Source organism: Streptomyces sp. NPDC045956, assembly GCF_056430705.1.
Genome location: NZ_JBWKKZ010000003.1, coordinates 454,300 through 511,017 on the forward strand (window position 1 = coordinate 454,300; position 56,718 = coordinate 511,017).

Genomic DNA, 56,718 nt, shown 5'->3' on the forward strand with positions numbered 1-56,718 from the left:
ACGGCAAGGTCTGCGCCCGGAACGTCGCCGCGTCGCTCGGTATCGGCGAGCGGCGCGCCTACCGCCACCGCGACCTGGGGTTCGTGGTGGACCTGGGCGGCGCCAAGGCGGCCGCCAATCCGCTGGGTGTCCCGCTGTCCGGCCCGGCGGCGGGCGCGGTCACCCGCGGCTACCACCTCGCGGCGATGCCGGGCAACCGCGTCCGGGTCGCCGCGGACTGGCTGCTGGACGCGGTGTTGCCCCGCCAGGCCGTCCAGCTGGGCCTCGTGCGCTCCTGGTCCGTGCCCCTGGAATCGGCCTCGCCGGAGGTGGCACGGGTACCGGGGCGGACGGAACCACGGAGTTCCGAGCACGGCGGAGCGGACGGGCGGACGGGCGCGGCCGCACGGAATCAGGCCGGCGGTGAGGCGGCCGGGAGCCGGGCCGGCGGTGCTGCGGCCGGGAATCAGCCCGGCGGTGACGCCCGTGCGAAGCGGCCGGGTGACAAGGCGGGCGGGAGCCGGTCGCCCGGTGGGCCGCCGGGGAAGGGCCGGCCGCCCGGCACCGCCCGGGCCTCCGGCGAGCCCGGCGGACCACGGCCTTCCGGTGCCGCGCCCGGCCCGGTGCGCTCCGCCGAGATACCCCCCGACCCCGGACCCGAACCCCCGGCGGACCAGCCGCCCGCCGGACCCGACATCGCCCCCGGCCCCGTCAGGCGAACCGACGGCCGTGCCGTGGAAGGAGACTCATGAACACCGGTGAACTCGTCGACCTCGGACAGCAGTTGCGCGTCGACAGCGTACGGGCGTCCGCTGCCGCGGGCTCCGGCCATCCGACGTCGTCGATGTCCGCCGCGGACCTGGTGGCCGTACTCCTGGCCCACCACCTCCGCTACGACTTCGCGCGTCCCGCCCACCCCGGCAACGACCGCTTCGTCCTCTCCAAGGGGCACGCCTCGCCCCTCCTGTACTCCGCCTACAAGGCGGCCGGCGCCATCGACGACGAGGAACTGCTCACCTTCCGCAAGCTGGGCAGCCGCCTGGAGGGGCACCCCACCCCGCAGCGGCTGCCGTGGGTCGAGACGGCTACGGGGTCGCTCGGCCAGGGGCTGCCCGTCGGCGTCGGCATCGCGCTCTGCGGCAAGCGACTGGACCGCACCGACTACCGCGTGTGGGTGCTGTGCGGCGACAGCGAGCTGGCCGAGGGCTCCGTCTGGGAGGCCGCGGAGCACGCCGGGTACGAGCGCCTCGACAACCTCGTCGTGATCGTCGACGTCAACCGCCTCGGCCAGCGCGGACCGACCCGGCACGGCCACGACCTGGACGCGTACGCACGCCGCTTCCGGGCCTTCGACTGGCACACGATCGAGATCGACGGCCACGACGTCGACGCGATCGACCGCGCCTACGGCGAGGCACTCTCCACCACGGGCCAGCCCACCGCCATCATCGCCCGCACCCTCAAGGGCAAGGGCGTCCAAGCCGTGGAGGACCGCGAGGGCAAGCACGGCAAGCCGCTGCCCGAGGCCGAGGAGGCCGTCGCCGAACTCGGCGGCCCGCGCGACCTCACGGTCCGGGTGCAGGAACCGCCCGCCGCCCGGGCGCTGCACTCGGTGGGCACCGGGGAGATCGAACTGCCCCGCTACGACCCGGGCGACGAGGTCGCCACCCGCAACGCCTTCGGAGAGGCGCTCGCCGCGCTCGGCACCGCCCGCGGCGACGTCGTCGCCCTCGACGGCGAGGTCGGCGACTCCACCCGCGCCGAGTACTTCGCCAAGGAACACCCCGAGCGCTACTTCGAGTGCTACATCGCCGAACAGCAGATGGTCGCGACCGCGGTGGGCATGGCGGCGCGCGGCTGGGTGCCGTTCGCCACCTCCTTCGCCGCGTTCCTGACCCGCGCCCACGACTTCGTGCGCATGGCCTCGGTCAGCGGCTCCGGCATCAACCTGGTCGGCTCCCACGCGGGCGTCGCCATCGGCGAGGACGGGCCCAGCCAGATGGGCCTGGAGGACCTGGCGATGATGCGGGCCGTCCACGGCTCGACCGTGCTGTACCCGTGCGACGCCAACCAGACCGCCCGCCTGGTCGCCGGGATGGCCGGGCTGGAGGGCATCCGCTACCTGCGCACCTCGCGCGGGGGCAGCAAGGTGATCTACGGCCCCGACGAGGAGTTCCCGGTCGGCGGCAGCAAGGTCCTGCGCACCTCCGACCGCGACCGGCTCACCGTCGTCGCGGCCGGCGTCACCGTGCACGAGGCGCTCGCCGCGGCCGACGCCCTGGAGGAGGACGGCATCCAGGTCCGCGTGATCGACCTGTACTCCGTCAAGCCCGTCGACCGGGACACGCTGCGCCGGGCCGCCGAGGACACCGGCTGTCTGCTGACCGTGGAGGACCACCGCCAGGAGGGCGGCCTCGGGGACGCGGTCCTCGACGCGTTCTGCGACGGGCGGCCCGTGCCGCGCCTGGTCCGGCTGGCGGTCGGGACGATGCCCGGCTCCGCGAGCCCGGCCGAGGAACTGCACGCCGCGGGGATCGACGCCGAGTCGGTCGCGGCCGCCGTACGGATGCTCGTCGAGCAGGCGATCGTCCCGTGAGCGCAGGCGCCGTACGGACCGTCCGGGCCGGGCGGCACACGGTGGAGGTCCACCGGCCCGACAAGGTGCTGTTCCCCGCGGGCGACGACGGGGACGGCGGACGGGGCGAGGAGTACACCAAGGGTGATCTCGTCGACTACTACCGGGCCGCCGCCCCGTTCCTCCTGCCCCACCTGCGGGGCCGGCCGCTGATGCTGGAGCGGCACCCGGACGGTGTCGACGGACCGCGGTTCATGCAGAAGAACACCCCGGAGCACTATCCGGACTGGATCGACCGCGTCGAGGTCGGCAAGGAGGGCGGCACCGTCCGCCACACCGTGTGCGACGACACCGCCACCCTCCTCTACCTGGCCGACCAGGCCGCCCTCACCCTGCACCGCTGGCTGTCCCGGCGCGGGCAGGTCGACCGGCCGGACCGGCTGGTCTTCGACCTCGACCCGGCCGGCGACGACTTCCCGGCGGTCCGGGAGGCCGCCCGGCTGCTGGGCGAACTGCTCGACGAACTGAAGCTGCCCTCGGCCCTCATGACCACCGGATCCCGGGGACTGCACGCGGTCGTGCCGCTCGACGGCCGCCAGGACTTCGACGACGTACGGGAGTTCGCGCGGGACGTCGCCGAGGTACTGGCCGCGGCCCACCCCGACCGGCTCACCACCGCCGCCCGCAAGAAGGACCGCGGCGACCGGCTCTACCTGGACATCCAGCGCAACGCCTACGCGCAGACCGCGGTCGCCCCGCTCACCGTCCGCGCCCGGCCCGGTGCGCCCGTCGCCACGCCCATCTCCTGGGACCAGCTCGACGACCCCGGGCTGCACGCCCGCCGCTGGACCATCGCGGACGCCGTCGACCAGGTCCGCACCCAGCCCTGGGAGGGGATCATGAGCCGCGCCCGGGCGCTCGGTCCCGCCCGTCGGCGGCTGAACGCCCTGCGCGGCTGACCGGCCCGGGCGCGCGGGCCGTCCGGTTGCGGCGGCGCGTGGCACATGCATGTGCCCGTGGAGGTTTGGCGAACACACTTGCGGCCACACGGGAGGGGAGGTGGCCATGGCGAACACGAACAACACATCCGAATCACAAGACTCGCAACAGAGTTCACAAGAATCACAGGACTCACAGAAGACCCAGAAGTCAGACAACTCACGCAGCACACGCAGTTCACAGAAAACTCAAAGCAAACAGGAGCCCCGTAGGCCCCGGCCGATGGAGATCCTGCGCGAGGCGCGTGCCCAGCTCGCCGAGTTGACCGGCATGACCGCCGAGTCGGTGTCGTCCTTCGAGCAGACGGAGGACGGATGGGCGCTGGAGGTCGAGGTCCTCGAACTCGAGCGCGTCCCCGACACGATGAGCCTGATGGCGAGCTACCAGGTCGAGCTGGACCCCGACGGGCAGCTCACCGGTTACCGGCGCGTCCGGCGCTACGAGCGCGGCCGGGCGGACACGCGCGGCGGCCGCTAGGCCGTCCGACCGGACACACACCCACAGACGAGATGGAGGGATTGCTGGCATGACTGTCGTACCGGCACAACAGACCGGCGGCGGAGGCGGCAGCAGCGGCCTTTACGACGTGCTCGAGCTTGTTCTGGACAGGGGACTCGTCATCGACGCGTTCGTGCGCGTCTCCCTGGTCGGCATCGAGATCCTGAAGATCGACGTCCGTGTCGTCGTCGCCAGTGTCGACACGTATCTGCGCTTCGCCGAGGCGTGCAACCGGCTCGACCTGGAGGCCGGGCCGCGCAAGGACCCGGGCCTGCCCGACCTGGTCGGATCGATCACCGAGTCCGGCGCCAAGGGCAAGTCCAAGGGGGCGCTGTCCGGCGCCGCCGAGACCATATCGGACGCGTTCAAGCAGGCCCGCGACGAGGGCGGCTCCGAGCGTGAGACCGCCTCGCGCCCGCGCGCCCGCAAGTCGACCGCCTCGCGCCGTAAGGAGGAGCAGGAGTGAGCACGTACGTCTACGGCATCACCGCCGGTTCGCACCCCTCGCTCCCCGAGGGCATCGCCGGCGTCGGTGAGCCGCCGCGCGAGGTGCGGATCCTGAAGGCGGGCGATCTGGCGGCCGTCGTCAGTGACGCGCCGGAGGGCCTGCGCCCCAAGCGCAGGGAACTGCTCGCCCACCAGAACGTACTCAGCGAGGCGGGCGCGGGCGGCTGCGTGCTGCCCATGCGCTTCGGCAGCGTCGCCCCGGACGACGCCTCGGTCACGGGCGTGCTGGCCGAGCGGGCGGACCACTACACGGAGCGCCTCGCGGCGCTGGACGGCCGGGTCGAGTACAACGTCAAGGCCAACCACGTCGAAGAGGCCGTGCTGCACCACGTGATGGCCGACAACCCGGAGATCCGGGCGCTGGCCGAGTCCAACCGGCAGTCGGGCGGCGGCAGCTACGAGACCAAGATCCAGCTCGGCGAGATGGTCGCCGCGGCGGTCCAGCGCAAGGAGGCCGAGGACGCGGTCGCGGTGGAGCGCGCCCTGGACGCGGTCGCCGACGCCGTGAGCGTGGGTCCCGAGTCCACCGGGTGGCTGGCCAACGTCTCGTACCTGGTGAAGCAGGACGCGGCCGAGGAGTTCCTCGCCGCCGTGGAGCGGGCCCGCAAGGACATGCCGCACCTGGAGGTGCGCGTGAACGGCCCCCTGCCGCCGTACAGCTTCGTCGAGCCCGGCCCGGCCGAGCCCGCGGGCACCGCGGCCGGCGGGATGGATGTCGGAACGGAGTGAGGACGTGGGACTCATCTCGGAGGTCCTGCTGCTGCCGCTCGCCCCGGCGCGCGGCGGCGCCTGGGCCATCAGACAGGTGCTGAACGAGGCCGAGCGGATCTACTACGACCCCGCCACGGTCCGCGCCGAACTTGCCCGGCTGGAAGAGCAGCTGGAGGCCGGCGAGATCACCGAGGAGGAGTTCGACCGCCAGGAGGACGGACTTCTGGACCGGCTGGAGATCGCTACGCGCACGAGCGCGGGATTGGGCAACGGGACGGCGCCATGAATCGAGTGGGACTCGGCCTCGCGGTAGGGGCCGGCTATCTGCTGGGACGTACGAAGAAGCTGAAACTCGCGGTCGCCGTGGGCACCATGGTGGCGGGCAAGAAGATGAACCTGACCCCGAAGGGCATCGCGGAGCTGGTCTCCACGCAACTGCAGAACAACCCGCAGTTCAAGGAGATCGGGGACCAGCTGCGCACCGACCTGCGGGGCGTGGGCAAGGCCGCCTCGGGCGCCATGGTCGAGCGGCAGATCGACGCGCTCGCCGACCGTCTGCACGGGCGCACCGCCCAGGTGCGCGACCAGCTCTCCGGCGTGGCGTCCAAGGCGCCGGGCGTCGGCTCCCGCGACTCCGGGGACTCGGAGGACTCGGAGCCGTACGAGGAGTACGACGACGAGCGCGACGCGTACGACGACCGCGAGGACGAGTCCCCCGAGGACGCCCACGAGGACGAGCACGAGTCCGAGGGGCGGGGCCGGGAACGCCGCGAGCCGCGCGGCGAGCGGGCCGCGAAGGCGGCTCCCGACGGGGCCCGCAAGGCGGCCAAGAAGGCGCCGGCGAAGAAGGCCGCCGCCAAGGCCCCCGCCAAGAAGGCCGCCGCGAAGCGGGCCCAGCCCGCCAAGAAGGCGGTCGGGAAGAAGACCACCGGAGCCAGGAACGCCGCCCGCGGCGCCGGCCCCCGGCAGACGAAGGGCGGTGGTGAGCGATGACCGACACCCTCGGTTCCGCGGCTTCCACCGCGGGCAAGGCGGCGAAGAACAACCCGCTCGCCGACGTCGCCCGGAGCGAGGCGGCCGACCGGCTCAAGGCGGAGGTGCAGGAGTACCTCGCCGCCCAGGTCACGCGGCTGCTGACCGGCGTCGGCACCAAGCTCGGCGAGACCACCGGCAAGCTGAACGACATAGCCGAGGGCAACAGCCCCGGATTCGCCAAGCTCGCCCTCGACGGCGGCCGCAAGCTCGCCGAGGGCAAGGGCCCGATGCGGGCCGCGTTCGAGGTCGGCGCCGGCAAGGTGAAGGACAACGTGGTGGGCGCCTTCAAGAACCTCGCCGGCGGCAGGGGGCGCAAGAAGGGCGGCGGGGGCCAGAAGCCGACCGTCATCATCGAGTACGTCGACGTCGGCGTCCCCCTGCGCACGGCCTACGACCAGTGGACCCAGTACCAGGACTTCAGCACTTTTGCCAAGGGGGTCAAGAGCGCCAACCGCGCCGACGACACCTCGTCCGACTGGCAGCTGAAGGTCTTCTGGTCCAACCGCAGCTGGAAGGCGAAGACCACCGAGCAGGTGCCGGACGACCGGATCTCCTGGACGTCGGAGGGCGCCAAGGGAACCACCAAGGGCGTCGTCAGCTTCCACCAGCTCGCCGACAACCTCACCCGCGTCATCCTGGTCATCGAGTACTACCCCAAGGGCCTGTTCGAGAAGACCGGCAACATCTGGCGCGCCCAGGGCCGCCGGGCCCGCCTCGACCTGAAGAACTACGTCCGCCACATCACCCTCAAGGGCGAGGCGGACGACGGCTGGCGCGGGGAGATCCGCGACGGCGAGGTCGTCCGCAGCCACGAGGACGCCGTCGCCGAGGAGCAGGAGCAGGAGCAGGAGGGGCAGGACGAGCAGGACGAGCCCGAGGGGCAGGCGCACGAGGACGACCGGGAGGACGACGAGCCCGAGGAGGAGTACGAGGACGAGGAGGAGCCGCACGCCGAGGAGGAGGGCGAGGCGGACGCCGAGTACGAGCAGGAGCCGGAGGAGGAGTCCGAGGGCGAGCCCGAGGAGGAGTACGAGGAGTACGAGGAACCGGAGGGCGAGTACGAGGAGCCCGAGGGCGAGTACGAGGAGGACAAGGAAGCCGGGGAGGACGAGTACGCGTCCCGTGAGGAGCACGAGGACGCCGGCAGCGGGAGTCGTCGATGACCACACCCAGCCGACTGCCCGACCCCTATGGCCAGGGACAGAGCGCCAATCTCGCCGACATCCTGGAGCGGGTGCTCGACAAGGGGGTCGTCATAGCCGGCGACATCCGGATCAACCTGCTCGACATAGAGCTGCTCACGATCAAGCTGCGGCTCATCGTCGCGTCCGTGGACAAGGCCAAGGAAATGGGCATCGACTGGTGGGAGAGCGACCCCGCCCTCTCCTCGCGCGCCCGGCGCGACGAACTCACCCGGGAGAACGCCGAACTGCGTGAACGCCTGCGCGAGCTGGACCCGGGCCGCGTACCGAGGGAGGCACCGTGACCGGACTGCGGTACGTGTACGCCGTCTGCCGCCCCTTCGGCGCGGCCCTGCAGTCCCAGCTGACGGGGGTGGCGGGCGATCCGCCCCGCCTGCTGCCCCACGGCGACCTCGTCGCCGTCGTCAGCCACGTCCCCGAGGCCGACTTCTCCGAGGAGGCGCTCCGCGCCCACCTGGAGGATCTGGACTGGCTCTCCGGGACCGCCCGCGCCCATCAGCAGGTCATCGACGCGCTCACCGCCGTCACCACCCCGCTGCCGCTCCGGCTGGCCACCGTCTTCCGGGACGACAGCGGCGTGCGCGTGATGATGGAGGAGCGTGCGGAGACCTTCTCGGACCGGCTGGACCGGCTCGAAGGGCGCGTGGAATGGGGCGTCAAGGTCTACGTCGAGCCGGATCAGGAGCGGGCCTCGGGGCCGGCGCAGGCCGCCCCGAAGCCCGCCTCGGGCCGGGACTACCTCCGGCAGCGGCGCATGCAGACGCGTGCGAACGAGGACCTGTGGACCAGGGCCGAGGGCTTCGCGACGCGGCTGCACGAGACGCTCTCGGACCGGGCCGACGACGCGAGGCTGCACGCCCCGCAGAACCCGAGCCTCTCCGGTGCCACCGGACGCAACGTCCTCAACGCCGCCTATCTGGTGCGGCGCGACGTGTCCGAGGAGTTCGTGGAGATGGTGGACCGGACGAAGGACGACGTCCCCGGCATGCGCGTGGAACTCACGGGGCCGTGGGCCGCCTACTCCTTCGCCGGCGAGGAGAGCCCGGGGGAGGCGTCGTGACCGTCGTCGAACGCCGTGAAATAGCCCTGGTGGACCTGCTCGACCGGCTGCTCGCCGGCGGCGTGGTCATCACCGGTGACGTCACCCTGCGCATAGCCGACGTCGACCTGGTCCGCATCGACCTGAACGCGCTGATCAGCTCGGTCAACCGCAACGTCCCCTCACCGTTCGGGGACTGACGTGAGCGATCATCCCGAGCCCCGCAAGCGCCTCGACCTGGAACCCGACACGGTCGAACGCGACCTGATCAAGCTGGTGCTGACCGTGGTCGAGCTGCTGCGCCAGCTCATGGAGCGCCAGGCGCTGCGCCGGGTCGACGAGGGCGACCTCAGCGAGGAGCAGGAGGAGCGGATCGGGCTCACCCTGATGCTCCTCGACGACCGCATGACCGAACTGCGCGACCGCTACGGCCTGCGGCCCGAGGACCTGAACCTGGACCTCGGGCCGCTGGGACCGCTGCTGCCCCGGGAGTGATCCGGCCGAGCGGCCGCCCCGCCGACGCGCGGGCCCGGAACTCCCGGGCCCGCGCGTCGGCGCGCGACGCGGCGGTCGGGCAGGGGACGCACCCCTGCCATCAGGCCGTACCGGCGCCGGAGGCGCTCAGACGCGGCAGAGGATCTCCCCGTGCAGCACGGCGAACCAGCCTTCCGGCCGCTCTCCCCATTCCCGCCAGGCCGCCGAGACGGCGCGCAGCCGTTCCGTCGTCGCATGGCCGCCCTCGACGGCGCGCCCGGCGTACGCCGACTCCAGGGTGCGCTCCGCCCACAGGCCGCTCCACCACTCCCGTTCGGAGGGGGTGGAGAAGGTCCAGGTGGAGGAGGTCGCGGTGATGTCGGTGAAGCCCGCTTCGAGGGCCCAGGCCTTCAGCCGGCGTCCGGCGTCCGGCTCGCCGCCGTTGGCGCGGGCCACCCGGCGGTACAGGGCCAGCCAGTCGTCCATGCCCGGCGAGGCCGGGTACCACGTCATGGCCCCGTAGTCCGAGTCGCGGACGGCGACGATCCCGCCCGGCCGCGCGACCCGCCTCATCTCCCGCAGCGCCCGCACCGGGTCGCCCACGTGCTGGAGCACCTGGTGGGCGTGGACCACGCAGAAGGTGTCGTCCGGGTGGTCCAGCGCGTGCACGTCGGCCACCGCGAAGTCGGTGTTGGCCACCCCGCGGTCGGCGGCCGTCGCGCGGGCCCTCTCCACGATCTCCGGCGCCCGGTCCACCCCGGTGACGTGCCCGTCGGGGACCAGGGCGGCGAGGTCCGCGGTGATGGTGCCCGGACCGCAGCCGACGTCCAGGATCCGCATGTCGGGTTCGAGCGAGCCGAGCAGGTGGGCGGCGGAGTTGGCGGCGGTGCGCCAGGTGTGCGAACGGAGCACGGACTCGTGGTGCCCGTGCGTGTAGACGGCGGTCTCCCGAGGCTTCGGCATGGTGGTCTCCCGGCTCTCCCGACGGTGCGGACACCGTACGCCCCTGGGCCGGATGGTGAGATGTGCGTATCGTGATGTGGACTGACGAGGCGTCAGTAAGCCGGGAGTGGTCAGGAGAGGAGTCCCGTGCCGGGCAGCGGCCGGTACACCGTGAGCGCCTCGGGCAGCTTCTCCAGCGTCAGGTCGCCCTCCGTCTCCGTCAGCTCCCCGTCGAACGCCATCAGCGTGCCGGGCGCCACCCCGGACAGACGCAGCCGGCCCACCTGCACCGCGGCGTGCGCGGGGGAGCGGGTCAGCGGTCCCGCCAGGGCCGCGGACAGCAGCCGCAGCGCAGGGCGGCGGCCACCGTGCACCACCCGCACGTCCAGCTGCCCGTCCGCCAGGTCGAGCCGGCGGCCCGAGGCGATGCCCCGGCGGTGGTACGTGCCGTTGCCCGCGAACAGCATCCACAGCGGACGCCTGCGGCCCCGCACCTCGGCCTCCAGGGGGTGCCGGTCGGCCCGCAGCACCCGTACGGCCGCGAGCACACCGGCCGGCCAGCCGCCGATCCGCGACGACCAGCGCTCCCGCTCCCGCACCAGTTCCGGGTACACGCCGAGGCTGAAGGTGTTCAGGAAGACGCCGCGCTGCCCGCCGGAGGCGAACCGGCCCACGTCGACCCGCACGCCCTCGCCCCGCTCCAGCGCCCGGCACAGGTCCTTGACGTCCTCGACGCCGAGGTCGTAGGCGAAGTGGTTCAGCGTGCCCCCGGGCAGCACCGCGAGCGGCAGCCCGTGGCGGAGCGCGATCTCGGCGCCCGCGTTCACCGTGCCGTCGCCGCCGCACACGCCCAGCACCCGGGCACGGCCCGCCGCCTTCTCCAGCTCCTCCCGCACGTCCTGCGGCTCGCACTCGACGACCTCCGCCTCGGGCAGCGCGTCGCACAGCGCCCGCACCCGGTCCGAGGTGCCCGAGCCGATGTTGGCCACCATCACCAGCCCCTCGCCCCCCGACAGCGCCGGCACCTCGGCCTGCGGCCGGGCCGGCGGCGTCAGCTGCGCCCGGGTGGGCACCATGCCCCGCACGGCGAACGCGGCCCCCACCCCGAGGGCCGCGCCGGCCACGACGTCGCTCGGGAAGTGGACGCCGGTGTAGACGCGGGACAGGACGACCGCCGCCGCCACCGGGGCCACTGCGGCCCCCCACGCCGGGGACTCCAGCGCGACCCCGGTCGCGAACGCGGCGGCCGACGCGGCGTGCCCGGACGGGAACGACGTCGTGATCGGCTGCCGCTTCAGCTGCCGGACCAGCGGCACCGGGTCGAGGACGGGCCGGGCCCGACGCACCGAGCGCTTGCCGAGAGTGTTGATCGTCAGCGAGGCCAGGCTCAGCGAGGCGAGACCCCGGGCGGCGGCGCGACGGGCCCTGGGCGTCCGGGACGCGGCCAGCGCGGCGGCCGCCGCGAACCACAGCACACCGTGGTTGGCGCTGCGGCTCAGCCGGGGCAGCAGGGGATCGGCACCGGGCCAGGTACGGGCGGCCACGGCCTCGAACGCACGCTGGTCCAGGCGCAGGAAACCGTTGCGGACCGGGTGCGGGCCGGGCGTGAGGGCGGTGAGGTCTACGTCGGGACTCATGCCTCCCGCCTACCCTGCGGGCGGCGTTTCCTGCGGGTGGCGCGCCCCACGTGCCCCGGCCCGCGTCCGCGGCGGGCCAAATGGGTTTGCCCCGGGAGCGGTGCGAGCCGCAGAATCCGGTCCCATGGGCCATCTCGAAGCCGCACACCTGGAGTACTACCTCCCCGACGGGAGGGCGCTGCTCGGCGACGCGTCGTTCCGGGTGGGGGAGGGGGCCGTCGTGGCCCTCGTCGGCCCCAACGGAGCGGGCAAGACCACCCTGCTGCGGATGCTGGCGGGCGAGCTGAAGCCGCACGGCGGGACCGTCACGGTCGGCGGCGGGCTCGGGGTGATGCGGCAGTTCGTGGGCTCCGTCCGGGACGAGACGACCGTGCGCGACCTGCTGGTGTCGGTGGCGCCGCCCCGCATCCGCGAGGCCGCGCGCGCCGTCGACACCGCCGAGCACGGCATCATGACGGTCGACGACGAGGCCGCCCAGATGCGCTACGCGCAGGCGCTCGCCGACTGGGCCGAGGCGCAGGGCTACGAGGCGGAGACCCTCTGGGACATCTGCACCACCGCCGCCCTGGGCGTGCCCTACGAGCGCGCCCAGTGGCGGCAGGTGAGCACCCTCTCCGGCGGTGAGCAGAAGCGGCTGGGGCTGGAGGCCCTGCTGCGCGGCAACGACGAGGTACTGCTCCTCGACGAGCCGGACAACTACCTCGACGTGCCCGGCAAGCGCTGGCTGGAGGAGCGGCTCGCCGAGACCCGCAAGACGGTGCTGTTCGTCTCCCACGACCGGGAGCTGCTCGCCCGCGCCGCCGAGAAGATCATCTCCCTGGAGCCGGGCCCCGCGGGCGCCGACGCCTGGGTGCACGGCGGAGGCTTCGCCTCCTTCCACGAGGCCCGGCGCGAGCGCTTCGCCCGCTTCGAGGAACTGCGCCGCCGCTGGGACGAGAAGCACGCACAGCTCAAGAAGCTTGTGCTGAACCTCCGTCAGGCGGCCGCGGTGAGCCACGAGATGGCCTCCCGCTACGCCGCCGCCCAGACCCGGCTGCGCAAGTTCGAGGAAGCCGGCCCGCCGCCCGAGCCGCCGCGCGAGCAGGACATCAGGATGCGCCTGAAGGGCGGCCGCACCGGCGTACGCGCCGTCACCTGCGAGCAGCTCGAACTCACCGGCCTGATGAAACCCTTCGACCTGGAGGTCTTCTACGGCGAACGGGTCGCCGTCCTCGGTTCCAACGGCTCCGGCAAGTCGCACTTCCTGCGACTGCTCGCCGGCGCCGAGGTGGCGCACACCGGGAACTGGAAGCTCGGCGCGCGCGTGGTGCCCGGTCACTTCGCGCAGACCCACGCCCACCCGGAACTGCTCGGCCGCCCCCTCCTGGACATCCTGTGGACCGAGCACTCCCAGGACCGGGGCGCCGCCATGTCCCGGCTGCGCCGCTACGAGCTGACCCAGCAGGCCGAGCAGCCCTTCGACCGCCTCTCCGGCGGCCAGCAGGCCCGCTTCCAGATCCTGCTGCTGGAACTCCAGGGCGTCACCGCGCTCCTGCTCGACGAGCCGACCGACAACCTCGACCTGGAATCGGCCGAAGCCCTCCAGGAAGGCCTGGAGGGCTTCGAGGGCACGGTCCTCGCCGTCACCCACGACCGCTGGTTCGCCCGCTCCTTCGACCGGTACCTGGTCTTCGGCAGCGACGGCCGGGTCCGCGAGACGGCGGAGCCGGTCTGGGACGAACGGCGCGTGGAGCGGGCCCGCTGACGCCCGCCCGGGCGGTCACTTCCAGCGCAGCAGCGCCCCGAGACCGCCCACCGGGGCCTTGTCCGCCGCCTCCGACGGCAGGGCCGGCGTCACCGAGATCGCCGGGGCACCGGTCATCACCGCCGAGCGCAGCAGGGCATCGTCCGCGCGGGCCGACCAGGAGGTCTGCTCGCCGAGCGTCTTCAGCTCCGTACGGCGCACCGCGAGCTGGTCGGCGTCCTCGCCCACCCACACCTCGCGGTGGGTGTCCGGGCCGTCGGGGATGATCAGCAGCTCGTCGATGCGGTGCTCACGGGCCGCCTCCACCAGCGCGGGCACGCCCTCCGCCGCACCGGCCCGGCCCTCGCCGTCCGGGGTGCGGGCGGCCAGGAACCGCTCCAGGTCCTCCCGCGCGCGCGAACGGACGTGGTCGACGCGCAGCCCTTCCACCTCGTCGTCCAGCAGCCTGCTCCCGGCGCCGCGGGAGGCCTCGGCGATCCGGTCCCGCAGCCGCTCGGGCATCCGCCGGTGCACGGACCGCCGCTCCCGGTCGTCGCCCACCAGGATCATCAGGTCGGCGCCCGTCTCCTCCTGGCAGACGGCGAGCGCGTCCGCGATCTCCGCCGCGTTGTGCTCCCAGGTGTTCTCCACCCGCAGCTGGAAGTGGCGCTCGGACCAGTCGGCGCTGCTCGTGCGGTGCACCGGCCACTTCCGGCCGGTCACGCCGCCCGCGTCCGAGCTGCCCAGCGCACTGCGCAGCTCGAAGTCGGCACCCTTGCGGTCGATGTACGCCACCACGCACACCGGGTCCTCGCCGGCCAGGTCCAGCAGCGGCGCCACGTGCGGCAGCGGTGCCCAGTCGGCGGTGGTCCCGCCGTACGGGGGCCGGGCCAGCGGAGGATCCAGGACCACCCGGCCGCCGCACGCGAACAGGGCCCGCCCGTGCGGATCGGTGGCGTGCCGCAGCCCGTCCACGGCCTCCCGCACCGCCTCGCAGGTCGCCTCGTCCGCGCCCTGGGCCGCCAGCTCCCGGGCCACCGCGGCGGCCGTCAGCTCCCGCTCGTGGGCGGTGTCCTCCGCGTGCCGGGACAGGTCGACGTACACCGAGGCCCAGGGCCCCTGATGCTCGTAGAGGGGGTGCAGAAACGAGAGATCCATGGGGCTGCCCTCCCGGGTGCCGCTCGGGGGTGGTAGTGCTCGGGGGCGGGTACCCGGACCGCATGAACGAACACGACACGCGTGAGGCCACCGCGACCGGTGTGGACCCGGGCCGCCTGGACGACCAGCAGCTCATGAAGGAACTGGAGACCATCCACCGCACGCGCCACGACACCCTGCTCTACGGGTCGAACGACGCGCTGCGGGCCCACAACGACCGTATGGCCCAGCTGGAGGGCGAGTGGCTGCGCCGCAACCCCCGGCGTCCGGTGGCCGCGGGCCGCACCCGTGAGGGCGCCCGCGAACGCGGCTGCGGGGAGGCCACCGCACCCGGCGTCTGAGCGCCGGCCCGGTGGCCTCCCCGCGGCCCGGTCGGACCCGGTCCGTCCGTCAGCCGTCCGCCTTGGCGAACTCCGCGAGGAACGTCTCGCAGAACGCCTTGAGGTCGTCCGGCTTGCGGCTGGTGATCAGCACGTTGTCACCGTGGTCGCAGACCTTCACCTGTTCGTCGACCCAGGTGGCGCCCGCGTTGGTGAGGTCGGTCCGCAGACTCGGCCACGAGGTCAGCACCCGGCCGCGTACGACGTCCGCCTCCACGAGCGTCCACGGCGCGTGGCAGATGGCGGCCACCGGCCTGCCCTGCCGGAAGAAGTCCCCGACGAACGCGACGGCCTTCTCGTCCATGCGCAGGAAGTCCGGGTTGGCCACGCCGCCCGGCAGGACCAGCCCGCCGAAGGACTCGGCGGACGTGTCGCCCACCACCTCGTCCACCGGGAACGTGTCGGCCTTGTCGAGGTGGTCGAAGCCCTGGACCTCACCGGACTGCGTGGAGACGAGCACGGGCTCGTGACCCGCGTCCTTCGCCGCCTGCCACGGCTCGGTCAGCTCGACCTGCTCCACGCCCTCGGGCGCGGTCAGAAATGCGATACGCATGGGGTCGGTTTCCTTTCCGGGTGCTCCGGCCGGTGTCGCCGCCCGCAGCACCTGTGTCGTTCGGCCGTGTGATGTGGTCCGGCCGTGCGCGGCCCCCTGATGCCGGCGAGAGGGCCCCGGCGGGGCCCCGGGCCCCCGGCCGGACCGCCGGGGGTGACCGTCGGCGGACGCGGGTGCGCACCGCCTTTCGGCGCTAGGCGCCCCGGGTACCGGCGGACCCGGACCCGCCGTCGTCGGTCAGGGCCATCGCCAGTTCCTGCACGTTGTCGTAGCGCGCCTTGTGCGGCAACCGTTCCAGGCCCTCGACGAGGGCGTCCGGCGCATGGCCGCGGCGCAGGGCCCGGCCCAGTTCCCGAGGGCCCGCGGGGAAGGTGCCCCGGGTCAGGTTCCGGGCCAGTTCGAGCCGCAGGGCCTCCAGGTACGTCGGTCCGCGGCCCGGCGTCACCGGCCCGTACATGACGTCCGGGTCGTCCTCGGCAGCCGGTTCCGGGTCGTTCCACTCCTCGGTGCGGGTGGAGTGCCCGGACCTGAGCAGACCCTGGAGTTCGTGCTTCATCTCGTCGTCGCGGTGGACGCTCATCCGGTCGCTGCCTCGCTGCATGTCTCCCTCCAGATCCTTCGGGGTGCCGACCGCGTACCCGGACACCGCGCACCGACACGGATTCGTCCGGACGGGTCCGGTCCGATGCGGCCCGGCCTCCCACCGACACGGTGCGTGGCCGCCCGAGCACCCCGGGTTTGCCCGGCGGGGCGGGGGAACCCGGCCCGCGCACCACCCCCCACGCCCACCCCTTCTCGGGAAGGACGGACCATGGCGGTGCTGCTCGCTGTCTTCATCCCGGTCCTCATGCTCGGCGTGGTCCTGGGCCTGGGCCGCTACGAGGAACTGCTGCTCCCGGGCTCCGCCCCGCCGCCCCAGGACGCCGAGCCGGCCGTGGCCGGGCCGGCCGATCAGTAATCGAGAAGCGGGAGTCCCCGCGCCCCGTCTAGCGTGTCACTGCCGACCCGCCGACGGAGGAGACCCGATGAACAGCGCCAGAAGGACGGACACGCGGCAGGCCGCACCGCATGTCGCCGACAGCCACGACCTGATCCGCGTGCACGGCGCCCGGGAGAACAACCTCAAGGACGTCAGCATCGAGATCCCCAAGCGGCGGCTGACGGTCTTCACGGGCGTCTCCGGCTCGGGCAAGAGCTCCCTGGTGTTCAACACGATCGCCGCCGAGTCGCAGCGGTTGATCAACGAGACCTACAGCGCCTTCGTGCAGGGCTTCATGCCGAACCTGGCCCGGCCCGAGGTCGACGTCCTCGACGGCCTCACGACCGCGATCATCGTGGACCAGCAGCGGATGGGCGCCGACCCCCGCTCCACGGTCGGTACCGCCACCGACGTCAACGCGATGCTGCGCATCCTCTTCAGCCGGCTGGGCGACCCGCACATCGGCCCGCCCAGCGCCTACTCCTTCAACACCGCCTCCGTCCGGGCGAGCGGCGCGATCACCGTCGAGCGCGGCAACAAGAAGGCGACCAAGGCCACCTACGAGCGCACCGGCGGCATGTGCACGCACTGCGAGGGCCGCGGCACGGTCTCCGACATCGACCTCGGCCAGCTCTACGACGACTCCAAGTCGCTGGCCGAGGGTGCCTTCACCATCCCCGGCTGGAAGTCCGAGAGCCAGTGGACCGTCCAGGTCTACGCCCAGTCCGGCTTCGTCGACCCCGACAAGCCGATCCGCGAGTACTCCGAGCGGGAACTGCGGGACTTCCTCTACGGAGAGCCGGTCAAGGTCAAGGTCAACGGCGTCAACCTCACCTACGAGGGCCTGATCCCGAAGATCCAGAAGTCGTTCCTGTCCAAGGACAAGGAGGCGATGCAGCCGCACGTCCGGGCGTTCGTCGAGCGGGCCGTCACCTTCACCACCTGCCCCGAGTGCGACGGCACCCGGCTCAGCGAGGGCGCCCGGTCGTCGCGGATCGGGAAGATCTCCATCGCCGACGCCTGCGCCATGGAGATCCGCGACCTCGCCGCCTGGGTCCGCGGACTCGACGAGCCGTCGGTGGCGCCGCTGCTCACCGCGCTGCGCGACACCCTCGACTCCTTCGTGGAGATCGGCCTCGGCTACCTCTCGCTGGAGCGGCCGGCCGGCACGCTGTCGGGCGGAGAGGCCCAGCGCGTCAAGATGATCCGCCACCTGGGGTCCTCGCTCACCGACACCACGTACGTCTTCGACGAGCCCACCATCGGCCTGCACCCGCACGACATCCAGCGGATGAACGACCTGCTCCTGCGGCTGCGGGACAAGGGCAACACGGTCCTCGTCGTCGAGCACAAGCCGGAGGCCATCGCGATCGCCGACCACGTCGTCGACCTCGGCCCCGGCGCCGGCACCGCGGGCGGCACCGTCTGCTTCGAGGGCACCGTCGAGGAGCTGCGGGCCGCCGGCACCGTCACCGGCCGCCACCTCGACGACCGGTCCTCCCTCAAGGAGACCGTCCGCGAACCCACCGGCGCCCTGGAGATCCGCGACGCCACGCGGCACAACCTCCAGGGCGTCGACGTCGACGTCCCGCTCGGCGTGCTCTGCGTGGTCACCGGTGTGGCGGGTTCCGGCAAGAGCTCCCTGATCCACGGCTCGGTCCCGGCCGGCGCGGACGTCGTGTCGGTCGACCAGAGCCCCATCAAGGGCTCGCGGCGCAGCAACCCGGCGACGTACACCGGGCTGCTCGAACCGATCCGCAAGGCCTTCGCGAAGGCCAACGGGGTCAAGCCGGCCCTGTTCAGCGCCAACTCCGAGGGCGCCTGCCCCACCTGCAACGGCGCCGGCGTCGTCTACACCGACCTGGCGATGATGGCGGGCGTCTCCGCGCCCTGCGAGGACTGCGAGGGCAAGCGGTTCCAGCCCGCGGTGCTGGAGTACCGGTTCGGCGGCCGGGACATCAGCGAGGTGCTGGCGATGTCGGTGGACCAGGCCGAGGAGTTCTTCGGCGCCGGCGAGGCCCGCACCCCGGTCGCGCACAAGATCCTGGAGCGGCTCGCCGACGTCGGGCTCGGCTACCTCACCCTCGGCCAGCCGCTCACCACCCTCTCCGGCGGCGAGCGGCAGCGGCTGAAGCTCGCCACGCACATGGGCGACAAGGGCGGGGTCTACGTCCTGGACGAACCCACCACCGGACTGCACCTCGCCGACGTCGAACAACTCCTCGGGCTGCTCGACCGGCTCGTCGACTCGGGCAAGTCCGTCATCGTCATCGAGCACCACCAGGCGGTCATGGCCCACGCCGACTGGATCATCGACCTCGGCCCCGGCGCCGGCCACGACGGCGGCCGGATCGTCTTCGAGGGCACCCCCGCCGACCTCGTCGCCGGCCGCTCCACCCTCACCGGCGAACACCTCGCGGCCTACGTCGGCGCCTGACGCCCGACCCGACCCACGACGCCGGGCCCGTCGTCACCCCACCACGGGCCAGGCGCTGTGGGATCGTGGTGGGGTGACGACGCTGGAGGACCTGGCCAGGCTGCGCCGGGCCCGTGACCTGATGGACCGCGAGTACGCGAAGCCGCTCGACGTGCCGGCCCTGGCACGCGTGGCACTCATGTCGGCGGGCCACTTCTCCCGCAGCTTCCGCGCCGCCTACGGGGAGACGCCCTACAGCTACCTGATGACCCGCCGCATCGAGCGGGCCAAGGCGCTGCTGCGGCGCGGCGACCTGAGCGTGACCGAAGTCTGCTTCGAGGTCGGCTGCACGTCGCTCGGGTCCTTCAGCTCCCGGTTCACCGAACTGGTCGGCGAGAGCCCGAGCGCCTACCGGGCCCGCGACCACTCGGACGGCGCCGCCGTCCCCGCCTGCGTGGCCAAGATCTACTCCCGACCGGTCAGGAACGGAGAAGCGAGGCCCGCCGGGCCGCCCGTAGCGTGAAGCGCATGGACATCAACCTCTCGCAGTGCTTCATCGCCGTCGACGACCACGACAAGGCGCTCGCCTTCTACCGGGACGTGCTCGGACTGGAGGTGCGCAACGACGTCGGGTTCGAGGGGATGCGCTGGGTGACCGTCGGCTCGCCGGCCCAGCCCGGTGTGGACATCGTCCTCGAACCCCCGCTCGCCGACCCCAACGCCTCGGCCGCCGACAAGGAGGCCGTGGCCGAACTGCTCGCCAAGGGCATGCTGCGCGGCGTCATCTTCACCACCGACGACGTCGACGCGACCTTCGAACGCATCCGGGCCGCGGGCGCCGAGGTGCTCCAGGAGCCGGTGGACCAGCCCTACGGCGTCCGCGACTGCGCCTTCCGCGACCCGGCCGGCAACATGCTCCGCTTCAGCCGGCCCCGCGAGCGGTGACCGCGCCCTCCTCGGTCACTCCCGCCCCGCGCTCGGCAGGAACTCCTGCACCTTCGCCTTGAACCCCTGCTTGACCATCGACCCCCGGTCCGCGTCGCCCTTGAGGATCGCGGCGGCCGTCGACTCCATCTGCTCCCAGGTGGCGTGCGGCGGTACCGGGGGCACGGCCGGGTCGGTGAGGAACTCCAGCACGGCCGGACCGTCCGCCGCCAGCCCCGCCCGCCAGGCCGCCTCCACGTCCTCCGGCTTCTCCACGCGGATGCCGGTCAGCCCCAGCGAGCGGGCGAAGTCGGCGTAGCGCACGTCCGGGAGCGCCTGCGAGGGCAGGAAGGACGGCGCGCCGCCCATGGCCCGCATCTCCCAGGTGACCTGGTTGAGGTCCCGGTTGTTCCAGACGGCCACGACCAGCCGCGGGTCCGACCACAGGTCGCGGTACTTCGCCGCCGTGATCAGTTCCGCCAGCCCGTTCATCTGCATCGCCCCGTCCCCCACCAGGGCGATCACCGGCCGGTCCGGGTGGGCGAACTTCGCGCCGATCGCGTACGGCACCCCGCAGCCCATGGTGGCCAGCGTGCCGGAGAGCGAACCGCGCATGCCGGGCCGCATCGTCAGGTGGCGGGCGTACCAGTTCGCCGTGGAGCCCGAGTCGCAGGTGACGATCGCGTCGTCGGGCAGCAGCGGGTCGAGGGCAGCGGCCACGTACTCCGGGTTGACCGGGTCCGCCTCCAGACCCGCCCGGCGCTCCATGACGTCGCGCCAGCGCGTCACGTTGTCGCACACCGTGTCGTACCACTCGCGGCCCCGACCGCCCTCGATCAGCGGGATCAGCCGCTCCAGCGTGGCCTTCGCGTCACCGACCAGGTTCACCTCGTTCGGGTAGCGCATCCCGATCATGTGCGGGTCGATGTCGATCTGCACGCCCCGCGCCTTGCCGTACTCCGGCAGGAACTGCGAGTACGGGAAGGAGGACCCGATGGTCAGCAGGGTGTCGCAGTCCCGCATCAGCTCGTACGAGGGGCGCGTGCCGAGCAGGCCGATCGACCCGGTGACGTAGGGCAGTTCGTCGCTGAGGACGTCCTTGCCGAGCAGCGCCTTGGCCACCCCGGCGCCCAGCCTCTCGGCGAGCCGCTCCACCTGCTCCCGCGCCCCGGCCGCGCCCTGGCCGACGAGGATCGCCACCTTGTCACCGGCGTTGAGCACCTCCGCCGCCCGCCGCACCGACTCGTCGGAGGGGACCGCCGTCCACGAGCCGCGGTCCAGGCTGGAGGGCACCATCTTGAACTCGTGCGTGGGCGGCGAGTAGTCCAGCTCCTGCACGTCGCCGGGGATGATGACGGCCGTCGGACAGCGGCGCGCGTACGCCGTGCGGATCGCCCGGTCCAGCACGTTCGGCAGCTGCTCCGGGACCGTCACCGTCTCCACGAACTCCGAGGCGACGTCCTTGAACAGCGTGTGCAGGTCCACCTCCTGCTGGTACGAGCCGCCCATCGCGGTCCGGTGGGTCTGCCCGACGATCGCCAGCACCGGGACGTGGTCGAGCTTGGCGTCGTACAACCCGTTGAGCAGATGGATCGCCCCCGGCCCCGAGGTCGCGGCGCACACCCCCAGCCGACCACTGAACTTGGCGTACCCGACCGCCTGGAACGCGGACATCTCCTCGTGCCGGGACTGCACGAACCGCGGCTGGTTCTCGGCGCGGCCCCAGGCGGCCAGCAGCCCGTTGATCCCGTCGCCCGGGTAGCCGAAGACCTGCTCGACACCCCATTCGCGCAGGCGCTGCAGGACGTGGTCGGACACCTTGGTGCTCATGAAGCGGACCTCCCGGACCGGTGGGGGACGGACGACGGCACCTGTCCGGGTGTCCCCGGAGGACGCCGGAAAACACCGGGTGGTTTGGCAGGGGGACCGGGGGGCAGGCGCAGGTTCAGTGCTTCGGACAGGAGGCACGTCCGTGGGAGCGGCGCCCTGCCGCCCCGGACGGCCGTCCGGATGCCGGACGCCCTCCCGCGGTGACCGCCCGACCCCAGGGTCACGCCGTCGGACCGGTGCCGACCGACCCGGGCGCGGAGGGTTCTCCGAGCCCGCGGCGCCCCGCGCACCGGCCGCTTCGACCGGGCACCCGCCCGGTGCCACGACGGGACCCCGCGCTCCGAGGGAGTTGCGACGCACATGCCGATCCACGCCAGCGTGAAGCACCCGCACGACGACGCCCCCGACACCGCCGACGCCTCCCGCCGGCTCGCCGCCCTCCCCGACGGCCCGGAACGCGACGCGGTCCGCGAGCGGATCGTCGAGGCCTGGCTGCCGATGGCCGAACGGCTCGCGGGCCGCTTCCGCAGCCGCGGCGAGAGCTACGAGGACCTGCGCCAGGTCGCGTCCCTCGGCCTGGTCAAGGCCGTCGACCGGTACGACCCCGAACGCGGCAACGCCTTCGAGAGCTACGCCGTGTCGACGATCACCGGCGAGATCAAGCGCCACTTCCGCGACCACATGTGGACCCTGCACGTGCCGCGCCGGGTCCAGGACCTGCGCAACCGCGTGCGCTTCGCCGGCCAGGACCTGTCCCGGACCGTCTCGGGCCGCCGGCCCACCGTCACCGAGATCGCCGAGCACGCCGACCTGAGCGAGGAGGACGTCCGGGTGGGCCTCGAGGCACTGGAGAGCTTCACCGCCCTGTCGCTGGACGCGGAGCTTCCCGGCAGCGAGGACGGCTACTCGCTGGGCGACGCGCTCGGCGGCCCCGACCCGGCCCTGGACACGGTCGTCGACCGCGAGGCCGTCAAGGAACGCCTGGCCGCCCTGCCCGAGCGGGAACGCGCCATCCTCTACATGCGCTTCTTCGACGACATGACCCAGAGCCGCATCGCCGAGGAACTCGGCATCTCCCAGATGCACGTCTCCCGGCTGATCAGCCGCTGCTGCAACCGGGTACGGGAGCAGGTGCTGCGCGACCAGACGGCCTGAGGCGGGCCGGGGTGCGCCGGCCGGGCGCGGAAACCCGAGCGGCGGCCGGGGGCGCGAAACACGGCGTTCACCCGCTCGGGCCCCTCGTTCCCGCGAACGGCGCACGGCGGCGCGCGCGGTGGTGCCGGGAGGGCTGTGATGGCCGCAGGGGCGCGAGCGCCGTGCCCCCCCGCAGCCGTCGCTCGAAGGAGCCCGCCCCCATGCGCCGCACCGCCCGCGCCCTGTCCGCCGCCGTCCTGGCCGGTGCCGCCCTCGGCGTCTTCACCGGGCCCGCCTCGGCCGAACCCGGTGCGCCCCTTCCGCCCACCGAACCCGGCGTCCCCGCGCCCCCGGACGCGCCCTCCGCACCCGGTGACCCCGCCGCGCCTTCCGCACCCGCCGCGCCGCTCGCGCCCGCTGCGCCCTCCGCACCCGCCGCGCCTTCAGCACCCGCCGCGCCGTCCGCGCCCGAGGCGCCCGGCGCTCGCTCCCTGCCCTCCGTGGCTTCCGGCGGACCGGTCGCGGAGGTCGGTCCGGCCCGAGCCGTCCCGGGCGGCACCGTCACCGTCTCCGTGTCCTGCGCTCCCACCGGCGCGCCCGCGCCCGCGGCCCTGGACGCCACCTCGCCGGTCTTCGACCAGGGCACCGTCGCCCTGCGCAGGATCGCGGGCACCGCGGGGACGACGTCCGGGGCCGCCTACCGCGGCACCGCGCGCATAGCGGCCGTGACGGACACCCAGGACACCCACGACGCCCAGGACACCCAGGCCGTTGAGGACACAGAGGACACCCTGCGCGCCGAGGACACCGAAGGCGCCGAGACCGCCCAGGACACCGAAGGCGCCGAGACCGCCCAGGACACCGGGGGAGTCCCGGACGCCCCCGACGCCCCGCTCATCCCGGACGCCCCCGAGGACACCGAGGACTCCGCGGACACCGAGGACGCGTGGACCGTCGACGGCGCCTGCCCGGAGGGGGCCGGCGGTGAGGGCGGCGACCCCTGGAGCGCGACGACGACCGTGCCGGAGCCGGGGAAAAAGGGTGCCCCCGAGCCGCCCTGTCCCGAGCCCGTCGTGCCCCATGGCGGGGCCCCCGCGCCGCAGGAGCCCTGCGCCGGCCCGTCGGCCGAGCACGGTGTGCGGGCCGGCGCGGGCGGTGCCTTCACCGACTCGGTGCCCGCGCTGGCCGCCGGCGGTGTCCTGATCGCGGGTGCGGGCGCCGCGGCCGCGCACCGGCTGCGGCTCCGGCTGCGCGGGGACCTGGAACGGCACTGATCCCGGTCCGCACCGACCCCGCCGCACCCCGGTCCGCCGGTGACCGGCGCCACCCGCGCCACGGCCATGGCACCGCGCCCCGATGGGTACGTTCAGCAACGACCGACGACGACCGATCAGGACCTGGGAAGAAGGGCACCCGGCCGGGCGGCGGCAGGACACGGCACGACGGACTGCGCGGAGGCACGCATGCGGCGCACGGACCCCGGGGGGCGAGGCGGCGGAGAGGGCCGCACCCCCGCAGGGCGGGACCCCCGGAGCCACACCCCCGCGCACCGCGTACCGGAAGGACACGGACCCGTCCGCTACGGTCCGCACCTCCCCGGCGACGGCCTGCCGGTGCTGCCCGAGCTGTCCGCCGTGCTCGCCGCCGCGGCCGGCCGCGGCGGCGAGGAACCGGTCGGCGGGGCCCCCGCCCTCCTGGCCGCCGCGAGCGGCTACTGGGACCGCCGCGGCCTGCCGACCGACCCCGGCCACCTCGCCGCCGCCCCGGGTGCCCACGCCCTGCTGCTCGCGCTGACCGCCGTACTCGGCGGCGACGTCCTGGTGCCGCGCCCCTGCGCGGCCTGGTGGGCACCGTACGCACGGCTCCTGGGCCGGCCCGTCTTCCACGTCCCGACCCCGGCCGAGTCCGGCGGCGTCCCCGATCCCTACGCCCTGCTGGAGACCGTACGGCGGGTCCGCGCCGAAGGCGGTGACCCGCGTCTGCTCGTGCTGTCCGTCGCCGACGACCCCACCGGCACCGTCGCGCCGCCCGAACTGCTGCACGAGACCGTCGAGGCCGCCGCCGCCGAGGGGCTGCACCTGGTCAGCGACGAGACCTGGCGCGACACCCTGCACGACCCGCACGCCACCGTGCTGCTCAGCCCCGCCGAGATGCTGCCCGAACGGGTCACCGTCGTCACCGACCTGGCCGGCGCGCTGCTGCCGCCGGGCTGGCCGGCCGCGGTCGCCCGCTTCCCCGCGTCCGCCGCCGGAGACGGCCTGCACGCCCGCGTGCTGGACGTGCTCACCGCGCTCGGCGCCCGCGTCGCCGCGCCCGTCGCCGCCGCCGCCGGGTACGCCCTCGCCGAACCCGAGCCGGTCACCGCCCGCCGGTCGGCCGCCGTGCGCCTGCACGCGCGCCTGGCCGCCGCCGTGCACACCGCGGTCGTCACCGCGGGCGCCACCGCACGGCCCCCGCAGGCCGGCCGCCACCTGTACGCCGACCTCGGCCCGCTGCGCGACGCCCTCGCCGCCCAGGGCGTCGGCGACGCCCAGGAACTGGAGGACTTCCTCACCGCCCGCCTCGGCATGCCCGCACCGGGCGGCCACCGCTTCGGCGACGACCTCCAGGCCCTGCGCGTCCGGCTCTCCAGCGTTCCTCTGGCCGACGCTGGTACTGATGAGCAGCGCACAGAACGCCCCACCGTCCCCGACCCGTTGGAACTGCCACACGTGCAACGCGCCCTGATCGGTCTGAAGTCGGTCTTCGACGATCTCCGCGACGCTCAGCGATGGGAGCCTCCTCGATGACGCAGCAGCCCCGGTCGACCACGAGCACCACCACCTCCGTCCAGGACACCGGCGCGCCGCCGGCCACGCCCGCCTCGCCGCCCCCGGACCCCCCGCTCGCGGAACCCCGGCCGCTGGCCGAGCACCGGGTGTGGCCGCGGACCTTCCACGACCGGCTGACCACACCCCTGCCCGGTCTGAAGGCCTTCGCGAGATTCGCCCGCGAGGGCGCGGTGAGACCCGGCCCCGAAGGACTCGCCGACATCCCCCGGCTGCCGTACGCACCCGGCCGGCCGCCCCGCGTCGACGCCGGCACCGTCGCCGTGACCTGGGCGGGGCACGCGAGCTGGGTGGTGAACATCGGAGGGCTCACCGTGCTCACCGACCCGGTCTGGTCCCGCCGCATCCTCGGCACCCCCGCGCGGGTCACTCCGGTGGGCGTTCCCTGGAGCGCCCTGCCCCGCGTGGACGCCGTCGTCATCAGCCACAACCACTACGACCACCTGGACGCCCCGACGCTGCGCCGGCTGCCCCGGGACACCCCGGTCTTCGTGCCGGCCGGGCTCGGCCGCTGGTTCCACCGCCGCCGCTTCACCCGCGTCACCGAGCTGGACTGGTGGGAGGCGGCCGAACTGGACGGCGTGCGCTTCGACTTCGTCCCCGCCCACCACTGGTCCAAGCGCAGCCTCACCGACACCTGCCGCACCCTGTGGGGCGGCTGGGTCCTCACCGGCCCCGACGGCCGGCGCGTGTACTTCGCCGGCGACACCGGGTACGGCCACTGGTTCGCCCGCATCGGCCGCCGCTACCCCGGCATCGACCTCGCGCTGCTCCCCATCGGCGCCTACAACCCCCGCTGGTGGCTCAGCGACGTGCACTGCGACCCCGAGGAGGCGGTGCGGGCCGCCCAGGACGTGGGCGCCCGGCGGATGGCCCCCATGCACTGGGGCACCTTCATCCTGTCCGCCGAGCCGGTGCTGGAGCCGCTGACCCGGGTCCGTGCCGCCTGGCGGCACGCGGGCCTGCCCCGGGAGCACCTGTGGGACCTGCCGGTCGGCGGCTCCCGCGTGCTGGAGTGAGCGCGGCCGGGGGAGCACACCGGATCACGCCCGTGCCTAGGCCTTCGCCGGCCCCCGCAGCCGCCGCCACAGGGCCGGGGCCACGCTGACCAGCACGGTCAGCGCGATCGCGGCGGCCACGCCCTCCCACGGCTGGTCGAACAGCGCGCCGCTCAGGATCCCGATCAACTGGTACGTCACCGCCCAGGCCAGACAGGCGGGCAGGTTGCCGTGGGCGAACCGGCGCAGCGGCCACTCGGCCAGCAGGCAGGCCAGCATCACCGGTATCCGCCCCGCCGGGACCAGCCGGGACAGCACCAGCACCGCCACGTCGTGGTCGGCGAGCTTCTCCTGCGCCTGCTCCAGCCGGTCCTCGGGCGCCCGGGACCGGATGGCCTCCAGCCAGCGCGAGCCGTTCTTCGAACCGACCCCGCGCCGCCCCAGCCAGTACAGCGCCATGTCCCCGCAGAACGCGGCCAGCGAGGCCGTCACGAACACCATCAGCATCGAGTACGGCAGCGTCTGGTGGGTCGCCACCACGGCCGCCGAACTCACCAGCGCGCCCGTCGGCACCACCGGCACCAGCGCCCCGATCAGCACCAGCAGGAACAGCGAGGGATAGCCGAACGCCTGCTGCGTCGGCTCGGTCGGTATGCTCACCGCCGCGTCCAGCCAGCTCACGGCGCGACCTCCACCCGCACGCTCTCGCCATGCCCCAGCCGGTGCACGGCCACCCCCGGCGCACGCAGCGCCGACAGGCGCACGAACTCGTGGCCCGGCGTGTGGAACTCGTGGGGGCGCACGGCGTTCATCCCGATCGGCCAGTACGTGCCGTAGTGCACCGGCACCGCCGTGCGCGGCGCGAGCCGGGCCAGCGCCTCGGCCGCCCGCCCCGGGTCCAGGTGCTCCGGACCGAGGTTCGGCCCCCAGCCGCCCACCGGCAGCAGGGCCGCGTCGACCGGCCCGACCTCCTTCTCCATGGCGTCGAACAGCCCGGTGTCCCCGGCGAAGTACGTCCGGGCCTCGCCCTCGACGACGTAGCCCAGGGCGGGGGAGCGCTGCCGTCCGAACGGCAGCCGACGCCCGTCGTGCCGGGCCGGCACCACCCGGATCCGCAGGTCGCCGACCCGGACCTCGTCGCCGGGCGCCACCTCGGTCGGTTCCAGGTGCGCGAGCCGGCGCAGCGCCGGCACCGACCGGCGTGCGCCCCGGGGCACGAGCAGGCGCGTGCCCGGGGCGAGCCGGGCCAGCGAGGGCACGTGCAGGTGGTCGGCGTGCAGATGGGACACCAGGGCCACGTCCGCGCGCCAGGCCTCCGGCGGCGGCACCGCGCCCCGGCGGCGGCGCAGGTGCGCGAGCCGACGGGCGAACAGGGGGTCGGTCAGTACACGTATGTCCGAGTCCTCGACCGTGCAGGTGGCATGACCCCACCACGTGAGCTCCACCGGCACCTCGTTGCCTCCTTCGCGCGACTCCCCGAAGCCTACGTCCAGGAGTAGGGTCGGCGGCGAAAACGGGAGGTGAGGGGGACACCATGGGTCTGGTGCGGGTGACGGCGATCGCGAGTCTGACGCCGCTGGAGCAGTTGGACGACGACCCCTTCCTGGTCGACTCCCGCAGCCAGCACGCCATGTGCGCCCGCTGGGCCGCGGAGCACGGCTACGTCGTCGCCAGGGAACTGCTGGTGCGCGGCCTGCGACCGGACCACGAAGCGCTGTGGGACGGCGTCCGTCCCGGGCGCGACCTGTTCGTGGCGCCCAGCCGGCGGGTGCTGGAGAGCGCCCTGTCGTCGGTGGAGGAGTTCACCGCGGAGTGCGCGCGGCGCGGGGCCCGCGTCGAGACGGCCGGCCACGCCGAACCGTCCTACGACGCCCGGATGAAGGCGTGCGTCCACCGGAGGCTGTCCATGCCGACGGCCGGGTACGACGGCCGCTGACCCCGCCGGGGGGTGTGAACCGGACCCGGGGGGACAAACGGGCACTCCGGACCGTTGTGACAGGGTGGGGCAGGCCCGCGCCGAGGACGGGCCCGGACGTGAGGTGTACGGAGCGTGGGTGCAGGGCGTTGGCGCCGGGTCGCCAGTCAGATCGGGCGGAGTGTCGCGGTGTGGGCCGTGTCCACCGTCACCATGCTCGCGCTCGCCGGCATCCTGCCCGACTTCCGGCTCCAGTCGCCCGACGGTGACAGCGCCACCGACATCGCCGTCACCGCCGCGGTCGGGGCCGGCGCCTTCGGCCTGCTGTCCGCCCTGGTGTGGCCGCTGATGGTCCGGATGCTGCTCCTGGTGCCGGCGCTCGTCCTCGGGCTGCTGGTCTTCTTCCTCAACGGCGGGCTGCTGCTCCTCGCGATCGACGTGAACCCGGCCGGGAGCGGCGGCGTCGCCCCGGAGACGGCGGTCGTGGTGGCCGCCGTCATGTCCGCGGTCGCCTCCGCCACCGGCGGGGCCCTCGCCGTGCGCGACGACGACGCCTACCGGCGCCGGCTGTACCGCCTCGCCGACCGCCGCCGCAGATCCGGCCCGCCCTGCCCGTCCGGTCCCGGCACCGTCTTCCTGCAACTGGACGGCGTCGGCCACGACGTCCTGCTGGACGCCGTGGACAGCGGCGCCATGCCCACCGTCGCCCGCTGGCTGGGCCGCGACGGCAGATCCGCGACCCACCGGCTGGCCGTGTGGCACACCGACTGGTCCAGCCAGACCGGCGCCAGCCAGCTCGGCATCCTGCACGGCAGCAACCACGACGTCCCCGCCTTCCGCTGGTACGAGAAGGACAGCGGCGAGGTCATGGTCTGCAACCGCCCGACTAGCGCCGCCGAACTGCAGCGCCGGGCCATCGAGCGCACCGGTGACGGCGGGCTGCTCACCTTCGACGGCGCCAGCCGCGGCAACCTGTTCGGCGGCGGCGCCGACGAACAGGCGCTCGTGCTGTCGATCGCGACCCGGCGCCGCAGCCCGGAGACACGCTCCCGGTCCGGCTACTTCGCCTACTTCGCCGACCCGGCCAACGCCGTGCGCACCGCGCTGTCCTTCGTCGCCGAGGTGGGCCGGGAGATCGGCCAGTCCGTCCGGGCCCGCCTGCACAAGGTCCGCCCCCGGGTCTCGCGCGGCGGCCTCTACCCCTTCGTCCGCGCCTTCGCGACCGTCGTCGAACGGGACGTCGTGGTCGCCGCGGTGATCGGGGACATGCTCGCCGGACGCACCGCCGTCTACGCCGACCTGGTGGCCTACGACGAGGTGGCGCACCACTCCGGGCCGCGCGGCCGGGACGCCGCGAAGGTCCTCCAGCGCCTCGACCGGTCCCTCGCCCTGATCGAGACGGTCACCGAGCACGCCCCCCGCAAGTACCGCGTCGTCCTCCTCTCCGACCACGGCCAGAGCCCCGGCGAGACCTTCCGCACCCGCTACGGCCTCACCCTCGGCGACCTGGTGCGGGCCGGCTGCGGACTGCCCGTGCCGCGCCGGGCCCAGCGCACCCGCAGCGGCGCCGAGGCGCGCAACACCGTACGGGCCGCCCTGCACCGGCCCGTCGAGGAGGGCGCCGAGCAGCAGCGCCCCGCCGACACCCCCACCGGCCGCCGCTCGGAACCGATCGTGCTGGCCTCGGGCAACCTGGGCCTGGTCTCCTTCCCGGACGTGCCGCACCGGATGACCCGGGAGGAGATCGACGCCCGGCACCCGGCGCTGCTGCCGACCCTCGCCAACCACCCCGGCGTCGGCTTCCTGCTGGTCCGCAGCGAGCGGCACGGAGGGGTGGTGCTCGGCGCGCGCGGCGCGGAGATCCCCCTGGACCGGCTCGACGAGGACCCCGGCCCGCTCGCCGTCTTCGGGCCCGGCGCCGCCGACGCCGTCCGCCGCACGCACTCCTTCCCGCACACCGCCGACATCATGGTCAACTCCTTCCACGACCCGGCCGACGGCGAGGTCCTCGCCTTCGAGGAGCAGATCGGCTCCCACGGCGGGCTCGGCGGCGCCCAGTCGCGGGCCTTCCTGCTGTCACCGGCCGTGCTGTCCGCGCCGGTCGCCGAAGGCGCGGAGATCGTCGGCGCCGAACAGGTCCACCGGATCCTGCGCCGCTGGCTGCGGGAGTCGAACGGCCCGCAGGTGCCCGTGGACGATTCACCGTCGAGAGCCGTCGACAGCGCACCTTTTCCCGTCGTGGGCGGGGTCGCGCAGGACAAAAGCGCCTGATTTGGAGGCGTGCCGGACGGTGCCCGACCATGGGCGCCGTCCCGGCGATCCCGGGCACCAGTTCCAAGGAAGGCGCCCCACCCCATGCACGTCACCGGGACCGTCCCCCCACCGGCTCCGGACCCGCGGGACACCCCCGCGGCCCCCGACCCCGCTCCCGGCAACGGCAGGCACGCCCGCCGCTTCGGGCTCCCCGTTGCCACCGCCCTGGTCATGGGCAACATCATCGGCGGCGGCATCTTCCTGCTCCCGGCCTCCGTCGCGCCCTTCGGCACCATCAGCCTGCTCGCCTTCGGCGTCCTGACCGTCGGCGCCATCGCGCTCGCCCTGGTCTTCGGCCGCCTCGCCGCCCGCGACCCGCGCACCGGCGGCCCCTACGTCTACGCCCGCGAGGCCTTCGGCGACTTCGCCGGCTTCCTCGCCGCCTGGGCGTACTGGATCACCACCTGGGTCTCCAACGCGGCGCTCGCGGTCGCCGCCGTGGGCTACCTCGACGTACTGATCCCGGTGAACGACCACCGCTGGACCGCCTGTCTGGCCGCGCTCGTCATCCAGTGGCTGCCGGCGCTGGCCAACTTCGCCGGCACCCGCTACGTGGGCGCCGTCCAGCTGGTGGCCACCGTGCTGAAGTTCGCGCCGCTGCTGCTGGTCGCGGTCGGCGGACTGTTCTTCTTCGACGCGGACAACCTCGGACCGTTCAACGCGAGCGGCGGCAGCGGCATCGGAGCGGTCTCCGCGGCCGCCGCGATCCTGCTCTTCTCCTATCTCGGGGTGGAGTCCGCCGCCGTCAGCGCGGGCGAGGTCAAGGACCCCCGCCGCACGGTGGGCCGGGCCACCGTCATCGGCACCGCGGGCGCCGCCCTCGTCTACCTGCTGGGCACCCTCGCGGTCTTCGGCACGGTCTCCCACGACCGCCTGGTGACCTCCACCGCGCCCTTCTCGGACGCCGTGAACGCCATGTTCGGCGGTGCCTGGGGCGGCTGGGCCGTGGCGCTCGCCGCCCTGGTGTCGATGACCGGCTGCCTCAACGGCTGGACGCTGCTCAGCGCCCAGACCCCGTACGCCGCCGCGAAGGACGGGCTCTTCCCCGCCGCGTTCGCCCGCAGGCGGCGCGGAGTGCCGACGTTCGGCGTCGGCGTCACCGTCGTCCTCGCCTCGCTGCTCACCGTGTACAACTACACGTCCGGTTCGGCCGAGGTCTTCGAGATCCTCGTCCTGGTCACCACCTTCACGGCGACCGTGCCCTACCTGCTGGCCACCGCCGCCCAGCTCTTCCACCTGCTCTCCGGACAGGGCGAGAAGGTCGACCGGGCCCGCCTCGTCCGGGACGGGGTGATCGCGTCCGTCGCGGCGGCCTTCTCGCTGTGGCTGGTCGCGGGCGCCGGCTACGCGGCGGTCTACCAGGGGGTGCTCTTCCTCTTCGCCGGCGTCCTGGTCCACGCGGTGATGGCGGCCCGCAGGCGGCGCACGGAGGCAGCGCGGACACCCGGGTGTTCCTCGTGAGCCGAGCCGGAGTGTGATCGGATGGGGGCGGGGACCCGGGCACGGGCTCCCACCGCCCCCGTACAGCAAGAGAATTCGAGAGGACTCCGCCGTGGCAACCACGCGCTCCGCACACACCGTCTGGGAAGGCAACCTGCTCGAGGGCAACGGTGTCGTCACCTTCGACTCGTCCGGCATCGGCGAGCAGCAGGTGTCGTGGCCCTCGCGCGCCGAGCAGGCCAACGGGAAGACCAGCCCGGAAGAGCTGATCGCCGCCGCCCACTCCAGCTGCTTCTCCATGGCGCTCTCGCACGGCCTGGCCGGCGCCGGCACCCCGCCCACCAAGCTCACCACCTCCGCCGACGTCACCTTCCAGCCCGGCGAGGGCATCACGGGCATCCACCTCACCGTGGAGGGCACCGTCCCGGGCCTCGACAACGACGCGTTCGTCGCCGCCGCGGAGGACGCCAAGAAGAACTGCCCGGTCAGCCAGGCCCTGACCGGCACCACCATCACCCTCACGGCGAAGCTGGCCTAGCGGTCAGGAGCCCGCGCGCTCCCAGCCCCGCCGGTCCGGGCGCGGCCCCAGCTGCCTGGGGTCGCGCGACCGGTACACCACGTAGGGGCGGGTCAGGTACTGCAAGGGCGCGCTGAACATGTGCACCAGGCGCGTGTAGGGCACCAGGGCGATCAGCACCATCCCGATCACCGCGTGCACGTGGTAGAGCACCGGCACGCCCTCCATCAGTTCCACCTTCGGGTTCAGCACGAACAGGCTGCGGGACCAGGGGGCGATGGTGGAGCGGTAGTCGTAGCCGTCGCCCGAGGTGTCGGAGAGCTTGGCGATCATGCCGAGGACGATGGCGCCGAGCAGGAAGACGTACATGAACTTGTCGTTGGCCGTGGTGGCGCGGAAGACGGGTGCCCTGGTGCGGCGGCGGTAGACCAGCATGGCGATCCCGGCCACCGTCAGCACCCCGGCCAGGGTGCCGCCGTACAGGGAGAACAGGTGGTAGGCGTGCTCGCCGACGCCGACCGCCTCCGTCCACGACGCCGGGACGAACAGGCCGATGAGATGGCCGACCAGCACGAACAGGATGCCGTAGTGGAACACCGGCGAGGCGATGTTGAGGAGCTTGGACTCGTAGACCTGGGAGGAGCGGGTCGTCCAGCCGAACCGGTCGTAGCGGTGCCGCCAGACCAGGCCCGCGACCAGCAGGGCGAAGGCGGCGTAGGGCAGCACGCCCCACAGGAAGACGTTCATCGGCGTGCTCCGGTCGAGGCGGGCGGCAGGGTGGCGCACACGGCGTCCAGGACGCACGCGTAGGGCGTGCCGAACGCGGTGAGCCGGGAACGGAGCTGGTCCAGGGCGTCGCGGTGCTCGGTGAGCATGCCGATGTCCCCGGTGCGGGAGACGAACTCCAGCACCGCCGGGAGGAAGTCCGGGAGTTCCTCGCCGGTGAACTCCAGCCCGTGGGCGCGGTACAGCTCCTTGAAGCGGACCAGGGACATGCCGCGGTTGCGGGTGTCGCCGTCCGTCCACCAGCTCAGGTAGAGGCTGTGCCGGTTCTTGAAGTCGAAGACCTCCACGTAGTGCGCCTGGAGTTCGCCCTGCGGGGTCACGGCCGCGTGGTCGGTGAAGGCGCGCAGCGGGGGCGCCGCCTCGCGCAGCAGCGGCAGCCGGGCGCGGAAGTCGTCGTCGGGATAGGTCAGGCAGAGCGCCGCCGCCTGGTACAGCACCTCGAACCCGGGCATCGGATCAGACCTCCCTCTCGTCGTCCGCGGTCTGCCGCCGGCGCAGGACGTGGAAGTTCTCCACCGGCACCAGCGGCAGCCGCCTGCGCCCCGAGTCCTGGCCGAAGGGACCGTCGCCGCCCATGCCGGGGCCGCCGTCGGTGTCCAGGCTGCACGTGTCCGGCAGGGCGGACGCCTCCAGCCGGTGCGCGTCCCCCACGGCGGCCGTCGGGATCACGTACCGCTCCTCGTACTTGGCGATGGCCAGCAGCCGGTACATGTCCTCGATCTCCCGGGGGCTCATACCGACGCCCGTGGCGACGGCCGGGTCGGGGGTCTCGCCGAGGTTGATCGCCCGCATGTGGGCGCGCATCGCCGCCAGCTTCTCCAGCGACGCCCGCACCGGGCCGGTGTCGCCCGCAGTGAACACCTCGGCGAGGTACTCCAGCGGGATGCGCAGGGTGTCGATCGCGCCGAAGAGGTTGTCCGCGTCCTCGCCGTCGTGCCCGGTCTCCGTCAGCGCGTCCACCACCGGGGACAGCGGCGGGATGTACCAGACCATCGGCATGGTGCGGTACTCCGGGTGCAGCGGCAGCGCCACCCGGTACCTGCTCACCAGCGCGTGCACGGGGGAGCGCCGGGCCGCCTCGATCCAGTCGAAGGGGATGCCCGCCTCCTCCGCGGCCCGCCGCACCGCCGGGTCCTCCGGGTCCAGGAAGACGCCCAACTGGGCCTCGTACAACTGCTTCTCGTCCGGCGTCTCGGCGGCCTCGGTCACCTTGTCCGCGTCGTAGAGCACGACCCCCAGGTACCTGAGCCGTCCCACGCAGGTCTCCGAGCAGACCGTCGGCTGGCCCACCTCGATGCGCGGGTAGCAGAAGGTGCACTTCTCGGCCTTGCCGGTGCGGTGGTTGAAGTACACCTTCTTGTACGGGCATCCGGTCACGCACATCCGCCAGCCCCGGCAGCGGTCCTGGTCGACCAGCACGATGCCGTCCTCGGAGCGCTTGTACATCGCCCCGGACGGGCAGGACGCCACGCACGACGGGTTGAGGCAGTGCTCGCAGATGCGCGGCAGGTAGAACATGAAGGTCTCTTCGTAGGCGAACCGCACCTTCTCCGAGGCCTGCTGCCGGGTGCGCTCCACCATCGGGTCCAGGTCGCCGTAGGCGGGTGCGCCGCCCAGGTTGTCGTCCCAGTTCGAGGACCAGCCGATCTTCATCGGTTTGCCGTCCAGCTGGGAGACGGGCCGCGCGACCGGGTAGTCGGAGCCGAGCGGGGCGTCGGTCAGGTTCTTGTAGTCGTACGTCCAGGGCTCGTAGTAGTCCTTGATCTCCGGGAGCCTGGGGTTGGAGAAGATCCCGGCGAGCTTCTTCAGCCGCCCGCCCGCCTTCAGCCTCAGCGCGCCCCGCCGGTTCAGCTCCCAGCCGCCCCGCCACTTCTCCTGGTCCTCGTAGCGGCGGGGGTAGCCCTGTCCGGGGCGGGTCTCGACGTTGTTGAACCAGACGTACTCCATGCCCCGGCGGTTGGTCCACGCCTGCTTGCAGGTGACCGAGCAGGTGTGGCAGCCGATGCACTTGTCGAGGTTCATGACCATGGCGACCTGGGCCATCGGGCGCATCAGTACTCGACCTCCTGGCTGCGGCGGCGGATCACGGTCACCTCGTCGCGCTGGTTGCCCGTCGGGCCGAGGTAGTTGAACGCCCAGGACAACTGGGCGTAGCCGCCGATGAGATGGGTCGGCTTGAGGATCAGCCGGGTGAGCGAGTTGTGGATGCCGCCCCGCTTGCCGGTCGTCTCGGCCAGCGGGACGTTGACCGTGCGTTCCTGGGCGTGGTGCATGTACACCGTGCCGGGTGGCATGCGGTGCGAGACGATCGCACGGGCCACGACCACGCCGTTGCGGTTGACCGCCTCGATCCAGTCGTCGTCGGCGACCCCGATCGCCTCCGCGTCCCGCGTCGACATCCAGATGGTCTGGCCGCCGCGGGACAGCGCCAGCATGAAGAGGTTGTCCTGGTACTCGGAGTGGATGGACCACTTGTTGTGCGGGGTCAGGTAGCGGACCGTCACCTCCCGGTGCCCGTCCGGACCCAGCTGGGGTTCGCCGAAGAGCCTGCTCATGTCCAACGGCGGACGGTAGACCGGCAGCGCCTCGCCCAGCTCGTGCATCCAGTCGTGGTCCAGGAAGAAGTGCTGCCGCCCGGTGAGGGTGTGCCAGGGCTTGAGGTGCTCCGTGTTGAGCGTGAACGCCGTGTAGCGACGCCCGCCGGCCTCGCTGCCCGACCACTCCGGCGAGGTGATCACCGGCACGGGCGCCGCCTGCGTGTCCGCGTACGTGATCCGCTTGCCCTCGTGCTCGGCGGCGAGGTGGGCCATCTCCTGCCCGGTCCTCGCCTCCAGCGTGCGGAAGCCCTGGACGGCCAGGCGCCCGTTGGTCGTGCCGGACAGGGCCAGGATGGTGTCGGCGGCCTTCACCGCCGTGTCCAGCGCCGGACGCCCGTCGGCCGGGCCGCCGCGCACCGCGCCGTTGAGGTCGCGCAGCCGGCCGACCTCCTCGTCCGGCTTCAGGGTGATGCCCTTGGCCGGCAGCCCCTTGCCCTCCACCAGCGGGCCCAGCGCCGCGAACTTCGCGCCGATCGCCGTGTAGTCCCGCTCCACGACGACGAGGTTCGGCAGGGTCTTCCCGGGCTCGGGGTCGCACTCCCCGCGCCGCCAGTCCCGTACCACCCCGCCCGGCTGGGCGATCTCACCCGGGGTGTCGTGCTGGAGCGGGGCGGCCACCAGGTCCTTGCGCACGCCGAGGTGGCCGACGGCCAGCTCGCTCAGCTTCTCCGCGAGCACCTTGAAGGTGTCGAAGTCGGTCCGCGTCTGCCACGGCGGGTCGACGGCCGGGGAGAAGGCGTGCACGTAGGGGTGCATGTCCGTGCTGGACAGGTCGTGCTTCTCGTACCAGGTGGCGGCGGGCAGCACCACGTCGGACAGGAGGGTGGAGGAGGTGTGCCGGAAGTCCAGCGAGAGCAGCAGGTCGAGCTTGCCCTCGGGCGCCTCCTCGTGCCACGTCACGTCCCGGGGGCGCTCGCCGGGCGCGGCCTCCTCGGCGCGCAGGGAGGAGTGGGTGCCCAGCAGGTGCTTGGTGAAGTACTCGGCGCCCTTCGCCGAGGAACCGAGCAGGTTGGCCCGCCACAGGGTCAGGATGCGGGGCCAGTTCTCCGGCGCGTCCGGGTCCTCGCAGGCGAACTTCAGGGTGCCCGCGCGCAGTTCGGCCACCGCGCCCGCCACCGGGTCGCCGAAGGCCTCGCCCAGCTCCAGCGGGTTGCGGTCGAAGGTCGGGTACGAGGGCATCCACCCGGTGCGGGCCGACAGCGCGAGGCAGTCCGCGCCCGTCATCCCCGTCAGCCGTCCCTCGCCCAGCGGCGAGGCCAGGACGTCGGCGCCGAACCGGTCGTAGCGCCACTGGTCGCTGTTGAGGTACCAGTACGCGGTGCCGATCATCTGGCGCGGCGGGCGCGACCAGTCCGAGGCCGCCGCCAGCGTCGCCCAGCCGGTCGCGGGACGGCACTTCTCCTGGCCCACGTAGTGCGCCCAGCCGCCGCCGTTGCGGCCCTGGCAGCCGGTGAGCTGGAGCAGGGCCAGGAAGGCCCGGTAGATCGTCTCCGAGTGGAACCAGTGGTTGGTCCCGGCCCCCATGAGGATCATGCAGCGCCCCTTCGAGCGCTCCGCGGTCCGCGCGAACTCCCGCGCGATACGCACACAGGCCGCCGCGGGCACCGAGGTGTGCGTCTCCTGCCAGGCCGGGGTGCCGGGCGCCGCCGCGTCCTCGTACGACGCCGCCCAGTCACCCGGCAGGCCGGGGCGCGCCACCCCGTACTGGGCCAGCAGCAGGTCGAAGACGGTCGTCACCAGCGGTCCGGTCGCCCCGCCCAGCCGCGTCGCCGGCACCCCCCGCCTCAGCACGTCCCCGCGGCCCTGCGCGTGCGGGCCGCCCTCGGTGTCGAAGCGGGGGAGCAGCACCTCGACGCCCGACGCCATCTCGTGGCCGTGCAGACTCAGCCGCGGGCGGACCTCGCCCAGGTCGAGGTTCCACCTCCCCCGGTCCGCCTCGTTCCAGCGGAAGCCCAGCGAGCCGTTCGGGACCACCGCGCGGCCCGACGCCTCGTCCAGCACCACCGTCTTCCAGCGGGCGTCCTCGCCCTCCTGCCCCAGGTCGGCCGCGCGCAGGAACTTCGCCGGGACGTACGCCCCGTCCCGCTCGGTCAGCGTCACCAGGAACGGCAGGTCGGTGAAGCGGCGCACGTAGTCGTCGAAGAAGGGCGTCGTGCGGTCGACGAAGAACTCCTTGAGGACCACGTGCCCCATGCCGAGGGCCAGCGCGGCGTCCGTGCCCGGGTGCGGGTGCAGCCACTGGTCGGCGAACTTGGTGTTGTCGGCGTAGTCGGGCGACACGACCACGACCTTCTGCCCCCGGTAGCGGGCCTCCGCCATCCAGTGCGCGTCCGGCGTGCGCGTCACCGGCACGTTCGAGCCCCACATGATCAGGTACGCCGCGTCCCACCAGTCGCCCGACTCCGGTACGTCCGTCTGGTCGCCGAAGACCTGCGGGGAGGCGACGGGGAGGTCGGCGTACCAGTCGTAGAACGACAGCATCGGGGCGCCGATGAGGGAGTGGAAGCGGGCCCCCGCCGCGTGCGACACCATCGACATCGCCGGGATGGGGGAGAAGCCCGCGATGCGGTCCGGGCCCTGGCTGCGGATGGTGTGGACGTGGGCGGCGGCGACCATCTCGACGGCCTCGTCCCAGTGCGCCCGGACCAGGCCCCCCTTGCCGCGCGCCCGCTGGTAGCGCCGCCGCCGCTCCGGGTCGCCCTGGATGTCGGCCCAGGCCAGTACGGGGTCCGACAGCCGTGCCTTCGCCTCCCGGTACATCTCCAGCAGCACCCCGCGCACGTACGGGTAGCGCACCCGGGTCGGCGAGTACGTGTACCAGGAGAACGCCGCGCCCCGGGGGCAGCCGCGCGGCTCGTACTCCGGTCGGTCCGGGCCGACCGAGGGGTAGTCCGTCGCCTGGGTCTCCCAGGTGATGATGCCGTCCTTGACGAACACGTTCCAGCGGCACGAGCCGGTGCAGTTCACGCCGTGCGTGGAGGTGACGACCTTGTCGTGGCTCCAGCGGTCCCGGTAGAACGCGTCCGACTCCCGGCCGCCGACCAGTCCGATGCTGTGCAGGTCGGGGGCGGCCGTCCCGGGCCGGAAGAACCGCCCCGCGCGCAGCAGGGCCGCGCCCGGCTCGGTGGGCGGTGTCCGCGTGTCGGTCACGTGCGCTGCTCCCTCGGTCGCCCCGGTCCTGACGTTCCGAACCTAGGGGCGGGCGCGGGAGCGCACCTGTTCGCGGGGCCCGTACGGGTCAGGGCGGGCCGGCCGGGGTGCCGGTCAGGGCTTGCGGGCGACCCCCGCGTACACCGGCACGACACCCTCCGCCTGGGCCGCGACGTCCTGAGGGTCGGGCCGCCATCCGGTGACCGGGATGACGCCCGGGCCCAGCAGCTCCAGCCCGTCGAAGAAGCGCGAGAACTCGGCCAGCGAACGCGGGTGGAACGGCGTGCCGCTGCGCGTGAACAGGGCGGCCGCCCGGCCCACCGCCTCGGGGTTCAGATCCGGCGTGACCTGGGACAGGACCAGGTGGCTGCCGGGTGCCAGGGCGTCGACGTACCGCCGCAGCAGGCCGTGTACGTCGTCGCCGTCGGCCGCGTCGCCGAGGTAGTGCGTCAGGGCCACCAGCGACAGCGCGACGGGCCGGCCCAGGTCCAGTGACCGGCCGGCCGCCCGCAGGATCGTGTCCGGGTCCCGGACGTCCGCGTGGACGTAGTCGGTGGAGCCCTCCGCCGACCCGTGCAACAGCGCCTGGGCGTGCCGCAGGACGATCGGGTCGTTGTCGGCGTAGACCACCCGGGCCTCGGGGGCCACGGCCTGCGCCACCTGGTGCAGGTTCGGCTCGGTCGGGATGCCGGTGCCGATGTCCAGGAACTGGCGGATGCCGGCCTCCGCCAGCGTACGGACGGCCCGGTGCATGAACCGGCGGTTGGCGCGGGCCCCGCGGACCGCGGTGTCGTCCGCGGCGAGGATCTTGCGGGCCAGCTCCTCGTCCACCGGGTAGTTGTCCTTGCCGCCCAGCCACCAGTCGTAGACCCGGGCCGGATGCGGGCGGCTGGTGTCGAGGGGGCCGGGGGCGGCGTCGGAACCGGTCATGCGGTGTCGTCTCCTCGGGGGCTGGAAGGGGGAGCGGCTCGGTGGCGCGGGGTCAGTGGTTCTCCCGGTAGGCGCGCAGGATCTTCTCGGTGCGCTGGGTCGAGGCGGCGCGCGCCGTCATGTGGTCCAGGACCTCCAGGTGCGCGGAGACCTCCGCGCGGGAGTCCAGGTACAGGGCGCCCGTCAGGTACTCGGTGAACACCATGTCGGGCAGCTCCGGCTCGGCGAACCGGAACAGCGTGAACGGCGCGTACGTCCCGGGATGCGGGCCGTCCTCGAACTCGGCGACCTGGAGCGTCACCCGGTCCCGGACGGAGAAGTCCAGCAACTTGTCCAACTGCTCGCGCATCACCCGGCCGTCGGTGCTCACCGGGCGCCGCAGCACCGTCTCGTCCATCACCACCCACAGGTGGGGCGGGTCCGCGCGCTCCAGCAGCCGCTGCCGCTCCATGCGCAGGGACACGTGCCGCTCGACCGCGTCCGCCCCCGAGGTGCCGATCGTGCCCGCCTCCAGGACCGCGCGCGCGTACTCCTCGGTCTGCAGCAGCCCGGGCACGAAGTGCGGCTCGTAGGACCGCACGATCCGCGCGGAGCCCTCCAGGCTCACGTACATGCTGAACCAGTCCGGCAGCACGTCGTGGTAGCGCTGCCACCAGCCGGGCCGGTTCGCCTCCTCGGCCAGGGCGACGAACGCCGACACCTCGTCCGCGGGTACGCCGAACGCCGTCAGCAGTATCTGGAGGTACGGGATCTTCAGCGCCACCTCGGCCGTCTCCATGCGCCGGACGGTCGCCGGTGCCACCCGGAGCACCTTGGCGGCCTCCTCGCGCTTCAGGCCCGCCGTCTCCCGCAGTTCCTGCAACCGCCTGCCCAGGACCACCTGGCCCACCGTGGGTGCGGCCCGCCGCTCACTCACGCCACGCCTCCCCAACGCGCCCAAGTCACACCGCAGTCTGTCATGCACCCCCGCCCGTCTCACAAGGGGCGGCCGTGGCCCGACGTCATTACCCGGCGGGTAATCGACCGGACGCGGCCCGGCCGGGATCGTTGGCTCCACCGGGTTCCGGGCCGGCGCACTCCGGCCCGGAACCCGGCTTCCCCAGCCTTGTCCGACCCGACGGAGGGTGACTCGCCATGTCCACGAACCAGATCGCCGCACTCGCCCGCACCCACGAGCCGCAGCCGGTGCTGCGCCGCTTCCTGGCCCTGGACGCGGCCGTGACCGGCGCCAACGCCGTCGCCTACCTCACGCTCTCCGGGCCCCTGGGCCGCTTCCTCGGTGCCGGTTCCGGGCTGCTCCTCGGTCTCGGCGCGTTCCTGGCCGTGTACGCCGGGTGCGTGGGCCTGCTGGCAGCCCGCCCCGCGCCGCCGGCCCTCGGGGTGCGGGCCGTCGTGGAGGCCAACCTCGCCTGGGCGGCGCTCAGCCTCGCCGCCCTCGCCCTCTGGCTCACGCCCACCACGGCGGGTGCGGTGTGGACGGTGCTCCAGGCTCTCACCGTCGCCGGCTTCGGACTGCTCCAGCACCTCGCGCTGAGGCAGCGTCAGGCCAGCAGCGTGTGAAGGTACTTGACCGTCGCCGGGTCGGCCGGGAGCAGCGTCTCGATGGCCAGCTCGGCGACCGTCACGTCCATCGGGGTGTTGAAGGTGGAGATGGACGAGATGAACGACAGGGTGCGGCCCTCGTGCTCGATCCGCAGCGGCAGCGCGAAGTACGGCACCGGTTCGGCCGGCTCCGCGCCCGGCGCGGTGTCCGGCACCGGATACGCCGCCACCTCCTCGTACAGCTCCCGCAGCCGCGGTGAGCGGTGCAGGGCGATCTCCCGCCGCATCTGCTCCAGCAGGTGCCCGCGCCACTCGCGCAGGTTGCGGATGCGCGGTGCCAGGCCCTCGGGGTGCAGGGTCAGCCGCATGGCGTTGAGCGGCGGTTCGAGCAGGTGCTCCGGGAGGCCCTCCATCAGCATCGTGATGCCCCGGTTGGCGGCCAGCACCCGGTAGGTCGCGTCGACGACCAGCGCCGGATACGGCTCGTAGCCCCGGATCAGCCGCTCCATGCCCTCGCGCAGGGCGTCCAGCGCCGGGTCCTCCAGGGGCGTCTCCGGGTAGTGCGGGGCGTAACCGGCGGCCAGCAGCAGGGCGTTGCGCTCCCGCACCGGGACGTCCAGGTGTTCCGCGAGGCGCAGCACCATCTCCTCGCTCGGCCGCGAGCGGCCCGTCTCCACGAAGCTGATGTGCCGGGCGGAGGAGTCGGCGCGCAGCGCCAGTTCGAGCTGGCTGACCCGCCGCCGCTCCCGCCAGGAACGCAGCATCGGACCCACGCCCCGGGCGGTGGGCGCGGCGGTGGACGGGAGTACGGTCATACGCCGAACGGTAGTCGACGCCGCCTCGCGCCGGGGCCCGGGCGGCCTTGCTGTGGCAGGCTGAGGCGGTAGCCGCCACCCCCACGTGAGGAGCGCAGCCCATGCCCGCCGTGCCCGCCGTACCACTGTCGCAGCAGGAGATCGAGGAGCGACTGGCGAAGCTGCCGGGCTGGTCCCTCACCGACGGACGGCTCACCCGCTCCTACCGGCTCGGCTCGCACTTCGCGGCGACCGCGATGGTCGTCCACGTCGCCCAGGTGCAGGAGGAGCTCGACCACCACTCCGACCTGACCCTCGGCTACGACACGGTCTCCCTGGCCGTGCACACCCACAGCGCGGGCGGAGCCGTCACCGAGAAGGACGTCCAGCTCGCCCGCAGGGTGGAGGACCTGGCCGCCGGCCATGGGGCACACTGACGGACGTGCTCGACTACGACAAGGAAGCGGAACGGTACGACGCCTCCCGCGGTGGCGAGCCCCGGGCCGCGGCCGCCGCCGAGGCCGTCCTGACGCTCGTACCGGCGCGGGCGCGCAGCCTGCTCGACGTCGCCTGCGGCACCGGTATCGTCACCCGGCGCCTCGCCGCGGGACGGGACGGCATGCGGGTGACGGGCGCCGACCTCGCCCCCACCATGGCCCGCTACGCCGCCGCCCGGCTGCCGGGCGCGGTCGTCCTGGCCGACAGCCGCCGACTGCCCTTCAGGAGCGGGGAGTTCGACGCCGTCAGCAGCGTCTGGTTGCTGCACCTGGTCGGCGGGGGCGACGAGGTGCGGGCCGTCGTCGGGGAATGCGCCCGGGTCCTGCGGCCCGGCGGGGTGTACGTGACGACGGTCGACAAAGGCGCCTCGCACAACGTGGGCAGCGACATCGACGCCGTGCTCGCCTCCCGCCCGCCGAGCACCGTCCACGACGGTGCCGGCCAGGTCGAGTCCCACGCCCGCGCGCACGGCCTGGTACCGGCGGGCTCCACCCGCTTCGCCGGTCACGGTCAGGGGCGCAGCCCCCGCCGCACCATCGCCGACCTGCGACGCGGCTGGTTCGTCACGCTGCCGCCGGGCGACCCGCGCGCGGAGCACTTCGCCGCCCGGCTCGCGGACCTCCCCGACCAGGACCGGCCCCGGCCCGACCCCGTCTTCACCCTGCGGGCCTTCGCGAAACCGGAGGCGAGGGGCGGCAACCCCGCCGCACCGGGCGGCGACTGAGAGGCGGAACCCATCCGTCCTCCAGGAGGTTCGTCCCGTGAGGCACCCCCACAAGATCCGCAGACGTCCGTCGGCCCTGGCCGCCGGGCTCGCCGCCGCAGGGCTCCTCGGCGCCGGCCTGGCGACCCTCCCCACCGACACCGCCGAGGCCGCGACGGCCCGGCAGGTCGAGGCCCTCGACCGGGGCGTGGTCAGCGTCCACACCGGTGACGGGAACCTGGTCGGCTGGCGCTGGCTCGGCACCGACCCGGACAACGTCGCCTTCAACGTCTACCGGGCCGGCACGAAGGTCAACTCCACGCCGGTCACCGGCACCACCACCTTCTTCCACGCCGGCGCGCCCTCCCACGCCGACTACACCGTCCGCGCCGTGGTGAACGGCACGGAGCAGGGCGACTCGGTGCACGCGATCCAGTTCCGGGCCGGCTACAAGGACGTGCCGATCAGCCCGCCCGCCGGCGGGACCACCCCCGACGGCGTCTCCTACACCTACGAGGCCAACGACGCCTCCGTCGGCGACCTCGACGGTGACGGCGCGCTCGACCTGGTCCTCAAGTGGCAGCCGACCAACGCCAAGGACAACTCCCAGTCCGGGTACACCGGCAACACGATCGTCGACGGCGTCAAGCTCGACGGCACCCGGCTGTGGCGCGTCGACCTGGGCCGCAACATCCGCTCCGGCGCCCACTACACGCAGTTCCAGGTGTACGACTACGACGGCGACGGCCGCGCCGAGGTCGCCATGAAGACGGCCGACGGCACGAGGGACGGCACCGGCGCGGTCGTCGGCAGCTCCTCCGCCGACCACCGCAACTCCTCCGGCTACATCCTGTCCGGTCCCGAGTACCTGACCATGTTCGACGGCCCGACCGGCAGGGCCCTGGGCACCGTCGACTACGTCCCCGCCCGGGGCACCGTCTCCTCCTGGGGCGACTCCTACGGCAACCGCGTCGACCGCTTCCTGGCCGGCACGGCCTACCTCGACGGCTCCCGCCCCTCCCTGATCATGGCGCGCGGTTACTACACGCGCTCGGTCATCGCCGCCTGGGACTGGCGGGACGGCCGCTTCACCCGCCGCTGGACCTTCGACACCAACTCCTCCACCAACGCCGGCAAGGGCTACGACGGCCAGGGCAACCACCAGTTGTCCGTCGCCGACGTCGACGGCGACGGCAAGGACGAGATCGTCTACGGCGCCATGGCCGTCGACGACAACGGCAACGGCCTGTGGACCACGAGGAACGGCCACGGCGACGCCATGCACGTCGGCGACCTCGACCCGTCGCGTGCGGGCCTGGAGGAGTTCAAGGTCGACGAGGACGGCTCGAAGCCCTCCTCCTGGATGGCGGACGCGCGCACCGGCCAGATCCTCTGGTCCACCGGCGCGAGCGGCGACAACGGCCGCGGCGTCGCCGCCGACGTCTGGTCCGGCAGCGCCGGCGCCGAGTCCTGGTCGTCGGCCGAGAGCGGCATCCGCAACCCGAAGGGCACGGTGGTGAACAGCCGCAAGCCCTCCAGCGCCAACTTCCTGTCCTGGTGGGACGGCGACCCCGTCCGCGAACTCCTCGACGCCACCCGCATCGACAAGTACGGCACGTCCGGCGACACCCGCCTCCTCACCGGCTCCGGCGTCGCGTCCAACAACGGCACCAAGGCCACCCCGGTCCTGGCCGGCGACATCCTCGGCGACTGGCGCGAGGAGGTCGTCTGGCGGACCACCAACAACACGGCCCTGCGCATCTACTCCACCCCGCACGACACCGACCGCAGGATCACCACCCTCCTCCACGACCCCCAGTACCGCACGGCCCTGGCGTGGCAGAACACCGCCTACAACCAGCCCCCGCACCCGAGCTTCTTCCTCGGCAACGGCATGCCGACGGCTCCCAGGCCGGTGGTGTACACACCGTGAATCCCTGAGCGGTCGCAGCAAGGCGCCGTCCCCGGCGGGTCGACGACACGTGCGGTACGGAGGTGAATGGTGAAACAGCACCTACGAGAAACCCGCCGGGACCATACTGACCGCGTAACGCGCGATGGCATGGGGGGACTGATGAGCACGGAACGCGTACCTGTCACTTTGCGCCTGTACGACGACACGTTGGAATTGGAGGACTGGCAGGACGCGGCCGAGCCGTTCAGGATCGGGCTGAGTGACCTCGGTGCACAACTGGTCCGTCCCCGGACCGGGCAGCGGGCCCCACAGGGTGCCAAGGGGGATCCGCTCACGCTGTCCCTCGTCGCGGCTCTCGTCGCGTCACCGGTTCTCTCCGAGGTGGTACGCCTGGCGGCCGGCTGGGTGGGCCGGGCACAGCATCGCTCCGTGGAGCTGACGGGGCCGTCGGGAAGCCTGACGGTGACGGGGCACCCCAAGGAGGAGGAGCAGGCCCTGATCGCCGAGTGGCTCAGGGCCAACGCCGCGTCCGGCGCGAGCGACGACGAGACACCCGGAACCCACGGTGACCCGGCGTTCTGACAACGGCGGGCGCGGACGGCGCAGAGCACTCCTGATCGCCACGGACACCTACGAGGACCCGGAGTTCACGAAGCTGGTCGCCCCGGCAGGTGACGCCGAGGCCCTCGCCGAGGTGCTCGGCGACCCCGGCCTCGGCCAATTCACCGTCACCAAGGTGTTCGACGGTCTCGCGGACGAGATCGAGCGCGCCCTCAAGTCCTTCCTCGCCGCGTCGGAACCGGACGACCTCGTGCTCGTCTACTTCTCCTGCCACGGGGTGAAGGACGTCCAGAACCGCTACTACCTCGCCGCGAGGGACTCGGAGGCCGACCGCCTGGCCCAGACCGGACTCAACCCGCGAGCGATTCTCGTTCAGTTGGACGAGTGTGACGCCAGGACTCAGGTGATCATTCTCGACTGCTGCTTCAGCGGGGCGTTCCGCCGTGGCCTCGTCTCACGCGGTGCGAGGAGCAAGGTGGATTTGCCTGTGCACCTGTCGGGCCGGGGGCGCGTCATCCTGACCTCGTCCACGTCGTTCCAGTACTCGTACGAGGAAGGCTCGGGTGCCCTGCCCGGGCTGCGACCGCGCTCGGTTTTCACCTCGGTCCTGCTGGACGGAATCAGGAACGGTCTGGCCGACAGGGACCGCGACGGCTACGTCTCGATATCCGAGCTGTACGACTTCGTGACCGAGACGCTCGCGAGGAACCGGGATCCGCAGACACCGGAGCTGTACAGCGACGGGCGCGGCAGTGTGTGGATCGCCCGCAACCCCTATTACCGGCAGCCCGCCCCGATCCTCGTACTGCCCGGTGGAAGCACTGCGGCCGGTAGCGTCGCGAACGCGTTGAACGGTTTCCCGCACGCGGTCGAAGCCCATGACCTGTTCCTCACCACCCTCGACAAGGTCCGGTACCTGCTGCGTACGAACGAGGGAAGCGTCCTGTGGCGGGACATGGTCGCTGCCGTGGACCCCCCGGGCCGGCCTACGCATCTGGTCGACGCGACCTACGATGTCCTGCACGCGCTGGACAGCCTCAACGGGGACGCGGTGCTATCCCTCGCCGTGGCGGACCTGTGCGACGCTCTGTCGGCCCAGGTGGCCGACGCCGACTCGTCCGAGGCCGTGGACGGACTGTTCAGGGTGATGATCGACTACCTCGAACTGTTCGGGACTCTGCTCACGCGCTTCGAGCGGTACCTGCAACTGCGCCGCTTGACTCTTGCCGCCAGGACGTTCGTCGAGGCGGTGGCGCGCACGATACGCAGGACGGCTACGGAGCCGGTCGGGCAGGGTGCGGACCAGGTGCCCGATCAGCTGGCGGCACTGGCCGGCGTCGCCGACGGTCTGCGGGCCCTTGCCCATGTCCTGCGGGGCCTCGGAGGGCGGGGCCCGGTGCCGCAGCTGATCGGCGAGCTTGCCGCGGCCGTCCGCAGGAGCCGCTTCACCGACGCGGACGGGGCGGCGGCACTCCGGGCACTGGCGGAGGGACTGCGCACGGTGTTCAGGCAGGTGCGCGCCTTCCTGGAGGAGGCCGACGACCGTGACCTCCAGATGTTCGTCAGCGGTGTGATGGAGGAGGCGGTGGCCGAACTCTCCCGCCCCCTGGACGAGGAGGCGTGTGCGAGGGCGATGGACCGGCGCACCCGCAGAATGCTGACGGGCGTGAAGGAAGCAAGTGACGTCCACGAGATGCTCGCGGTCATCCAGGACCTGCGCGAGGCGGTCTCGGAACTCCACGGTTCACCACTGGAACCGCACGTCGTCACCGAGATCACCTCGGACCTCGTCACACAGGTGAACGGACTGGCGAGCGAGATCGACGAGTCCCGGGCCGAGATTATCGCCCAGCTCAGGTCTGAGAGCAGGGAAAGCCTGGACGGCGATTCCTCTGCCGGGTCCGACGTCTCGGTGTGACCGGACCGGAGGCGGGGGCCGTGCGGCACCCACCCCCGGGCCAGGGGTCACTCCAGAGTGCAGTCCTGCTCACCCATCCGGAATCCGGAAGGCTTCGCGTTCGTCCCCGACCAGCTCCCCGTGAAGCCGAAGCTCACCGAGGCGCCGGGGGCCACGTTGCGGTTCCAGTCGACGTTCCGCGCCGTCACCGTGGCGCCCGAGCGGGCGGGGTCGGCGTTCCACATCTGGGTCACCTGCTGGCCGTTCGCGAAGGGCCACTTCAGGGACCAGCCGTTCCACGGGCCGGTGCCCGTGTTGGTGAGCCGGACGTCCGCCTGGAAACCGCCGGACCACTGATTGGTGATCTTGTACGTCACCGCACAGGCGCCCGCCGGGCCGGGGTCCGGCCCGGGACCGGTCCCGGACGTGTCGCCGTAGACGACGCCCCGCCCGTTGGTCGCCACGTACACCCGTCCGTACACCCGCGGGTCGCCGGTGATGGCGGCGCCGGTCCAGCCCCACTGGTGGGCGTCGTCGTTGACGCGGGTCCAGGTGGCGCCCTGGTCGGTGGAGCGGAAGATGCCGCGGACACCGCCGATCTTCGCACTGGTGAAGAGGGTCTGGTAGGAGGCCCCGGGTGCCGCCTTGCCGAAGCCGACGGTGTCGGCCGCCTCGACGTTCGGCAGCTTGGCGAAGGTCGCCCCGCCGTCCGTGGAGTGCCACAGGCCGTAGGGTCCGTCCGGCGCGCCCCCGGCCAGCCACACGTCGCCCGCGCGGCCCGGCGGGGCCTTGAAGCGGACGCTGTCACCGGCGGGCAGGCCGGTGGCCGCCGACGCGGTGAAGGTCGCACCGCCGTCCTTGCTGACGTAGAACTTCCCGGACTTGAAGCCGTAGAAGGTCTTCGGGTCCACCCGGTCGGACTCGACGACCGCGCCCGCCGGGATGCCGCTGGACGCCTGCCAGGAGGTGCCGAAGCCCGTCGTGTGGTGCACTCCGGCACCCGCCGGGCTCCACACGAAGCGCCCGCCGTCCGCGCCCGCCGCGACCGTGCCGCCGCCGCTCACCCCGGACGGGTCGGTGCCGCCGAACCAGGTGGCGCCGTTGTCCGTGGAGAACGCGATGTGCGGGCCGGAGTCCAGGTTGCCGGACCGCACGACGACGTCGGGCTTCGCCTCCGCGAAGTCCAGGCTGGTGGAGGTGGTGAAGTTCGGGGAGGTGAACATCATCGGCGGCACCTCGGTCAGGCTCGTGTGCCGGAAGCCCCCGACGTCACCCAGCGCGCTGAGCAGCGGGGCACCGGACGGGGGAGAGACCAGGTCGTTGACCGCCGTCTCCTCCAGGCCGCGCACCATCGGTTCGACGGCGAACTTGCCGCCCGAGTCCCACTGCGTGAGGTTCTCCGTGCCGTAGATCGTCGCCCCGGTCCCGTACATCATCCGGTCCGGGTCGAACGGGTCGATCTCCAGCGCCTCCGTCATCCAGCCCAGCTTCGGCGTCTGCTCGGGCGGTGTCGGGTTGGCGCCCCAGGTCAGCCACGGGGACGAGGAGACGTCCATCGTGTACCGGTTCTCCCGGTCCGGGTACGAGGTGAAGTTCCAGGCCTGCGTCCAGGTCGCGCCGCTGTCCCGGGAGCGGAAGATCTGCGTGTCCGGCCACCAGGAGCTGTACGCCGTCGCCATCACCGTCCCCGGGTTCTGCCGGTCCACGGTCAGGCCGCTGAAGCCGTAGGAGGTGTCGGCCTCCGCGACCGGACTGATGTCCGTCCAGGTGCCGGTCGCCGTCGCGTACCGGTACAGCCGGCCCTTGCCGCCGTCGTACGGGCCGCCCGTGTCGCTGTACGCCAGGTAGAGGTAGCCGTTCTCCGCGTCCAGCACCCCCTTGTGGGCCAGGTACCCGGTGGGCTGCCCGGCGACCCGCTCCCAGGTCGCGCCCGCGTCCGTCGAGCGGTAGACGGCGTTCTCCTTGTCGGCGACCCCGACGTAGACCGTCTTCGTCGGCGCGCCGGCGGAGCCCGTGGACTCGTCGAAGGTCACCCAGACGATGCCCTGGTTGTCGGAGGCGTAGCCGCTCGCGTCGGACGGGTCCTGCGCGTAGTCGCCGGGGTTCGGGAAGGCCGTCACCTCGGCCCAGGTCACCCCCGCGTCCGTCGACCGCCACAGGCCGTTGCCGCTGGGCGCGCCCAGGTACAGCACGTCGTTGTCGTGCGGGTCGACGACCAGCCGTTCGCCCATGCCGCGCCCCGGCATGTTGCCGCCCAGTTTGAAGGGCAGGTCGGTCTTCTCCCAGCTCGCGCCGCGGTCGGCGGAGCGCAGCACGGCGCCGTTGCCCGGGTCCCAGTCGTTGGTGTACGTGCCCACCGCCGCGTACACCCGGTCCGGGTCGACGGCGTCGGAGGCGACGCTGACCACGCCCGTGTGCCCCCAGTCGTCCCAGCCGACGTGGTCGAGCAGCGGCGTCCACGTCTTCGACGCCTCCTGCCAGCGGTAGGCGCCGCCGATGTCGGTGCGCGCGTAGGCGAGGTCCTTCTCGGTGCGGCTGAAGACGATGCCGGGGACGAAGCCGCCGCCGTCGATGCGGGCGTTCTTCCAGGTGTAGGTGTCGGCGGCGACGGCCGCCCGCGGCGCGTCGGCGGCCAGCGCGGCGGGCGGACCCCCGGTGAGGAGGCCGGCCCCCAGGGCCAGCAGCAGGGTCAGGATCCGGGTTCTTCGCACGGTGGGGAACCGTCCTTCCGTCAGGAGCAGAACACATGCGAGGGCCGGGCGGCCTCGGCGTGGACGAGGCCGCCCGGCGGTGTGGTCCCGTCGTCCGGTGACGGGACCGGGCACACGGAGCTGTCAAGCGCACCGACGGGGCGCGGGGGGACTGCGCGGCCGGCCACGCACGGGCCCGCAGCCGAGAACTCCCGCGCCCCGCGGAGCGCCCGGCGGGGACTACTCGAGCAGCTCCGCGTACGAACCCATGGCGAGGGCTATGTCCGCCTGGGCCCAGAACCGGTGGTACGTGAAGGTGGGCGCGGCACCGCCCGCGAGGTAGCTCTCGATCTTCGACCAGGCCGGGTCGTCCTGGTAGAAGGAGCGGATCGAGGAGAAGGTCGACGACGCGTCGATCCGGTCGCCGTTCGGCATGGTCCCGGTCCAGCCGCTGGGGACGTGCACCGGGTCGTCGAAGCGGTTGTAGTCGGCGCGGGTCTCCGGGACGGCGATGCCGAGCGCGTCCTGGTTGTTCTCCCACATGCCGTCGAGCAGCGCCTTGGCGGTCGCGGCCGCCTCCGTGTCGCCCGAGCGGTCGGCGTAGTACGTCAGGGTCTTGGCGTAGGCCGCCGCCACGCCCACGTCGTTGGTGTAGTCCGCGACCGTGACGTGCAGGTCGCCGTTGTCACCCGGCGAGGAGGCGTTCCAGGTGTCCGGCTTGCCCGACCACTTCAGCGTCGAGGGCATCAGGAAGCTGCCGTCCGGGTTGACCGTCGTCTCCGACAGCGCCCAGTCGACCCACTTGTCCAGGACCTCCTTGGCCCGCGCGTCGCCGCTCTGCTGGTAGTACTCGGCGACCCGCTCCATGGACCACGCCTGGAAGCCGAACCACTGGTTGGACGGCGGGTCGTGGTACACCGGCTTCTCGTCGTAGTACATGCCGTAGAACGTGGGCGTGCCGGCCGGCGGGGTCGCGTAGCGGCCTGCCCAGCTGTTGGTCGCGCCACCCGCGATGGCCCCCTCGTCCGACTGGAGCCAGCGGTAGAACTCCACCTGGCGGTCGAGCGACTTGGCCCAGTCCGCGGCGCCCGTGGCCGACTTGGGCTTCAGGTCGTCGTAGGTGCTCAGCGCGTACGCGGCCAGCGGGTTCTGGTAACCGCCGTGGGTGTGGCTGGAGCCGATGCGCCAGGCCCAGCCCGCCGAGGTGTCCACCGCGCCGCCCCAGGCGTAGTACCAGGACAGCAGGTAGTGCGAGGAGTCCTTGCCGGTGCCCGCCGGGCAGCTCGCCGGCCCCACGCAGTTGCCGACCTTCTTGAAGTACTTGTCGAACATGGCGTAGCGCAGGTAGTCGCCCATCTTGGCGGCCTTGTCGAGGGTGCCGGCGATCTCGTCGCCCTTGCCCTGCTCCTCGGCCCACTTGTCCGCCCAGTACGCGGCCTGCACGGCCCGCGCGTCGGCGTCCGGGGCGTTGGTGAACTTCCACTGCTTGGCGTAGGAGGCGTCACCCGTGAACAGGTCCAGGTAGCCGTTCCGGCCGCCGTACTTGAAGGCGTCGCAGGTCGGCTGCGGCACCGTCTCCCACACCGACTCCTGCGCGCCGCGCTGGAAGGTGTTGATGTAGGACGGTCCGGTGTCCGACGGGCCCGCCTCGCACTTGCCGGGCGAGTTGCCGTAGCCGTAGGTGTTGTCCACGTCCTGGAGCCAGTGCATGCCGTAGACGTCGTCCGTGCCGTACGTCGACCGCAGCTCACCGGCGATGGGGTCCGGGCCGACGGAGACCGCGCCGTCCAGCTTCGCCGGGTACTCCTCGGGCGTGTCCAGCTCGGGGGCGTACGTCGCCGGCTTCGAGGCGTTGTAGGACGAGTTGGTCGGCTGGTCGGCATGGGTGGGGATCATGTACGTCTCCATGATCTCCCAGGCGTTGTTGAACCTCTCCCAGTCGCCGGTCACCTTGCCGTACATGGCCTGGAGCCACAGCAGGTAGCTGTACGCCTCGGACGTGGTCTCGTGGCCGTGGTCGGGCGCCTCGACGATCAGCGTCTCGACCGAGTGGTACGGGATGCCCTCCGGCGAGAAGTAGCCGTTCGCCGGGTCGGTGATCTTCCCGTACAGCTCCAGGAACCGGGCGTCGTAGTCCTTCGCCGCGGCCAGCTGGGTGACGGTGACCGCGGCCTTGCCGTGCCCCGGTGCCGTCGACTCGAAGACCGCCGAGCCGGTGCCGGAGGCGTCGGCCGCCACGGTCACCTTCTGGGCGGTGTTCCAGTTCGCCGGGGTGAAGGTGAGACTCGCCCCGCCGGTGACGGTCAGGCCGGTGTTGCCGCTCGCGCGGGCCGTCGTCACGGCGACGTTCGCGGCCGGCTGCTTGGACAGCTTGACCTCGTACGTCCCCGACTTCCCCTGCTGGACGCCCAGTTGCGCCGGTGTGGCCACCACGGTCGGTCCCGAGGCGACCGTGATGCCGACCGGCGTCGAGTCCCCGGAGGCCCCCGTGCTGTCGTAGGCCTTCGCCACCAGAGAATGACTGCCCACGGTCAAGCCGGAGGCGGAGTACGTGTACGGCGAACTGGTGTCGGTGCCCAGCAGCCGCGTGTCGTCGTAGAACTCCACCTTGCTGATCGTGGCACCGTCGGCGGCGGCCGCCGTGGCCGCCAGCGGGACCGCCTCGCCCTGCGAGTAGACCGCGCCGGGCGCCGGGCTGGTCAGCACGGTGATCGGCGGCTGGTGCGCGCCGGTGCAGGCGGTGCCGTTGACGGCGAAGCTCGTCGGGGCGGCGTTGGTGCCGCTGTAGGTGAACTGGCCGCCGGCGGTGACGGCGGAACCGGCCGCGACCCGGGCGTTGTACGGGGCGTTCTTCACGGTGACGGTCCGGCCCGACTGGGACCAGCTTCCGTTCCAGCCGTTCGTCAGCTTCTGGTTGCCCGCGTAGGCGTACGTCAGGGTCCAGCCGTCGATGGCGTCCGAGCCCCGGTTGGTGAGCGTCAGCTCGGCGGTGAAGCCGGAGCCCCAGTCGTTGGTCCGGTAGTCCACGCTGCACTGAAGTGCCGCCGCCTGGGCCGGAGTCGAACCGGTGCCCAGCAGCGTGAGGGGTAACGCGAGGGCCGCCAGCGCGGCCGTCCACAGGCGCCGCGCGGTGCGGCGTCCGGGTCTCTGTCCGGGATACATGGTGCTGGTTCCTCCTTGCGCCTCGGGGAGTGGGGGAGGAGCGACAAGCCTTGAACCAGTGGGAGCGCTCCCATAGTGAAGAGGGCACTGGAAGCGGTCAAGATGTGTGAACAGTCGAAAAGATTCGACAGTCGACGGCGGGAGAAAGTTGGTCACTCCTCTGTTCTTTGCCGTCACTTGGCGCTACCTTCGCTGAACCAGTGGGAGCGGTTCCATCAGTCGACGCGTTGGTCACGGCGCGCCTGAACTGCGAGGAGTCGCTCATGCGCCACCCCCCGCTCCACCTTCCGCGTTCAGGACTTATAGCCGCAGCCGCGGCCCGTCCCACGCGTCACCGGCCGGCTCGCCGGCCCGTACCGGACCCGGGCGGTTCCACCGTGCCCGCGGACCGTTCCTGATCCTCCCCGAACCCGGCGGCACCCCCATGCCGTCCGGCAGCGGACCGCGCCCGTGACGGCGCGCGGTCCCGGACGACAGCACCCGCACCCCCACGGAAGAAGGATTTCGCACTCATGACCCGTAGCAGAACCGCGATGCTCGCTGCCCTGACGCTGGTCGCCGGGGCGTCCGGCACGGCTCTCGCCGCACACTCCGCGAGCGCCGGCGCGGCAGCCGTCCCCTGTACCGTCGACTACAAGGTGCAGAACGACTGGGGCAGCGGCTTCACCGCTGCCGTGACCGTCACCAACAACGGTGCGGCCACGTCCAGTTGGTCGCTCGGATGGACCTACGCCGGCAGCCAGAAGGTCACCAACAGCTGGAACGCCAAGGTCAGCCAGAGCGGCGCCGCAGTCACGGCGGCCAACGAGTCCTACAACGGCACGCTCTCCACCGGGGGTTCGGCGAGCTTCGGCTTCCAGGGCACCTACAGCGGCAGCAACGCCGTACCGGCCACCTTCAAGCTCAACGGCGTGACCTGCAACGTCGACGACGGCGGCTCCACCGACCCGGACCCGACCGACCCGCCGGACCCGGGCGGCCCGTCCGACCGGGTGAACAACCCGTACGCGGGGGCCAAGGTCTACGTCAACCCCGAGTGGTCCGAGAAGGCCGCCGCCGAGCCCGGCGGCTCCCGCATCGCGAACCAGCCCACCGGTGTGTGGCTCGACCGGATCGCCGCCATCAACGGCGTCAACGGCGGCATGGGGCTGCGCGACCACCTCGACGAGGCCCTGACGCAGAAGGGCTCCGGCGAACTCGCCGTCCAGCTCGTCATCTACAACCTGCCCGGCCGCGACTGCGCGGCCCTCGCCTCCAACGGCGAACTGGGCCCGACGGAGATCGACAAGTACAAGACCCAGTACATCGACCCGATCGCCGCGATCCTCGCCGACCCGAAGTACGCGGGCCTGCGGATCGTCACCACGGTCGAGATCGACTCGCTGCCCAACCTGGTGACCAACGTCTCCGGGCGGCCGACCGCCACGCCGAACTGCGACGTGATGAAGGCCAACGGCAACTACCAGAAGGGCGTCGGCTACGCCCTGAACAAGCTCGGCGACATCGACAACGTCTACAACTACGTCGACGCCGGCCACCACGGCTGGCTCGGGTGGGACAGCAACTTCGGCCCCTCCGCCGACATGTTCAAGTCCGCCGCCACCACCGAGGGGGCGACCGTCGGCGATGTGCACGGCTTCATCGTCAACACCGCCAACTACAGCGCTCTGAAGGAGGAGAACTTCAAGATCACGGACTCGGTGAACGGAACCCCCGTGCGCCAGTCCAAGTGGGTCGATTGGAACCAGTACACCGACGAGCTGTCCTACGCCCAGGCCATGCGCGACAAGCTGGTCTCGCTCGGCTTCGACCAGAACCTCGGCATGCTGATCGACACCTCCCGCAACGGCTGGGGCGGCACCGCGCGACCCACCGGACCGGGCGCGACGACCAACGTGGACACCTACGTCAACGGTGGACGCTACGACCGCCGCATCCACCTCGGCAACTGGTGCAACCAGGCCGGAGCCGGCCTCGGTGAACGCCCGAAGGCCGCTCCCGCCGCCGGGATCGACGCGTACGTCTGGATGAAGCCCCCGGGCGAGTCCGACGGCGCGAGCAAGGAGATCCCGAACGACGAGGGCAAGGGCTTCGACCGGATGTGCGACCCCACGTACACGGGCAACGCACGCAACGGCAACAGCATGTCGGGCGCACTGGGCGACGCCCCGGTGTCCGGGCACTGGTTCTCCGCGCAGTTCCAGGAGCTGATGAAGAACGCGTACCCGCCCCTGTCCTGAGCGGACTCAGGCGTAGCTGACGCCCCCCGGGTCCGGTCCTCCCCGGCCGGACCCGGGTGCGCGGCTTTTGCGATTACGGCAAGGGAACTTGCCTCCCCGTGGTGCTCCGTCGCACGCTGGCGGCAACGCGAACGGGAGGCCGACCACCATGGCGCACGACCACGACCACGACGCTCACCGGCACCGACACGACCACCCCGGACCCGCACACGGTCACGCACACGACCACACCGACATCGACTGGGCCGCCATGGCCCCGCTCCTGGAGGCCCAGGCGGAGCTGTACACACCGCTGTACCGGCAGGCCATGGCCTGGCTGGCGCGGGAGGTGACGGAGCCCGGCCTGGTCGTCGATGTCGGCAGCGGACCCGGCGTCGTCGCCTGTCTGTTCGCCGACGCCTTCCCCGGTGCCCGCGTCGTCGCCGCCGACGGTGCCGTACCGCTGCTGGAGCGGGCCCGCGACCGCGCCGCCCGGCTCGGCGTCGCCGACCGTTTCGGTACCCTCGCCGGCGACCTGCCCGGCGCCCTGGGCGAGCTGGAGTACCCG

52 protein-coding genes (2 of these 52 cut by a window edge) are annotated in these 56,718 nt (G+C 72.8%); 35 read left to right on the forward strand and 17 right to left on the reverse strand.

Going from position 1 to position 56,718, the window contains the following annotated elements:
* The 13 genes from AC07FV_RS11030 to AC07FV_RS11090 all read left to right on the forward strand — a co-directional run.
* A protein-coding gene (locus AC07FV_RS11030) for an NAD(P)/FAD-dependent oxidoreductase (protein WP_479086323.1) crosses the window boundary here: on the forward strand, positions 1-731 show its 3' portion. It extends 976 nt beyond the left edge of the window; 731 of the gene's 1,707 nt are visible here — the last part of the coding sequence; its start codon lies off the left edge, out of view; the stop codon is at positions 729-731.
* Positions 728-2,575, forward strand: a complete 1,848-nt coding sequence (locus tag AC07FV_RS11035; RefSeq protein WP_479086324.1) for a transketolase — start codon at positions 728-730, stop codon at positions 2,573-2,575. Before AC07FV_RS11030 ends, AC07FV_RS11035 begins: the two co-directional genes overlap by 4 nt.
* Positions 2,572-3,513, forward strand: coding sequence for a non-homologous end-joining DNA ligase (gene ligD, locus AC07FV_RS11040; protein ID WP_479086325.1), 942 nt, complete (start codon positions 2,572-2,574; stop codon positions 3,511-3,513). Before AC07FV_RS11035 ends, ligD begins: the two co-directional genes overlap by 4 nt.
* Positions 3,514-3,619: 106 nt before the next feature.
* Positions 3,620-4,030 carry a gas vesicle protein GvpO gene (locus AC07FV_RS11045; RefSeq protein WP_479086326.1) on the forward strand — a complete coding sequence of 137 codons (411 nt, stop codon included), beginning with the start codon at positions 3,620-3,622 and terminating at the stop codon, positions 4,028-4,030.
* 49 nt (positions 4,031-4,079) lie between these two features.
* The gene (locus tag AC07FV_RS11050) at positions 4,080-4,517 is read left to right on the forward strand and encodes a gas vesicle structural protein GvpA (protein ID WP_383639687.1); all 438 of its coding nucleotides are present in this window, start codon (positions 4,080-4,082) and stop codon (positions 4,515-4,517) included.
* Positions 4,514-5,287 carry a GvpL/GvpF family gas vesicle protein gene (locus AC07FV_RS11055; protein WP_479086328.1) on the forward strand — a complete coding sequence of 258 codons (774 nt, stop codon included), beginning with the start codon at positions 4,514-4,516 and terminating at the stop codon, positions 5,285-5,287. Before AC07FV_RS11050 ends, AC07FV_RS11055 begins: the two co-directional genes overlap by 4 nt.
* 4 nt (positions 5,288-5,291) lie before the next feature.
* Positions 5,292-5,555, forward strand: a complete 264-nt coding sequence (locus AC07FV_RS11060) for a gas vesicle protein GvpG (protein ID WP_356606967.1) — start codon at positions 5,292-5,294, stop codon at positions 5,553-5,555.
* On the forward strand, positions 5,552-6,262 hold the full coding sequence (locus AC07FV_RS11065) for a DNA primase (protein WP_479086329.1): 711 nt from the start codon (positions 5,552-5,554) through the stop codon (positions 6,260-6,262). Before AC07FV_RS11060 ends, AC07FV_RS11065 begins: the two co-directional genes overlap by 4 nt.
* A complete protein-coding gene (locus tag AC07FV_RS11070; RefSeq protein WP_479086330.1) occupies positions 6,259-7,467 on the forward strand; it encodes an SRPBCC family protein in 1,209 nt (402 codons plus the stop codon). Before AC07FV_RS11065 ends, AC07FV_RS11070 begins: the two co-directional genes overlap by 4 nt.
* The gene (locus tag AC07FV_RS11075) at positions 7,464-7,790 is read left to right on the forward strand and encodes a gas vesicle protein (RefSeq protein WP_053139604.1); all 327 of its coding nucleotides are present in this window, start codon (positions 7,464-7,466) and stop codon (positions 7,788-7,790) included. Before AC07FV_RS11070 ends, AC07FV_RS11075 begins: the two co-directional genes overlap by 4 nt.
* Positions 7,787-8,566: a GvpL/GvpF family gas vesicle protein gene (locus AC07FV_RS11080; protein ID WP_479086331.1), complete on the forward strand. Its 780-nt coding sequence runs from the start codon at positions 7,787-7,789 to the stop codon at positions 8,564-8,566. The genes AC07FV_RS11075 and AC07FV_RS11080 overlap by 4 nt, the downstream gene beginning before the upstream one ends.
* The gene (locus AC07FV_RS11085; protein ID WP_003972471.1) at positions 8,563-8,745 is read left to right on the forward strand and encodes a gas vesicle protein; all 183 of its coding nucleotides are present in this window, start codon (positions 8,563-8,565) and stop codon (positions 8,743-8,745) included. Before AC07FV_RS11080 ends, AC07FV_RS11085 begins: the two co-directional genes overlap by 4 nt.
* A gap of 1 nt (position 8,746) precedes the next feature.
* Positions 8,747-9,040 carry a gas vesicle protein K gene (locus tag AC07FV_RS11090; RefSeq protein ID WP_356606958.1) on the forward strand — a complete coding sequence of 98 codons (294 nt, stop codon included), beginning with the start codon at positions 8,747-8,749 and terminating at the stop codon, positions 9,038-9,040.
* Positions 9,041-9,166: 126 nt separating this feature from the next.
* Here AC07FV_RS11090 and AC07FV_RS11095 read toward each other — a convergent pair whose 3' ends face one another.
* Together AC07FV_RS11095 and AC07FV_RS11100 are read right to left on the reverse strand one after the other, a co-directional pair.
* Positions 9,167-9,982, reverse strand: coding sequence for a class I SAM-dependent methyltransferase (locus tag AC07FV_RS11095; protein WP_479086333.1), 816 nt, complete (start codon positions 9,980-9,982; stop codon positions 9,167-9,169).
* A gap of 110 nt (positions 9,983-10,092) precedes the next feature.
* Positions 10,093-11,598, reverse strand: a complete 1,506-nt coding sequence (locus AC07FV_RS11100) for a phosphatase PAP2 family protein (protein ID WP_479086335.1) — start codon at positions 11,596-11,598, stop codon at positions 10,093-10,095.
* Positions 11,599-11,722: 124 nt separating this feature from the next.
* Between AC07FV_RS11100 and AC07FV_RS11105 the strand changes: the two genes are divergently transcribed.
* Positions 11,723-13,342 carry an ABC-F family ATP-binding cassette domain-containing protein gene (locus AC07FV_RS11105; protein WP_479086336.1) on the forward strand — a complete coding sequence of 540 codons (1,620 nt, stop codon included), beginning with the start codon at positions 11,723-11,725 and terminating at the stop codon, positions 13,340-13,342.
* 15 nt (positions 13,343-13,357) lie between these two features.
* Here AC07FV_RS11105 and AC07FV_RS11110 read toward each other — a convergent pair whose 3' ends face one another.
* Positions 13,358-14,479: a baeRF2 domain-containing protein gene (locus AC07FV_RS11110; RefSeq protein ID WP_479086338.1), complete on the reverse strand. Its 1,122-nt coding sequence runs from the start codon at positions 14,477-14,479 to the stop codon at positions 13,358-13,360.
* A gap of 62 nt (positions 14,480-14,541) precedes the next feature.
* Between AC07FV_RS11110 and AC07FV_RS11115 the strand changes: the two genes are divergently transcribed.
* The gene (locus AC07FV_RS11115; RefSeq protein ID WP_384692418.1) at positions 14,542-14,820 is read left to right on the forward strand and encodes a DUF6158 family protein; all 279 of its coding nucleotides are present in this window, start codon (positions 14,542-14,544) and stop codon (positions 14,818-14,820) included.
* 49 nt (positions 14,821-14,869) lie between these two features.
* Here the strand turns inward: AC07FV_RS11115 and AC07FV_RS11120 are convergent, their stop codons facing one another.
* Positions 14,870-15,412, reverse strand: coding sequence for a type 1 glutamine amidotransferase domain-containing protein (locus AC07FV_RS11120; RefSeq protein ID WP_479086340.1), 543 nt, complete (start codon positions 15,410-15,412; stop codon positions 14,870-14,872).
* Between the two features lie 193 nt (positions 15,413-15,605).
* Positions 15,606-16,013 carry a DUF2795 domain-containing protein gene (locus tag AC07FV_RS11125; RefSeq protein ID WP_479086341.1) on the reverse strand — a complete coding sequence of 136 codons (408 nt, stop codon included), beginning with the start codon at positions 16,011-16,013 and terminating at the stop codon, positions 15,606-15,608.
* A 210-nt stretch (positions 16,014-16,223) separates the two neighbouring features.
* Between AC07FV_RS11125 and AC07FV_RS11130 the strand changes: the two genes are divergently transcribed.
* The 4 genes from AC07FV_RS11130 to AC07FV_RS11145 all read left to right on the forward strand — a co-directional run bounded on the left by AC07FV_RS11130 (position 16,224) and on the right by AC07FV_RS11145 (position 19,752).
* Positions 16,224-16,370 carry a hypothetical protein gene (locus tag AC07FV_RS11130; protein ID WP_479086342.1) on the forward strand — a complete coding sequence of 49 codons (147 nt, stop codon included), beginning with the start codon at positions 16,224-16,226 and terminating at the stop codon, positions 16,368-16,370.
* A 67-nt stretch (positions 16,371-16,437) separates the two neighbouring features.
* Positions 16,438-18,828, forward strand: coding sequence for an ATP-binding cassette domain-containing protein (locus tag AC07FV_RS11135; RefSeq protein ID WP_479086344.1), 2,391 nt, complete (start codon positions 16,438-16,440; stop codon positions 18,826-18,828).
* Positions 18,829-18,901: 73 nt separating this feature from the next.
* Positions 18,902-19,330, forward strand: a complete 429-nt coding sequence (locus tag AC07FV_RS11140) for a helix-turn-helix transcriptional regulator (protein WP_356612404.1) — start codon at positions 18,902-18,904, stop codon at positions 19,328-19,330.
* Between the two features lie 5 nt (positions 19,331-19,335).
* Positions 19,336-19,752, forward strand: a complete 417-nt coding sequence (locus tag AC07FV_RS11145; protein WP_479086346.1) for a VOC family protein — start codon at positions 19,336-19,338, stop codon at positions 19,750-19,752.
* Between the two features lie 15 nt (positions 19,753-19,767).
* On the opposite strand, the gene AC07FV_RS11150 is transcribed toward AC07FV_RS11145, so the two are convergent.
* Entirely contained in the window at positions 19,768-21,561 is a 1,794-nt protein-coding gene (locus AC07FV_RS11150) for a thiamine pyrophosphate-requiring protein (protein ID WP_479086348.1), read from the reverse strand.
* A gap of 360 nt (positions 21,562-21,921) precedes the next feature.
* On the opposite strand from AC07FV_RS11150, the gene AC07FV_RS11155 reads away from it, so the two are divergent.
* The 4 genes from AC07FV_RS11155 to AC07FV_RS11170 all read left to right on the forward strand — a co-directional run bounded on the left by AC07FV_RS11155 (position 21,922) and on the right by AC07FV_RS11170 (position 26,542).
* Positions 21,922-22,716, forward strand: a complete 795-nt coding sequence (locus tag AC07FV_RS11155) for an RNA polymerase sigma factor SigF (RefSeq protein ID WP_479086350.1) — start codon at positions 21,922-21,924, stop codon at positions 22,714-22,716.
* A 200-nt stretch (positions 22,717-22,916) separates the two neighbouring features.
* Positions 22,917-23,969 (forward strand): hypothetical protein, encoded by a 1,053-nt coding sequence (locus AC07FV_RS11160; protein ID WP_479086351.1) that lies wholly within the window; start codon positions 22,917-22,919, stop codon positions 23,967-23,969.
* A gap of 189 nt (positions 23,970-24,158) precedes the next feature.
* A complete protein-coding gene (locus AC07FV_RS11165) occupies positions 24,159-25,484 on the forward strand; it encodes an aminotransferase class I/II-fold pyridoxal phosphate-dependent enzyme (protein WP_479086353.1) in 1,326 nt (441 codons plus the stop codon).
* Positions 25,481-26,542, forward strand: coding sequence for an MBL fold metallo-hydrolase (locus AC07FV_RS11170; RefSeq protein ID WP_479086354.1), 1,062 nt, complete (start codon positions 25,481-25,483; stop codon positions 26,540-26,542). Before AC07FV_RS11165 ends, AC07FV_RS11170 begins: the two co-directional genes overlap by 4 nt.
* A 36-nt stretch (positions 26,543-26,578) precedes the next feature.
* Here AC07FV_RS11170 and AC07FV_RS11175 read toward each other — a convergent pair whose 3' ends face one another.
* The gene (locus AC07FV_RS11175; RefSeq protein ID WP_479086356.1) at positions 26,579-27,202 is read right to left on the reverse strand and encodes a DedA family protein; all 624 of its coding nucleotides are present in this window, start codon (positions 27,200-27,202) and stop codon (positions 26,579-26,581) included.
* Positions 27,199-27,972, reverse strand: a complete 774-nt coding sequence (locus AC07FV_RS11180; protein ID WP_479086358.1) for an MBL fold metallo-hydrolase — start codon at positions 27,970-27,972, stop codon at positions 27,199-27,201. The genes AC07FV_RS11175 and AC07FV_RS11180 overlap by 4 nt, the downstream gene beginning before the upstream one ends.
* An 83-nt stretch (positions 27,973-28,055) precedes the next feature.
* Between AC07FV_RS11180 and AC07FV_RS11185 the strand changes: the two genes are divergently transcribed.
* The 4 genes from AC07FV_RS11185 (at position 28,056) to AC07FV_RS11200 (ending at position 32,727) form a co-directional block, all read left to right on the forward strand.
* Positions 28,056-28,457, forward strand: coding sequence for a hypothetical protein (locus tag AC07FV_RS11185; protein ID WP_479086360.1), 402 nt, complete (start codon positions 28,056-28,058; stop codon positions 28,455-28,457).
* A gap of 114 nt (positions 28,458-28,571) precedes the next feature.
* The gene (locus AC07FV_RS11190) at positions 28,572-30,707 is read left to right on the forward strand and encodes a phage holin family protein (RefSeq protein WP_479086362.1); all 2,136 of its coding nucleotides are present in this window, start codon (positions 28,572-28,574) and stop codon (positions 30,705-30,707) included.
* Positions 30,708-30,791: 84 nt separating this feature from the next.
* The gene (locus AC07FV_RS11195; RefSeq protein ID WP_479086363.1) at positions 30,792-32,210 is read left to right on the forward strand and encodes an amino acid permease; all 1,419 of its coding nucleotides are present in this window, start codon (positions 30,792-30,794) and stop codon (positions 32,208-32,210) included.
* Between the two features lie 91 nt (positions 32,211-32,301).
* Positions 32,302-32,727: an OsmC family protein gene (locus tag AC07FV_RS11200; protein ID WP_356612386.1), complete on the forward strand. Its 426-nt coding sequence runs from the start codon at positions 32,302-32,304 to the stop codon at positions 32,725-32,727.
* 3 nt (positions 32,728-32,730) lie between these two features.
* Here the strand turns inward: AC07FV_RS11200 and narI are convergent, their stop codons facing one another.
* The 6 genes from narI to AC07FV_RS11230 all read right to left on the reverse strand — a co-directional run bounded on the left by narI (position 32,731) and on the right by AC07FV_RS11230 (position 41,085).
* Positions 32,731-33,453 (reverse strand): respiratory nitrate reductase subunit gamma, encoded by a 723-nt coding sequence (gene narI, locus AC07FV_RS11205; RefSeq protein WP_479086364.1) that lies wholly within the window; start codon positions 33,451-33,453, stop codon positions 32,731-32,733.
* On the reverse strand, positions 33,450-33,944 hold the full coding sequence (narJ, locus tag AC07FV_RS11210; protein ID WP_356612384.1) for a nitrate reductase molybdenum cofactor assembly chaperone: 495 nt from the start codon (positions 33,942-33,944) through the stop codon (positions 33,450-33,452). Before narJ ends, narI begins: the two co-directional genes overlap by 4 nt.
* A gap of 4 nt (positions 33,945-33,948) precedes the next feature.
* Positions 33,949-35,544 (reverse strand): nitrate reductase subunit beta, encoded by a 1,596-nt coding sequence (gene narH / locus AC07FV_RS11215; RefSeq protein WP_479086365.1) that lies wholly within the window; start codon positions 35,542-35,544, stop codon positions 33,949-33,951.
* The gene (locus AC07FV_RS11220; protein ID WP_479086367.1) at positions 35,544-39,239 is read right to left on the reverse strand and encodes a nitrate reductase subunit alpha; all 3,696 of its coding nucleotides are present in this window, start codon (positions 39,237-39,239) and stop codon (positions 35,544-35,546) included. The genes narH and AC07FV_RS11220 overlap by 1 nt, the downstream gene beginning before the upstream one ends.
* A gap of 114 nt (positions 39,240-39,353) precedes the next feature.
* Positions 39,354-40,169, reverse strand: a complete 816-nt coding sequence (locus tag AC07FV_RS11225; RefSeq protein WP_479086369.1) for an SAM-dependent methyltransferase — start codon at positions 40,167-40,169, stop codon at positions 39,354-39,356.
* A gap of 52 nt (positions 40,170-40,221) precedes the next feature.
* The gene (locus AC07FV_RS11230; protein WP_479086371.1) at positions 40,222-41,085 is read right to left on the reverse strand and encodes a helix-turn-helix domain-containing protein; all 864 of its coding nucleotides are present in this window, start codon (positions 41,083-41,085) and stop codon (positions 40,222-40,224) included.
* 218 nt (positions 41,086-41,303) lie between these two features.
* Here AC07FV_RS11230 and AC07FV_RS11235 point away from each other — a divergent pair, with 218 nt between their 5' ends.
* Positions 41,304-41,729: a hypothetical protein gene (locus AC07FV_RS11235; RefSeq protein WP_479086373.1), complete on the forward strand. Its 426-nt coding sequence runs from the start codon at positions 41,304-41,306 to the stop codon at positions 41,727-41,729.
* Here the strand turns inward: AC07FV_RS11235 and AC07FV_RS11240 are convergent.
* Positions 41,711-42,526: a helix-turn-helix domain-containing protein gene (locus AC07FV_RS11240; RefSeq protein ID WP_479086374.1), complete on the reverse strand. Its 816-nt coding sequence runs from the start codon at positions 42,524-42,526 to the stop codon at positions 41,711-41,713. The two genes, AC07FV_RS11235 and AC07FV_RS11240, sit on opposite strands and share 19 nt — an antisense overlap.
* Positions 42,527-42,636: 110 nt before the next feature.
* Between AC07FV_RS11240 and AC07FV_RS11245 the strand changes: the two genes are divergently transcribed.
* The 5 genes from AC07FV_RS11245 to AC07FV_RS11265 all read left to right on the forward strand — a co-directional run bounded on the left by AC07FV_RS11245 (position 42,637) and on the right by AC07FV_RS11265 (position 48,100).
* Positions 42,637-42,942 carry a 4a-hydroxytetrahydrobiopterin dehydratase gene (locus AC07FV_RS11245; RefSeq protein WP_479086651.1) on the forward strand — a complete coding sequence of 102 codons (306 nt, stop codon included), beginning with the start codon at positions 42,637-42,639 and terminating at the stop codon, positions 42,940-42,942.
* Positions 42,943-42,947: 5 nt separating this feature from the next.
* Complete coding sequence (locus tag AC07FV_RS11250) at positions 42,948-43,727, forward strand: class I SAM-dependent methyltransferase (RefSeq protein ID WP_479086376.1); 780 nt, start codon at positions 42,948-42,950, stop codon at positions 43,725-43,727.
* 37 nt (positions 43,728-43,764) lie between these two features.
* The gene (locus AC07FV_RS11255) at positions 43,765-45,639 is read left to right on the forward strand and encodes a rhamnogalacturonan lyase (protein WP_479086377.1); all 1,875 of its coding nucleotides are present in this window, start codon (positions 43,765-43,767) and stop codon (positions 45,637-45,639) included.
* Positions 45,640-45,780: 141 nt separating this feature from the next.
* A complete protein-coding gene (locus AC07FV_RS11260) occupies positions 45,781-46,203 on the forward strand; it encodes a hypothetical protein (RefSeq protein WP_479086379.1) in 423 nt (140 codons plus the stop codon).
* A complete protein-coding gene (locus AC07FV_RS11265; protein ID WP_479086380.1) occupies positions 46,187-48,100 on the forward strand; it encodes a caspase family protein in 1,914 nt (637 codons plus the stop codon). The genes AC07FV_RS11260 and AC07FV_RS11265 overlap by 17 nt, the downstream gene beginning before the upstream one ends.
* Before the next feature lie 47 nt (positions 48,101-48,147).
* On the opposite strand, the gene AC07FV_RS11270 is transcribed toward AC07FV_RS11265, so the two are convergent.
* Both AC07FV_RS11270 and AC07FV_RS11275 read right to left on the reverse strand, forming a co-directional pair.
* Positions 48,148-50,790 carry a cellulose binding domain-containing protein gene (locus AC07FV_RS11270; RefSeq protein WP_479086381.1) on the reverse strand — a complete coding sequence of 881 codons (2,643 nt, stop codon included), beginning with the start codon at positions 50,788-50,790 and terminating at the stop codon, positions 48,148-48,150.
* 219 nt (positions 50,791-51,009) lie between these two features.
* Complete coding sequence (locus tag AC07FV_RS11275; RefSeq protein ID WP_479086383.1) at positions 51,010-53,931, reverse strand: glycoside hydrolase family 48 protein; 2,922 nt, start codon at positions 53,929-53,931, stop codon at positions 51,010-51,012.
* A 512-nt stretch (positions 53,932-54,443) separates the two neighbouring features.
* Between AC07FV_RS11275 and AC07FV_RS11280 the strand changes: the two genes are divergently transcribed.
* Positions 54,444-56,171, forward strand: coding sequence for a glycoside hydrolase family 6 protein (locus AC07FV_RS11280; RefSeq protein ID WP_479086385.1), 1,728 nt, complete (start codon positions 54,444-54,446; stop codon positions 56,169-56,171).
* 148 nt (positions 56,172-56,319) lie between these two features.
* On the forward strand, positions 56,320-56,718 hold the 5' end (the start) of the coding sequence (locus tag AC07FV_RS11285) for a class I SAM-dependent methyltransferase (protein WP_479086387.1). It continues 525 nt past the right edge of the window; 399 of the gene's 924 nt are visible here — the first part of the coding sequence; the start codon lies at positions 56,320-56,322; its stop codon lies off the right edge, out of view.

Excerpts from the sequence above, each read along its gene's own strand:
- AC07FV_RS11195 (WP_479086363.1), top strand. The coding sequence starts at position 30,792 with ATGCACGTCACCGGGACCGTCCCCCCACCGGCTCCGGACCCGCGGGAC.
- AC07FV_RS11105 (WP_479086336.1), top strand. The coding sequence starts at position 11,723 with ATGGGCCATCTCGAAGCCGCACACCTGGAGTACTACCTCCCCGACGGG.
- AC07FV_RS11165 (WP_479086353.1), top strand. The coding sequence starts at position 24,159 with ATGCGGCGCACGGACCCCGGGGGGCGAGGCGGCGGAGAGGGCCGCACC.
- narH (WP_479086365.1), bottom strand. The coding sequence starts at position 35,544 with ATGCGCCCGATGGCCCAGGTCGCCATGGTCATGAACCTCGACAAGTGC.
- AC07FV_RS11070 (WP_479086330.1), top strand. The coding sequence starts at position 6,259 with ATGACCGACACCCTCGGTTCCGCGGCTTCCACCGCGGGCAAGGCGGCG.
- AC07FV_RS11065 (WP_479086329.1), top strand. The coding sequence starts at position 5,552 with ATGAATCGAGTGGGACTCGGCCTCGCGGTAGGGGCCGGCTATCTGCTG.
- AC07FV_RS11260 (WP_479086379.1), top strand. The coding sequence starts at position 45,781 with ATGAGCACGGAACGCGTACCTGTCACTTTGCGCCTGTACGACGACACG.
- AC07FV_RS11115 (WP_384692418.1), top strand. The coding sequence starts at position 14,542 with ATGAACGAACACGACACGCGTGAGGCCACCGCGACCGGTGTGGACCCG.
- AC07FV_RS11280 (WP_479086385.1), top strand. The coding sequence starts at position 54,444 with ATGACCCGTAGCAGAACCGCGATGCTCGCTGCCCTGACGCTGGTCGCC.
- AC07FV_RS11160 (WP_479086351.1), top strand. The coding sequence starts at position 22,917 with ATGCGCCGCACCGCCCGCGCCCTGTCCGCCGCCGTCCTGGCCGGTGCC.
- narJ (WP_356612384.1), bottom strand. The coding sequence starts at position 33,944 with ATGCCCGGGTTCGAGGTGCTGTACCAGGCGGCGGCGCTCTGCCTGACC.
- AC07FV_RS11185 (WP_479086360.1), top strand. The coding sequence starts at position 28,056 with ATGGGTCTGGTGCGGGTGACGGCGATCGCGAGTCTGACGCCGCTGGAG.
- AC07FV_RS11225 (WP_479086369.1), bottom strand. The coding sequence starts at position 40,169 with ATGACCGGTTCCGACGCCGCCCCCGGCCCCCTCGACACCAGCCGCCCG.
- AC07FV_RS11110 (WP_479086338.1), bottom strand. The coding sequence starts at position 14,479 with ATGGATCTCTCGTTTCTGCACCCCCTCTACGAGCATCAGGGGCCCTGG.
- AC07FV_RS11235 (WP_479086373.1), top strand. The coding sequence starts at position 41,304 with ATGTCCACGAACCAGATCGCCGCACTCGCCCGCACCCACGAGCCGCAG.
- AC07FV_RS11275 (WP_479086383.1), bottom strand. The coding sequence starts at position 53,931 with ATGTATCCCGGACAGAGACCCGGACGCCGCACCGCGCGGCGCCTGTGG.
- AC07FV_RS11145 (WP_479086346.1), top strand. The coding sequence starts at position 19,336 with ATGGACATCAACCTCTCGCAGTGCTTCATCGCCGTCGACGACCACGAC.
- AC07FV_RS11155 (WP_479086350.1), top strand. The coding sequence starts at position 21,922 with ATGCCGATCCACGCCAGCGTGAAGCACCCGCACGACGACGCCCCCGAC.
- AC07FV_RS11240 (WP_479086374.1), bottom strand. The coding sequence starts at position 42,526 with ATGACCGTACTCCCGTCCACCGCCGCGCCCACCGCCCGGGGCGTGGGT.
- AC07FV_RS11125 (WP_479086341.1), bottom strand. The coding sequence starts at position 16,013 with ATGCAGCGAGGCAGCGACCGGATGAGCGTCCACCGCGACGACGAGATG.
- AC07FV_RS11170 (WP_479086354.1), top strand. The coding sequence starts at position 25,481 with ATGACGCAGCAGCCCCGGTCGACCACGAGCACCACCACCTCCGTCCAG.
- AC07FV_RS11120 (WP_479086340.1), bottom strand. The coding sequence starts at position 15,412 with ATGCGTATCGCATTTCTGACCGCGCCCGAGGGCGTGGAGCAGGTCGAG.
- AC07FV_RS11150 (WP_479086348.1), bottom strand. The coding sequence starts at position 21,561 with ATGAGCACCAAGGTGTCCGACCACGTCCTGCAGCGCCTGCGCGAATGG.
- AC07FV_RS11135 (WP_479086344.1), top strand. The coding sequence starts at position 16,438 with ATGAACAGCGCCAGAAGGACGGACACGCGGCAGGCCGCACCGCATGTC.
- AC07FV_RS11095 (WP_479086333.1), bottom strand. The coding sequence starts at position 9,982 with ATGCCGAAGCCTCGGGAGACCGCCGTCTACACGCACGGGCACCACGAG.
- narI (WP_479086364.1), bottom strand. The coding sequence starts at position 33,453 with ATGAACGTCTTCCTGTGGGGCGTGCTGCCCTACGCCGCCTTCGCCCTG.
- AC07FV_RS11050 (WP_383639687.1), top strand. The coding sequence starts at position 4,080 with ATGACTGTCGTACCGGCACAACAGACCGGCGGCGGAGGCGGCAGCAGC.
- AC07FV_RS11100 (WP_479086335.1), bottom strand. The coding sequence starts at position 11,598 with ATGAGTCCCGACGTAGACCTCACCGCCCTCACGCCCGGCCCGCACCCG.
- AC07FV_RS11130 (WP_479086342.1), top strand. The coding sequence starts at position 16,224 with ATGGCGGTGCTGCTCGCTGTCTTCATCCCGGTCCTCATGCTCGGCGTG.
- AC07FV_RS11045 (WP_479086326.1), top strand. The coding sequence starts at position 3,620 with ATGGCGAACACGAACAACACATCCGAATCACAAGACTCGCAACAGAGT.
- AC07FV_RS11035 (WP_479086324.1), top strand. The coding sequence starts at position 728 with ATGAACACCGGTGAACTCGTCGACCTCGGACAGCAGTTGCGCGTCGAC.
- AC07FV_RS11075 (WP_053139604.1), top strand. The coding sequence starts at position 7,464 with ATGACCACACCCAGCCGACTGCCCGACCCCTATGGCCAGGGACAGAGC.